Annotated in this window: 48 protein-coding genes and 1 tRNA gene (1 of these 49 cut by a window edge); 22 read left to right on the top strand and 27 right to left on the bottom strand. The window is 65.6% G+C overall.

What is annotated here, in order from left to right:
- The 10 genes from NX773_RS18560 to NX773_RS18515 all read right to left on the bottom strand — a co-directional run.
- Positions 1-929, bottom strand: partial view of a hypothetical protein gene (locus NX773_RS18560; protein WP_258857984.1) — the 5' portion only. The gene continues 1 nt to the left of window position 1, outside the view; 929 of the gene's 930 nt are visible here — the first part of the coding sequence; the start codon lies at positions 927-929; only part of the stop codon is in view: it crosses the left edge, with 2 bases visible at positions 1-2.
- Between the two features lie 211 nt (positions 930-1,140).
- Positions 1,141-1,752 (bottom strand): M15 family metallopeptidase, encoded by a 612-nt coding sequence (locus NX773_RS18555; RefSeq protein ID WP_258857780.1) that lies wholly within the window; start codon positions 1,750-1,752, stop codon positions 1,141-1,143.
- Positions 1,749-2,654, bottom strand: coding sequence for a LysR family transcriptional regulator (locus tag NX773_RS18550; RefSeq protein ID WP_258824129.1), 906 nt, complete (start codon positions 2,652-2,654; stop codon positions 1,749-1,751). Before NX773_RS18550 ends, NX773_RS18555 begins: the two co-directional genes overlap by 4 nt.
- 82 nt (positions 2,655-2,736) lie before the next feature.
- A complete protein-coding gene (locus NX773_RS18545) occupies positions 2,737-3,702 on the bottom strand; it encodes an N-acetylmuramoyl-L-alanine amidase (RefSeq protein ID WP_258857779.1) in 966 nt (321 codons plus the stop codon).
- A gap of 18 nt (positions 3,703-3,720) precedes the next feature.
- Positions 3,721-4,656, bottom strand: a complete 936-nt coding sequence (locus tag NX773_RS18540; RefSeq protein WP_258857778.1) for an N-acetylglucosamine kinase — start codon at positions 4,654-4,656, stop codon at positions 3,721-3,723.
- Positions 4,657-4,856: 200 nt separating this feature from the next.
- Positions 4,857-6,452, bottom strand: coding sequence for a glycoside hydrolase family 10-like protein (locus NX773_RS18535; protein ID WP_258857777.1), 1,596 nt, complete (start codon positions 6,450-6,452; stop codon positions 4,857-4,859).
- 27 nt (positions 6,453-6,479) lie between these two features.
- Positions 6,480-7,601, bottom strand: coding sequence for an acyltransferase family protein (locus tag NX773_RS18530; protein ID WP_258857776.1), 1,122 nt, complete (start codon positions 7,599-7,601; stop codon positions 6,480-6,482).
- 189 nt (positions 7,602-7,790) lie between these two features.
- Positions 7,791-9,053 (bottom strand): MFS transporter, encoded by a 1,263-nt coding sequence (locus tag NX773_RS18525; protein WP_258857775.1) that lies wholly within the window; start codon positions 9,051-9,053, stop codon positions 7,791-7,793.
- Between the two features lie 42 nt (positions 9,054-9,095).
- Complete coding sequence (gene murQ / locus NX773_RS18520) at positions 9,096-9,977, bottom strand: N-acetylmuramic acid 6-phosphate etherase (RefSeq protein ID WP_258857774.1); 882 nt, start codon at positions 9,975-9,977, stop codon at positions 9,096-9,098.
- A gap of 91 nt (positions 9,978-10,068) precedes the next feature.
- Entirely contained in the window at positions 10,069-10,803 is a 735-nt protein-coding gene (locus tag NX773_RS18515; protein WP_258857773.1) for a GntR family transcriptional regulator, read from the bottom strand.
- 239 nt (positions 10,804-11,042) lie between these two features.
- On the opposite strand from NX773_RS18515, the gene NX773_RS18510 reads away from it, so the two are divergent.
- Together NX773_RS18510 and NX773_RS18505 are read left to right on the top strand one after the other, a co-directional pair.
- The gene (locus NX773_RS18510; RefSeq protein ID WP_258857772.1) at positions 11,043-12,401 is read left to right on the top strand and encodes a serine hydrolase domain-containing protein; all 1,359 of its coding nucleotides are present in this window, start codon (positions 11,043-11,045) and stop codon (positions 12,399-12,401) included.
- A gap of 93 nt (positions 12,402-12,494) precedes the next feature.
- Complete coding sequence (locus tag NX773_RS18505) at positions 12,495-13,754, top strand: D-amino acid dehydrogenase (RefSeq protein ID WP_258857771.1); 1,260 nt, start codon at positions 12,495-12,497, stop codon at positions 13,752-13,754.
- 94 nt (positions 13,755-13,848) lie between these two features.
- On the opposite strand, the gene NX773_RS18500 is transcribed toward NX773_RS18505, so the two are convergent.
- A complete protein-coding gene (locus NX773_RS18500; RefSeq protein WP_258857770.1) occupies positions 13,849-14,178 on the bottom strand; it encodes a DUF2442 domain-containing protein in 330 nt (109 codons plus the stop codon).
- Positions 14,165-14,413, bottom strand: coding sequence for a DUF4160 domain-containing protein (locus NX773_RS18495; protein WP_258857769.1), 249 nt, complete (start codon positions 14,411-14,413; stop codon positions 14,165-14,167). Before NX773_RS18495 ends, NX773_RS18500 begins: the two co-directional genes overlap by 14 nt.
- Before the next feature lie 236 nt (positions 14,414-14,649).
- On the opposite strand from NX773_RS18495, the gene NX773_RS18490 reads away from it, so the two are divergent.
- The 11 genes from NX773_RS18490 (at position 14,650) to NX773_RS18440 (ending at position 27,523) form a co-directional block, all read left to right on the top strand.
- Complete coding sequence (locus NX773_RS18490; protein ID WP_258857768.1) at positions 14,650-15,102, top strand: YchJ family protein; 453 nt, start codon at positions 14,650-14,652, stop codon at positions 15,100-15,102.
- 9 nt (positions 15,103-15,111) lie between these two features.
- The gene (locus NX773_RS18485) at positions 15,112-16,719 is read left to right on the top strand and encodes a carboxyl transferase domain-containing protein (protein WP_258857767.1); all 1,608 of its coding nucleotides are present in this window, start codon (positions 15,112-15,114) and stop codon (positions 16,717-16,719) included.
- A 12-nt stretch (positions 16,720-16,731) separates the two neighbouring features.
- Complete coding sequence (locus NX773_RS18480; RefSeq protein WP_258857766.1) at positions 16,732-17,517, top strand: enoyl-CoA hydratase/isomerase family protein; 786 nt, start codon at positions 16,732-16,734, stop codon at positions 17,515-17,517.
- Positions 17,518-17,535: 18 nt separating this feature from the next.
- The gene (gene bioA, locus NX773_RS18475) at positions 17,536-18,873 is read left to right on the top strand and encodes an adenosylmethionine--8-amino-7-oxononanoate transaminase (RefSeq protein ID WP_258857765.1); all 1,338 of its coding nucleotides are present in this window, start codon (positions 17,536-17,538) and stop codon (positions 18,871-18,873) included.
- A 3-nt stretch (positions 18,874-18,876) separates the two neighbouring features.
- Positions 18,877-20,058: an 8-amino-7-oxononanoate synthase gene (bioF, locus tag NX773_RS18470; RefSeq protein WP_258857764.1), complete on the top strand. Its 1,182-nt coding sequence runs from the start codon at positions 18,877-18,879 to the stop codon at positions 20,056-20,058.
- A 1-nt stretch (position 20,059) separates the two neighbouring features.
- The gene (gene bioD, locus NX773_RS18465; RefSeq protein WP_258857763.1) at positions 20,060-20,875 is read left to right on the top strand and encodes a dethiobiotin synthase; all 816 of its coding nucleotides are present in this window, start codon (positions 20,060-20,062) and stop codon (positions 20,873-20,875) included.
- Positions 20,876-20,891: 16 nt separating this feature from the next.
- Positions 20,892-21,923: a biotin synthase BioB gene (gene bioB / locus NX773_RS18460; protein ID WP_258857762.1), complete on the top strand. Its 1,032-nt coding sequence runs from the start codon at positions 20,892-20,894 to the stop codon at positions 21,921-21,923.
- A gap of 63 nt (positions 21,924-21,986) precedes the next feature.
- Entirely contained in the window at positions 21,987-24,029 is a 2,043-nt protein-coding gene (locus NX773_RS18455; RefSeq protein WP_258857761.1) for an acetyl/propionyl/methylcrotonyl-CoA carboxylase subunit alpha, read from the top strand.
- An 11-nt stretch (positions 24,030-24,040) separates the two neighbouring features.
- Positions 24,041-24,970, top strand: a complete 930-nt coding sequence (locus NX773_RS18450) for a 2-hydroxyacid dehydrogenase (RefSeq protein ID WP_258857760.1) — start codon at positions 24,041-24,043, stop codon at positions 24,968-24,970.
- A gap of 1 nt (position 24,971) precedes the next feature.
- The gene (locus NX773_RS18445) at positions 24,972-25,892 is read left to right on the top strand and encodes a hydroxymethylglutaryl-CoA lyase (protein ID WP_258857759.1); all 921 of its coding nucleotides are present in this window, start codon (positions 24,972-24,974) and stop codon (positions 25,890-25,892) included.
- Between the two features lie 158 nt (positions 25,893-26,050).
- Positions 26,051-27,523, top strand: coding sequence for a glycosyltransferase family 39 protein (locus NX773_RS18440; protein ID WP_258857758.1), 1,473 nt, complete (start codon positions 26,051-26,053; stop codon positions 27,521-27,523).
- An 85-nt stretch (positions 27,524-27,608) separates the two neighbouring features.
- Here NX773_RS18440 and NX773_RS18435 read toward each other — a convergent pair.
- Both NX773_RS18435 and rsmI read right to left on the bottom strand, forming a co-directional pair.
- Positions 27,609-27,685: transfer RNA gene (locus NX773_RS18435), tRNA-Pro, on the bottom strand.
- A 90-nt stretch (positions 27,686-27,775) separates the two neighbouring features.
- Positions 27,776-28,681, bottom strand: coding sequence for a 16S rRNA (cytidine(1402)-2'-O)-methyltransferase (gene rsmI / locus NX773_RS18430; protein ID WP_258857757.1), 906 nt, complete (start codon positions 28,679-28,681; stop codon positions 27,776-27,778).
- A 12-nt stretch (positions 28,682-28,693) separates the two neighbouring features.
- Here rsmI and NX773_RS18425 point away from each other — a divergent pair, with 12 nt between their 5' ends.
- The 6 genes from NX773_RS18425 to NX773_RS18400 all read left to right on the top strand — a co-directional run bounded on the left by NX773_RS18425 (position 28,694) and on the right by NX773_RS18400 (position 32,892).
- The gene (locus tag NX773_RS18425) at positions 28,694-29,899 is read left to right on the top strand and encodes a penicillin-binding protein activator (protein WP_258857756.1); all 1,206 of its coding nucleotides are present in this window, start codon (positions 28,694-28,696) and stop codon (positions 29,897-29,899) included.
- A 3-nt stretch (positions 29,900-29,902) separates the two neighbouring features.
- On the top strand, positions 29,903-30,262 hold the full coding sequence (locus tag NX773_RS18420; protein WP_258857755.1) for a YraN family protein: 360 nt from the start codon (positions 29,903-29,905) through the stop codon (positions 30,260-30,262).
- A 57-nt stretch (positions 30,263-30,319) separates the two neighbouring features.
- Positions 30,320-30,913 carry a phosphoheptose isomerase gene (locus NX773_RS18415; protein WP_258857754.1) on the top strand — a complete coding sequence of 198 codons (594 nt, stop codon included), beginning with the start codon at positions 30,320-30,322 and terminating at the stop codon, positions 30,911-30,913.
- A complete protein-coding gene (locus NX773_RS18410; RefSeq protein WP_258857753.1) occupies positions 30,910-31,542 on the top strand; it encodes a BON domain-containing protein in 633 nt (210 codons plus the stop codon). The genes NX773_RS18415 and NX773_RS18410 overlap by 4 nt, the downstream gene beginning before the upstream one ends.
- A 78-nt stretch (positions 31,543-31,620) precedes the next feature.
- The gene (locus NX773_RS18405; protein WP_258857752.1) at positions 31,621-32,142 is read left to right on the top strand and encodes a peroxiredoxin family protein; all 522 of its coding nucleotides are present in this window, start codon (positions 31,621-31,623) and stop codon (positions 32,140-32,142) included.
- A gap of 117 nt (positions 32,143-32,259) precedes the next feature.
- Positions 32,260-32,892 (top strand): hypothetical protein, encoded by a 633-nt coding sequence (locus tag NX773_RS18400; RefSeq protein WP_258857751.1) that lies wholly within the window; start codon positions 32,260-32,262, stop codon positions 32,890-32,892.
- A 1-nt stretch (position 32,893) separates the two neighbouring features.
- On the opposite strand, the gene NX773_RS18395 is transcribed toward NX773_RS18400, so the two are convergent.
- Together NX773_RS18395 and trhP are read right to left on the bottom strand one after the other, a co-directional pair.
- Positions 32,894-34,867: a helicase-related protein gene (locus tag NX773_RS18395; protein WP_258857750.1), complete on the bottom strand. Its 1,974-nt coding sequence runs from the start codon at positions 34,865-34,867 to the stop codon at positions 32,894-32,896.
- Between the two features lie 194 nt (positions 34,868-35,061).
- Positions 35,062-36,429 carry a prephenate-dependent tRNA uridine(34) hydroxylase TrhP gene (gene trhP / locus NX773_RS18390; RefSeq protein WP_258857749.1) on the bottom strand — a complete coding sequence of 456 codons (1,368 nt, stop codon included), beginning with the start codon at positions 36,427-36,429 and terminating at the stop codon, positions 35,062-35,064.
- Positions 36,430-36,629: 200 nt separating this feature from the next.
- On the opposite strand from trhP, the gene NX773_RS18385 reads away from it, so the two are divergent.
- The gene (locus NX773_RS18385; RefSeq protein ID WP_258857748.1) at positions 36,630-36,908 is read left to right on the top strand and encodes a hypothetical protein; all 279 of its coding nucleotides are present in this window, start codon (positions 36,630-36,632) and stop codon (positions 36,906-36,908) included.
- Between the two features lie 44 nt (positions 36,909-36,952).
- Here NX773_RS18385 and NX773_RS18380 read toward each other — a convergent pair whose 3' ends face one another.
- The 11 genes from NX773_RS18380 to NX773_RS18330 all read right to left on the bottom strand — a co-directional run bounded on the left by NX773_RS18380 (position 36,953) and on the right by NX773_RS18330 (position 53,270).
- The gene (locus tag NX773_RS18380; protein WP_258857747.1) at positions 36,953-39,814 is read right to left on the bottom strand and encodes a M16 family metallopeptidase; all 2,862 of its coding nucleotides are present in this window, start codon (positions 39,812-39,814) and stop codon (positions 36,953-36,955) included.
- An 853-nt stretch (positions 39,815-40,667) separates the two neighbouring features.
- Positions 40,668-41,186 carry a hypothetical protein gene (locus NX773_RS18375; protein WP_258857746.1) on the bottom strand — a complete coding sequence of 173 codons (519 nt, stop codon included), beginning with the start codon at positions 41,184-41,186 and terminating at the stop codon, positions 40,668-40,670.
- Between the two features lie 91 nt (positions 41,187-41,277).
- Positions 41,278-41,805 (bottom strand): hypothetical protein, encoded by a 528-nt coding sequence (locus NX773_RS18370; RefSeq protein WP_258857745.1) that lies wholly within the window; start codon positions 41,803-41,805, stop codon positions 41,278-41,280.
- Positions 41,802-46,685, bottom strand: a complete 4,884-nt coding sequence (locus NX773_RS18365; RefSeq protein WP_258857744.1) for an RHS repeat-associated core domain-containing protein — start codon at positions 46,683-46,685, stop codon at positions 41,802-41,804. The genes NX773_RS18370 and NX773_RS18365 overlap by 4 nt, the downstream gene beginning before the upstream one ends.
- 400 nt (positions 46,686-47,085) lie before the next feature.
- Positions 47,086-48,081 carry a lipoyl synthase gene (gene lipA, locus NX773_RS18360; RefSeq protein ID WP_258857743.1) on the bottom strand — a complete coding sequence of 332 codons (996 nt, stop codon included), beginning with the start codon at positions 48,079-48,081 and terminating at the stop codon, positions 47,086-47,088.
- 5 nt (positions 48,082-48,086) lie between these two features.
- Positions 48,087-48,791, bottom strand: coding sequence for a lipoyl(octanoyl) transferase LipB (gene lipB, locus NX773_RS18355; protein ID WP_258857977.1), 705 nt, complete (start codon positions 48,789-48,791; stop codon positions 48,087-48,089).
- Positions 48,792-48,870: 79 nt separating this feature from the next.
- Positions 48,871-49,137 carry a DUF493 family protein gene (locus tag NX773_RS18350; protein ID WP_258824096.1) on the bottom strand — a complete coding sequence of 89 codons (267 nt, stop codon included), beginning with the start codon at positions 49,135-49,137 and terminating at the stop codon, positions 48,871-48,873.
- A 553-nt stretch (positions 49,138-49,690) separates the two neighbouring features.
- Positions 49,691-51,784: a DUF6600 domain-containing protein gene (locus NX773_RS18345; RefSeq protein ID WP_258857742.1), complete on the bottom strand. Its 2,094-nt coding sequence runs from the start codon at positions 51,782-51,784 to the stop codon at positions 49,691-49,693.
- A 124-nt stretch (positions 51,785-51,908) separates the two neighbouring features.
- Entirely contained in the window at positions 51,909-52,547 is a 639-nt protein-coding gene (locus NX773_RS18340) for a LysE family transporter (protein WP_258857741.1), read from the bottom strand.
- 94 nt (positions 52,548-52,641) lie between these two features.
- Positions 52,642-52,926, bottom strand: a complete 285-nt coding sequence (locus NX773_RS18335) for an HU family DNA-binding protein (protein WP_258824093.1) — start codon at positions 52,924-52,926, stop codon at positions 52,642-52,644.
- A gap of 125 nt (positions 52,927-53,051) precedes the next feature.
- On the bottom strand, positions 53,052-53,270 hold the full coding sequence (locus NX773_RS18330) for a BrnA antitoxin family protein (RefSeq protein ID WP_258824092.1): 219 nt from the start codon (positions 53,268-53,270) through the stop codon (positions 53,052-53,054).
- A 194-nt stretch (positions 53,271-53,464) separates the two neighbouring features.
- Between NX773_RS18330 and NX773_RS18325 the strand changes: the two genes are divergently transcribed.
- Both NX773_RS18325 and NX773_RS18320 read left to right on the top strand, forming a co-directional pair.
- Positions 53,465-54,400 (top strand): DUF808 domain-containing protein, encoded by a 936-nt coding sequence (locus NX773_RS18325; RefSeq protein WP_258857740.1) that lies wholly within the window; start codon positions 53,465-53,467, stop codon positions 54,398-54,400.
- A 258-nt stretch (positions 54,401-54,658) separates the two neighbouring features.
- Complete coding sequence (locus tag NX773_RS18320) at positions 54,659-57,148, top strand: TonB-dependent receptor plug domain-containing protein (RefSeq protein ID WP_258857739.1); 2,490 nt, start codon at positions 54,659-54,661, stop codon at positions 57,146-57,148.
- The last annotated feature ends 192 nt before the right edge of the window (positions 57,149-57,340 follow it).

The following is a 57,340-nucleotide window of genomic DNA, read 5'->3' as shown; positions in this document are numbered from 1 at the left end:
TATCTGGCGCCCGGCTTGCCGGTGGCCCCACCACCGCTTCCGGCCGCGCTTGCGCTGCCGCCAGTACCCGCAGGCTGGGCAGCCCCGGCGCTGCTGCTGTCGGCCGCCGTTGCGCTGCCAGGTGCGGCAACGGGAGCGGTGACCGGTGCTGGCGCCGCAGTGGACGTCGTTGCGCTGGCGCCGCTGCTGTCGGACGCGGCGCCACTGCCGCTGGCGCCACCCGTGCCGCTGTTGCCACTGCTACCGCCAGTGCCGCTGCCGGCAGGCGCGCTGGCGCCGCCGCCGGAACCGCCGGCGCTACCCGACGCGCCGCCGTTCGGCCCCATCTCCAGCCACGGCGTGCCTGGCAGCGCCGGCTTGGCCTCCACCAGCGCCACCTGCGCACCGGTCGAATCGCGAATTGTGCGCACCACGTCCACCATGGTCTGGTCGGTCCAGCTCTCTGGCGTGCCCATCAGGCGGCCGGTGAAACGGCGCGGCCATTCGAGCCAGCCGCCTTCCTTTTTGGTGAACACGGCGTACATGTCGAGGTGATAGCCGTTCTTGTACGGGAACAGGCAGGCGACCACGTTCATGTTGTCGCCGCCGTTGACGCGCGGCGCGCCCTTCGCGGTCCAGCTGGCGCCCTCGCAGCTGGGCGCCGCGCCGCTGCCCGGCGCGGCGCCGTCGGGGTTGGCCGGCCTGAACTTGCCGGGCTGCTCCTGCAACTGGCCGGCGATGGCCGGGGTGGCGAGCGTGGCGTCGGAAACGTGGCGGCTGATGCCTTCACTCGCGGCCTTGACCACGCCCGGGTTGCCCGGCGCGGTCTTGATGTCGAATACGCGGTAGTACTCGACCGTCTTGTCCCTGGATGCAAACACGTTGCCGTCGCCAGTGCTGCACCCTGCCAGCGCCACGCCCACGGCGAGCGCCATCAACGAGCTTTTCATTACGCACCTCTCTTGTAGTGGAATGGGGAGACCATCGTTGTTGAGAGAGGAATGACCGCGCGAAATCCGTGCAGCTGTGAGTGCCAACCTCTCTGCAGTACGTGCCGATTGTCGAGGCGCGCAACAGCCCAAAGGCTGACAATGCTCAAGCGTGCGCAGCGTTATGCGCCGCCGCGACAGGGTCGGCGGCAGGCGCTGCGCGCCGCCACTGTCAGAGGACGCGGCGGAAGGTACGGCGCACCAGTTCGCGGTCGCCGCAATCGAAATGCCACCATTCGGTGTTGATGCCGACGAAACCGGCCTGGTTCATCGCCTCGCGCAGCAGGCGCCGGTTGGCCACCTGCTCTTCCGTGAGCTGGCCGGCGACGAGGAAGCCCTCTTCCAGCGCCGGGTGCGACAGCTCGGTCATGTCGTCAAAGCCGGTGCCCATGTCGAGCTCGCGCCCGTGCTCGTCCAGCAGCGTGATGTCCACCGCCATGCCGTACGAGTGGATCGAGCCGCGCAGCGGATTGGCCAGGTACATCTGCAGGCCGGTGCCGGCCAGCGTATCCCACAGCTGCTGCTGCACCCGCTGCGGGCGCAGCGCGTCCAGCACCACGGGCGTCAGGCCAGGCCGGCGCGCGTGCAGCCATGCCACGACCTGTTCCAGCCCCGCCGCTGCCTGTACGTGCAGCCAGGCGCAGTCGAACGGCGAGTACAGGTCGCGGCCGACGAAGTTGTTGGCGGTCGCGTAGCGCAGGTCGATGGCGATGCCCCGGATGCTGGAGAGGTGGCGAAATTCCAGGCTGCGGGCGATCTCCTCGCTGGCGACGGTGAGGTTCATTGACATCCTTTTTCGAGCAGCGCGCGCGCGGTCGCGCCGATACAGTTGGCCAGCTCGCGCGCGCCATGCGAGAGCGGGGCGTGGCTGGCGGTCAGCAGGTAGAGCTGCACAGGGATCGCGGGTTCCCAGGTGCGGCGTTGCACCTTGTCCGGCGTCGCGGTGGCGGCGGTGAAGGGGTCGAGCACCGCGGTGCCGGCGCCGGCCTCGACCAGCGAGCGCGCAATCTGGTAGGTCTGGACCACGGTACGGAACACTGGCTGGGCACCCTGCGCCTCGCACGCGGCAAGCACCATTTCGCCCAGCGGGTCGCGGTCGGCCAGGCCGATCAGCTCGCCGGTCAGCCCTTCGGGACCGATCGGCTGCGCGCATTCGGCCGCGCTCCAGGTGCCGGCCGGCGCCATCACCGTCAGCATGCCCTGCGCGATCGGTTCGGCGACGATGCCGGGGTGGCGCGGGTCCTGCAGCGACAACGCCAGGTCGGCTTCGCCCAGGCGCAGCGTATTGACGATTTCGCTGGTGTGATGGGTCGAGAGCTCGCAGCGGGTTTCCGGGAAGTCGCGCCGCCAGCTCGTCATCGCCTTCGGCAGCACGCTGATGGCCACGGTGGGCGTGGAAACCAGCCGCACCGTCTCCACCGCCCGGCTCTTCAGGCTGGCGGCCAGGCGCCGGATGCCCTGCAGGTCGCGGTTCAGCTTTTCGGTTTCGGCAAACAGGCGGTGCGCCTCGGGCTTGGGATAGAGCTTGCCGCGCACGCGCTCGAACAGCGGCATGCCCAGCTGCAGTTCCGCGTGCTGCAGCACCTTGGTCACTGCCGGCTGCGAGATGTGCAGAACCTGGGCGGCGCCACTGATGGTGCCGACCTGCATGATCGCGTGAAAGACTTCTATGTGGCGCAGGCGCATCGCGTTATCCCTTCAAAGTAAAGAATCCGCGGCGGGCGCGGATGTCCCGAGGATACAGCGAAAATTGCTCAGGAGCGACATATCACTGCTTGTTCAATGGCTGCGGCGCTGCGGGTGTTGCGGGGACCGCAGCAGGAACCGGCACCGCAGGCGGCTGCGGCAGGGCCGGCGCGGCCGGCGTCGCTGCCGGCTGAATCACCGGGCTGGGCGAGCAGGCGCAGACGGCGTTAGGCAGGGGCGCGGACGCCTGCACCACCGGCAGCGGCGCGTTGGCTGGGGTGGTCAGCACTTCGAGCAGGGTCGCGGTCTCGGCGTCCGGGGCGCCATCGATGTTTGCAGGACGGAATTTCGACTGGAAGGCTGACAGCGCGTTGCGGGTCTGCTCATCGTACAGACAGGTCTGGGTCACGCCGTAGCCAAAGGCCGCCAGCTTGCGCTGGAACCAGGTCACGTCCGGCTGCTGGGCGTCGAACACCGGGCGCACGCTGGCCACGCGGGTGGCGTCCGGCCACACCGCCAGGCCCTGGTCGGCGAACTGCTTCCACGGGAACATCGGACCCGGGTCCTGCTTGCGGCCGGGCGCGATGTCGCTGTGGCCAAGCACGTTCTCGGGCGGTACATGGTAGCGCTGCGCAATGTCGCGCACCAGCGCGATCACCGAGTCGATCTGGTATTGCGGGAACGGCGCGTACACGCGGCCGGTTGGCGTGTCCTTCCAGCCCGCGTTCACGATCTCGATGCCCACCGAGCTGGTGTTCAGGTTGGTAAAGCCCTTCCAGCTCGACACGCCGGCGTGCCAGGCCTGCTGGGTTTCCGGCACCAGGTTGTAGATGATGGTCTCGGGATCGTCCGTCACCAGGTAATGGGCGCTCACTTGCTGCTGCGTCAGAATCTTGATGGACGACGGCTTGTCGCTGACCGTGTAGTGCAGCACGATGAACTTGACGCGCGGCGACTGGGCCTTGGCGCTGTAGCTGTGGTCGATGCGCGGACCGGTGGCACAGCCGGCAAGCAGGGCAAGAAGCAGGGCGGAAATCAGGGCTTTCATCGTGAACACTCAGGTTGATTAATGGTTGGGGCTCGGCGCCGGGCTGGCGGCCAGCCGGGCTGCGGCGAAATGGGCCTGGCTGCCGGTATGCACCAGCTTGGTGTCGGGCGGCAGCGCGACGCGCATCGACGCGGCGATCGAAGGATGCAGTTCGGACGCGCGGCCAGCCAGCGCCACCGGGCGCGGGCCGAAACGGTTGGCCAGCGCCAGCGCCAGGCGCGCAAGTTCCTGGCCGGCTTCGCACAGGATACGCTCGGCGGCCGGATCCTGCCCGGCGGACGCGGCAACGGCGAGCGCCAGCTTGCCGACTTCGCCGCGCTCCTGCGCGTAAATGAACTGGCGCGACAGCGACCAGTCGTGGCCGCCGATGTAGTCGAACACGGCCTGCGCCATCGGCGAGTTTTGCCAGCAGCCGGGCTCTTCGTCCTCGTTGCGCCAGATGTGGCGCAGCGCCTCGCGCGCGATCCAGAAGCCGCCGCCGCCATCGTCGAGCATGACGCCGCGCCCGCCCGCGCGGTGGAACTTGCCGTCGCCATCGATGAACGCGCCGATCGAGCCGGTGCCGGCATAGACCAGGTAGCCCTCGCCGGGCGCAAAGCTGGCCAGGTAGGCGATCTCGATGTCGTTACACAGCTTCACGCAGCGCGGCGACACCTGGAACAGCTCGGCCAGCCAGCGCTGCAATTGTTCGCCATCGCCGCCAAAGCCGGTCAGGCCCGCGCGCACGCGGCCGGGGCGAGCGTGGCTGAGCACTTCGCGCGCCAGTTCGGAGAAGGTGGCGTGAACGGCCTGGCGGCCGGCCTCGCTGCTCATCTGCAGCGCGGACAGGCCCGCCACATGGCCGGAAGCGATGATCGTGCCGCCCGGCGCGGCCAAGGCCCAGCGGGTCTGGGTGCCGCCGGCGTCGATGCCCAGGCCAATGCCACTATCCTGTTCGGTTTCCTGGTTCAACATAATCGTGCGAGTGTACTTCCAAGCCGGGGTCGGCACGAATGACGTCTCGCGTTGCGTGCATGAAAAAAGGTTATGGAGACAAAATTGTTCGCTCTAACCCGTCGTTCCCGCGGAGGCGGGAACCCATGCTGAGCGTGCAGTCAAGCTGTCTATGGGTTCCCGCCTGCGCGGGAACGACGTGCTTAAGCTAACAATGCAAATCAACTCTTGCGCCAGACTTGAATGCGCTCGCTCTCGTTGCCAAGGCGATCGACCGCGCTCACGAACACCGCATCGGCCTGCCCCAGCGTTGCATCGTCGGCCACCGTCACCGTTGCCTGCCCGGCCGACGCGACCGCGAAGCGCCACTGGCTGCCATAGCGCGACCACACCGCGTACACGGCATCGGCCTTGCCCGGCACCATCTTCAACTTGACGGCATTGCCGGCGCGCGCCGCGCTTACCTTCGGCAGCGCCGGCGGCGTATTGCCCAGCCACGGCGAGGCCGGCACCAGCGCCGGCTGCGCGTAGTGACCTGCCGTCAACTGGTCGTCGATGCCCTTGCGGTTTTCCATCAGCGTGACCATGCTGAAGTGCACATGCCCACCGGCACCCGGCCGCGAGCGCGCCACGCCGATCTGCTGGATGATCTCCTGCGGCTGGTAATCCTTGCTGGGCGCGCCGATGCGGCTGGTGAACAGGCCCGGCCACACGTGGCGGCCCTGCGTGTTCTGCCCGATCCAGTAGTCCAGCAGCACGTCGTACGCCTGCGCCGTCTGCGACATCGGCCAGTACAGCTGCGGCGACAGGTAGTCCAGCCAGCCATTCTGCAGCCAGGTCTCGGCGTCGGCGTACAGCTTGTCGTATTGGGAAAAGCCGGAGATGCCGGGCGGACGCCGGTCCGGGCGGCCCAGGCCGAACGGGCTGATGCCGAAGCGCACCCAGCGTTTTTCCTCGTGGATCTCCTTGTACATACGCTCGATCAGGTGGTTGACGTTTTCGCGCCGCCACGATGCCTTGTCCAGCTTGCCGCCGCTGGCAACATAGCGCTGCCACGAAGGCTGGTCCGGGAAGTCGAGCTCGGCCTTGCCTGCCTTGCCATCGAGCGCGGCATCGTTGCCGGCCGCGCTGGGCGCCTCGATCGGGTACGGGTAGAAGTAGTCGTCGATGTGCACGCCGTCGATGTCATAGCGCTTGACCACGTCCAGCACCACGTCCAGCGTCTGCTTGGAAGCTGACTCCTCGCCCGGGTCCATCCACAGGAACTTGCCGTAGCTCTTCACGGCCGCCGGATTGGTGCGCGAAATGTGGTTCGGGGCCGCCGGCGACTTGGCATTGTTGTGGCGCGCGCGATACGGATTGAACCAGGCGTGCAGCTCCAGCCCGCGCGCATGCGCCTCGGTGATCCAGAACTTGAGCGGGTCGTACCATGGCTGCGGCGCCTTGCCCTGCGCGCCGGTCAGGTATTCCGACCACGGCTCGAGCTTGGACGGGTAGATCGCATCGGCCGCCGGGCGCACCTGCAGCACGATCGCGTTCAGGTTCAGTGCCTTGGCACGGTCGAGGATGGCGATCGCTTCCTGCTGCTGCTGCTGCGCCGAGAGGTTCTGCTTGCTCGGCCAGTCGATGTTGGCGACGGTCGAGACCCACGCGGCGCGGAACTCGCGCGGCGCCGGCGGCGGCAGTTCGCTACTGGCCACTTGTGCGGGCACCGTGCCCGGCACCGTGGCCTTTGGCGGCGTGGTACATGCGGCCAGCAATCCACCCAACGCCAGCGCACTGGCGACTCCTGCAAACGCGAACGCGCGTCGTTTCAAATCAGGCTGCAACACAGCTCCCTTTTCTCAAACTTTGACGAACCACTTCTTGCGCCACATGAACCATGCCAGGCTGAACATGAACAGGTTGAACAGCAGCGCGTACAACAACGACGTATTGACCGGCCCGATCGGCAACTCGCGGATCGGCGCATACAAGAGCTTGCCGAGCGAGACCTTGCCGCCACCGGGCTGGTCGAATTTGATGAAGCCGAACATCTTGGCCAGGAACCCGGACAGGGCGAACACGAACAGCGCGTTCATGCCATAGATGACGAAGGGCCTGGCCCAGCGGCCGGCGGCCTCGCGCACGGCCGGGTAGGGATTCACGTCCAGCAGCCAATAGAAACTCGCAAACACCACCAGCGCCCAGCCCGTCATCAGCAGGCAGTAGGATGGTGTCCACAGGCTCTTGTTGATCGGCATGAGTATGGTATCGAAAATTGCACCAAGCCACAGGAACAGCAGGCCGGCGAGCAGCATCCAGACGGTCTGCTCGGTGCGCGGCACCTTGGCCAGCAGCCACTGGCCGGCCAGCACGCCGAACAGCTGGCTGCACAGGGCGGGCAAGGTGCTGACCACGCCTTCGGGATCCCAGGTCTTCGACTGCACCCACATGTGATTGCCCAGCAACATGCGGTCGATCCAGGCGCCGAAGTCCTGGCCCGGCTCGAGCACGCCGGCGCCGATGCCGGGGACCGGTACGGCGAGCATCAGCACGCTGTACAGCGCCAGCAGGGCGGTAATGATGAGTAACTGGGCGCGCCAGCGGCAGTACACGACGATCGGTGCGGCCAGCAGCGTGCACAGGGCGATGCGCTGCAGCACGCCAGGGATGCGCACCTTGTCGATGTTGAAGTACGGCAGGAAGTTGAGGATGAAGCCGATCAGGAAGATCAGCATGGCGCGCCGGGCCAGCTTGGCGAGCAGGCGCGGCTTGTCGGCCCCGGCGGCGGCCAGGCGGCCGAGCGACAGCGCCATCGACACGCCGGTGATGAACAGGAAGAACGGGAAGATGCAGTCGGTGAAGGTCCAGCCGTTCCACTTGGCGTGTTCGAGCTGGGAGTACAGGTTACCCCAGTCGCCCGGATTGTTCACCAGCACCATGCCGGCGATGGTGAAGCCCCGAAATGCATCAAGTGAAGTCAAGCGGCCATTGGTGTCGCCCATCCTGCACAGTCCCCGTTGTTCTTATTTAGTTAGCCCCTGCCCGTCGTTCCCGCGGAGGCGGGAACCCATAGACCACTTGCGCTACTGCACGTTTACACGCCGCAGGCGACGCACACTCAGCATGGGTCCCCGCCTTCGCGGGGACGACGGTTCTGCTGTTAGTGGTTGTTATTTCTTGCCAAACTCCGGATCGATCTTCACCAGCGACGCCATGATGAACGCCGGAATCGTGGACAAGCACGCCCAGATGAAGAAATTGCGATACCCGAGGAAAGCCTGGATGTCCCCGCTCACGTAGCCCGGCGCCATCATGCCCAGCGCCATCAGGCCGGTGCACAGCGCGTAGTGCGCGGTCTTGTGCTCGCCTTCGGAGACCATGATCATGTACAGCATCATCGCGGTGAAACCGAACCCGTAGCCAAACTGCTCGACCGCCAGGCACGCCGAGATCAGCGCAAAATTCTGCGGCTGGACGCTCGACAGGAACACGAACACCAGGTCCGGCAGGTGCACGCCGAACACCATCAGCCACAGGCAGCGCTTCAGGCCCCAGCGCGAGATCAGCCAGCCGCCGAACAAGCCGCCGATGGTCAGCGCGACCAGGCCGACGGTGCCGTAGGCGCCGCCAAACTGCTCGTTGGACAGGCCCAGGCCGCCGGCCGACACCGGGTCTTTCAGGAACGGCGCGACCAGCTTGAGGATCTGCGCCTCGCCCAGGCGGAAGGTGAGGATGAAGCCGAGGATCAGCCAGATGTCGCGCTTCTTGAAGAACGAGACAAAGGTGTCGATGAAGCCCTGGATCGGGTTGCCGGACCGGACCGCGTGGTCCTCGGCCGGCCGCGGCAGGATGAACTGGTGCCATGCCACCAGCACGCCGAACAGCACCGCCAGGATCAGGAACGCGGTAGACCACGCCATGCGCACGTCGCCCACCGAACGGGTCAACACGCCCACCAGCACCACCAGCGGCCCCTGCACCACCAGGTTGGCAATGCGATAAAAGGTGCTGCGCACGCCCACGAAGGCGGCCTGATCTTTTTGCCGCAGGCCCAGCATGTAGTAACCGTCCGCCGCGATGTCATGCGTGGCCGAGCTGATCGCCATGACCCACAGCGCGGCCAGCGACAGGATGATGAAGTTGGGCGCGTGCAGGGCGCCGGCCAGCGCGCCCAGCGCCAGCGCCACCACCAGCTGCAGCAGCACCGTCCAGCGGCGCTTGGTGCCGAACATATCGACCACGGGCGACCACAGCGGCTTGATCACCCACGGCAGGTACAGCATGCTGGTGTAGTGCGTGATCTCGGGATTGGACAGGCCCAGGTCCTTGTACATGACGCCCGCGAGGGTCATCACGACGGCGTACGGAACGGCCTGATTGAAATAGACGGAAGGCACCCACAGCCACGGGTTCCGGGCTTGCTTTTCTTGCATAACTCTTTCTTGGCCGGGCAGGACCGGGGCGCCGTTCACGTCTTATGCAGCCAGTGCCTGGCGCACGCTGCCGTGCGCCGCGTCCAGCAAGGCCCGAGCTTGCTCGACGGTGGTGTTCTTGGACAGGGCCACGATCGCGACCTTGACGTGGAAACCGCACTGTTCCAGTACCTCGCGCGCAGCGGCCTCGTCGGCGCCGGTCGCAAAGCAGGTCAGGCGGATCGCGCGGCGCACGAGCTTGGCGTTGGTAGCCTTCAAGTCTACCATCAGGTTGCCATAAACCTTGTTCAGCCGCACCATCAGCGCGCTGGAAAAGGTGTTCAGCGCGATCTTTTGCGAGGTTCCGGCCTTCAGTCGGGTGCTGCCGGAGATCACTTCCGGGCCGGTGTCGAGCGTGACGCCGATCTCGGCCTCGTTCGCCACCGGGGCGTCCGGGTTGTTGGCAAAACCGATCGTCAGCGCGCCGGCTTCGCGCGCGGCGCGCAGCGCGCCCAGCACGTAGGGCGTGCCGCCCGATGCGGCGATCAACAGCACCACGTCGTCCTTGCCAACGTTGACCGATTTCAGGTCGGCCGCGCCCTGCACGATGTCGTCCTCGGCGCCTTCGACCGCGACGAACATCGCGTCGGTGCCGCCGGCCAGCAGCGCCACCGCGCGGCCGTGCGGCCACGAGAAGGTCGGGTACAGTTCCACGCTGTCGAGCACGCCCAGGCGGCCCGAGGTGCCGGCGCCGACATAGATCAGGCGGCCACCGGCTTCCACCCGCGGCAGCGCGGCGGTGACGGCGGCGGCGATGCGCGGCGCGGCCGCGCGTACGGCGTTGACGGCGTTGAGCTGGTCGTCCACCAGCACGTTGACCAGGTCCGCGGTCGGATATTGGTCGAGCAGGGCGTGGTCGTGAGCCGGGGTTTCGGTTTTGAGCATGGTGTTACGAAGGCACGAGGGGATGAAACCAGTGTAATACCAATTGACAACGTGTTCCCATGAAAGGATCGGCCGTCATCATTCCGAAAAGTTATGCTGGCGGACGCCGCATCTCGGCCACGAAGTCGTAGTGGTCGCTGCGGCAGTACGAATGGGTCAGTTCCACCGCCTGCCCCGACTCCAGGTAGCCCACGCGGGTGATGAACAGCACCGCCTGCCCCTCCGGCACTTCCAGCTGGCCGGCCAGCTTGGCCGGCGCGTTGAGCGCGCGGATGTGCTGCAGCGCGCGCACCGGCATGTGGCCGGTTTTGTCCAGGTGTGCATACAGCGAGCCGCTCACGCCCTCGGGACGCGGCAGCACGGTGGCCGGGATCACGCTCACTTCGTAGGCCATCGGCAGCTCATCCGCCAGGCGCAGGCGTTCCAGCCGCGCGACACGGGTGTTGGGCGACAGGCCGAGCGCAAGCTGCTCGTCGGGGTCGGCCAGCACCACCTCGCGCCGCAGCCATTGCGAACTGGGCTGGTAGCCGCGCTGCTGCAGCTGCTCGGAGAAACTGGACAAGTTCGACAGCGGCTGCTCGATGCGCGGCGCGATGTAGTTGCCCGAGCCGCGCCGGCGCACCACCAGGCCCTGCTCGACCAGCTGGTCGATCGCCTTGCGCGCGGTCACGCGCGAGACGTCGAGCTGCTCCGACAAGGTGCGCTCGGAAGGCAGCGCCTGGTCGACCTGGTACAGGCCGTCGCGCACGTCCTTGATCAGCTTGCGCGCGACCTGCATGTACAGCGGTGAATTGTCGTTCAGATCGATCTGGAATCCTGTGCTCATTGCTGCCCCGCGATTGCCCCGCTGCACCAAGTTTACTGTCCCGACAAGCGCGCACTTCACGCAGGCGGCATGAAAAAAACTTGGTCATGCATGAGGCGATGTTATATCAAACCATTCGTTTGCATTCAGAAAGGTTATGCTGCGCGAACGGCTATTCATTGGCAAGCCCGGCAACACCGCCGTATGCTCGGCGCAGCACGAGCCGTTGCGGCCACACAAAAAACTACCGGAGAAGACACATGGACCATCGCAAGCGCACCCTGCTCGGCCTGGCACTGCTGGGCACCATCAGTCCCGTGATGGCATTGGGCAAGGGCGGCAAGGCCGCGCCCGCCAAGCGCGACGACGCGCTCGACGCCGAACTGGCGGCGATCGCTCACGACAGCGCCTGCGAGCTGGCGAGCCTGTCGGTGCTGGCGATCCGCGGCGGCAAGGTAGTGTACGAGCAGCAGTTTGGCCAGCGCTTCTACGGCAACGGCGCGGCGCCGGACAAGCCGGTGCAACGCGACACGCTGTTCCGGATCGCGTCGATCTCCAAGATGATGACCACGCTGGGCCTGATGCGCCTGACGGAGGAAGGCAAGGTCGATCTGGACCGCGACGTGTCCGACTACCTGGGCTTCACACTGCGCAATCCCAACTTCCCGGACCGCCCGATCACGCTGCGCCACCTGCTGTCGCACCGCTCGTCGCTGCGCGACGACGTCGGCTATTCGTGGGGCGCGGACACGGCGCTCAAGGACGTGCTGGTGCCGGGCGCCCGTCTTTACGGCAAGGGCGGCATGTGGGCCAGCAATGCGGGCCCAGGCGACTATTTCACTTACTGCAACCTTGGCTGGGGCATTACCGGCACCATCATGGAACGCGTGACCGGCGAGCGTTTCGACCGGCTGATGCAGCGCCTGCTGATCCAGCCGCTGGGCCTGTCCGCCGGCTACAACCCGGCCGAGCTGCCGAACGGCGCCGTGGCCAGGCTGGCCACCCTGTACCGCAAGCGCGCCACCGACGACAACGCGCAATGGAACCCGGCCGGCCCGTGGGTGCCGCAAGTGGACGACTACTCCACGCGCGCGCCGAGCCAGCCCGCCGGCATCGACAATTACGTGATCGGCGCCAACGCAACGCCATTCAGCCCCACCGGCGGCATGCGCATTTCGGCGCACGACATGGGCACCGTCATGCTGATGCTGATGAATGGCGGCGTGCACAACGGCACACGGATATTGAAACAGTCGAGCCTGGACCAGATGTTCGCGCGCCAGTGGACCTACGACGGCAAGGGCGGCAACGGCGACTCGCTGGACGGCCTGTTCAACGCCTGGGGCCTGGGCAACGAGCAGTTCCCGGACGATCCCGCCACCAACACCCGGCTGGTGGAAGGCGGCGGCTTTGCAGCGGTCGGCCACCTGGGCGACGCCTACGGCCTCATGTCGGTGTTCGTGGCCGACCTGAAGAACAAGAACGGCATGGTCGCGCTGGTCGGCGGCACCTCGACCGATCCGCTGGCGTACAAGGGCAAATACTCGTCGCTGGCGCGTTTCCAGGAACAGATTTTGACCAGCATGTACCGCCGCGCGATCCTCGTGCCGAAGAAATAATGTTGGCTGATTAAGAAGCATGAGGGGCGGTTATGCCCGCCCGCGCTACATTCATTAGCCGGGACGGGTTGGCAGCCCCTAAGCTGTTGAGTTATGACGAAGAATAACAGTGGTCAAGTAATCGTAATTGGCGGTGGTGTTGTCGGCCTGGCCTCGGCCTGGTGGCTGCTGCAAGCCGGCTTTGGAGTCACCTTGCTGGAACGCGCGCCGGACATGGCGACGGGCGCCAGCTACGCCAACGGCGGGCAGCTGAGCTACCGTTATGTCTCGCCGCTGGCCGACGAAGGCGTGCCGCTCAAGGCATTCAAATGGCTGTTCCAGGAAACCGGGCCGCTGCGCTTCAAGCCCGAACTCGACCTGCGTCAGTGGCGCTGGCTGGCGAGCTTCCTCGCCAACTGCCGCGCCGACGTCAACCAGCGCACCACCAACAAACTGCTGCAACTGGGCGAACTGTCCAAGCGCGCGATGGAGCAGCTCGAGCTGACCATCCCGCACGAGGCGTTCCAGTGGCGCGAGTCGGGCAAGCTGGTCGTGTACCGCAGCCAGAAATCGTTCGCGGCGGCCACCGCCAAGCCCGATTCGTCGCCCACCCGCCAGGTATGGAGCGCGGCCGAATGCGCGGCCAACGAGCCCGCCCTTGCGGCCGTGGCCGACAAGCTGGCTGGAGGTATTTACAACAGCGGCGAAGCCGTGGCCGACTGCCACGCGTTCTGCGAGGCGCTGGCGCAGCGCTTGACCGAACATCCGAATTTCCGCGGCTTCGTGCATGGCGAAGCGACCGGCTTCGTCGTCGAAAATGGCAAGGTAAGCTGGCTGGACACGACCGCCGGCAAGCTGTCGGCCGACGCGTTTGTGCTGGCCGCCGGCATCCAGAGCCGCACGCTGGCGGCCACCGCCGGCATTTCGCTGCCGATGTATCCGCTCAAGGGCTACAGCCTGACCGCGCCGATCCGCCAGGACGACGTGGCGCCGGAAATCAGCGTGACCGACTTCGAACGCAAGGTGCTGTACGCGCGCATCGGCGACAAGCTGCGCGTGGCCGCCATGGTGGACATGGTGGGCGAGGATGCCACGCTCAACCCGAAGCGGATCGCCAGCCTGACGCGGCAAGTGAAGGAAACGATGCCGCGCGCGGCGGACTATACGAAGATCGAGGCCTGGGCCGGGCTGCGCCCCGCCACGCCGAACAGCGCGCCGATCCTGGGCCCGACCCGCTACAGCAACCTGTGGCTGAACGTGGGCCACGGCCCGCTGGGCTTCACCTTCGCCTGCGGCAGCGCCGCGCTGCTGGCCGACCTCATGCAGGGCAAGGCGCCGCCGTTCGGGCTGGACGGGCTGACATTGGCCCGCTAAACAACTTCAATCTCTCCGGCACAGGTTCTGGCGAAGAGGCCGGCGAAGCCGTCAAGTCACATGCGAAAGGCCAGCTCTCGTGTGCGATCGCAGCTCAGCGCTGGCCTTTTCTTTCGGCCATCCACAATTCTGTTCCCAAGAATCCCTCGAGTAACCGAGGAAGATAGACGTCGGCATCCAGCTTTGGAAAATAGATACCAAAGCCTGAAGGGCTGATTTCCGCTTCACTCAACTCTTCGAGTGTCGCATCCTGAAATCCCTGCAGGTCTCTTGGCGCGATAATGATCCCTATTCCCGTCGTCAGCTCGATAATTATCCGGCCGAGGTGCTGATCGTATCGGACGGCAATGGCCGCCGGATAGTGGGACTTTTTCCACGCGGCTCGCTTGTTGGCCTGCTCAATCACGTCCTCAGAAATGCGCATGAATTTCCCTCCATTTTTCGCAGAGCACTCCCATGTGCTTTGCCAGTTCCTCGGCAATATCCCCGAGATCCTTCGAGGAAAAACCATAGTTTTCGCGAAGCTCAGGAGGCCCCTCAGGACAATTCAACTTGAAGACAGCTTCGCAGCCATTGCCGATCACATGCACGTGGGTCGGCTTATGGTCGTTGGGATAGATGACGACCCGCAGACCGAAAAAACGAAGAACTGTAGGCATTCTAGCAGTTACCTAAGCAGAAACGACGGAGTTAGTTGTTATAAATCAGAAAGTTAGGCGATGATCACATCGAAAACACCAACGCCCGCTTGGCTGTTTTCAATTATGCAACAGGTTTGTGTAAAGGTCTATTTCTCAGAACGATGATGAACGATTGCCCACGACGCTCGACCTGATCGCAGCGGCTGGGTGTACTGGCCGGACGGGGACAAGGAAAATCGCGGATAATTGCCGCCATGTCCACCAAAGCCAAGCCGGCCGCCCCCTGCCCCTGCGGCGGCCCCGCGCTCGCCGCCTGCTGCGGGCCCTTCCTTGCGGGCGACGCCGTCCCGCCCACCGCCGAAGCCCTGATGCGTTCGCGCTACACGGCCTACGTGCTGAAAAATGAGGCATACCTGCAGGCCACCTGGCACCCCAGCACCCGCCCGCAGGAGCCTGTTCTCGATGAAAACGAAAAAATCCAGTGGCTGGGACTTGAGGTAAAATCTGCTTTACGTTTACGTCAACGTAAAGCAGATTTGCCGGAACAACCAGACAGCGATACCGTCGAATTCGTCGCCCGCTTCAAGATCGGCGGCCGCGCCCATCGTCTGCACGAAGTCAGCCGCTTCGTGCGCGAGAGCGGCGCCGACGGCGTGCCCCGCTGGTTCTATCTGGACGGCAGTTTCCCGAACGAGAACAACAAGTAGAGGACGGCAATGCCCCATATCGAGAGCAAACTCAATCCGCGCAGCGACGACTTCAAGGCCAACGCGGCCGCCATGCAGGCGATCGTGGACGACCTGCGCGCCAAAGTCGCGCAAGTGGCCAAAGGCGGCGGCGAGGCGGCCTGCGCCAAACATGTCGCGCGCGGCAAGCTGTTGCCGCGCGACCGCGTGCAAATGCTGCTCGATCCTGGCACGCCGTTCCTCGAATTCTCGCAACTGGCCGCGTTCGAGATGTACGACAATGCCGCACCCGCCGCCGGCATCATCACCGGCATTGGCCGAGTGGCCGGGCAGGAGTGCGTGATCGTGTGTAACGACGCCACCGTCAAGGGCGGCACCTACTACCCGATGACGGTCAAAAAACACCTGCGCGCGCAGGAGATCGCGGAGCAGAACAACCTGCCCTGCATCTACCTGGTCGATTCGGGTGGCGCCAACCTGCCCAACCAGGACGACGTGTTCCCCGACCGCGACCACTTCGGCCGCATCTTCTACAATCAGGCCAACCTGTCGGCCAGGGGCATCCCGCAGATCGCGGTGGTGATGGGTTCGTGCACTGCCGGCGGCGCCTACGTGCCGGCCATGAGCGACGAGTCGATCATCGTCAAGGAGCAGGGCACGATCTTCCTGGGCGGCCCGCCGCTGGTGAAAGCCGCCACCGGCGAAGTGGTGAGCGCGGAGGACCTGGGCGGCGGCGACGTGCACACGCGCTTGTCGGGCGTGGCCGACCACCTGGCGCAGGACGACCTGCACGCGCTGTCGCTGGCGCGCACCATCGTGTCAAACCTGAACCGCGTGAAGAGCGTGCAGGGCGCGGTGCGCGAGTCGATCGAACCGAAATACGCGCCGCAAGAACTGTACGGCGTCATCCCCGTCGATACCCGCAAGCCCTTCGACGTACGCGAGGTGATCGCGCGCGTGGTGGACGGCAGCGAATTCGACGAGTTCAAGGCGCGCTATGGCACCACGCTGGTGTGCGGCTTTGCCCACATCTTCGGCCACAAGGTCGGCATCATCGCCAACAACGGCATCCTGTTCTCGGAGTCCGCGCTCAAGGGCACCCACTTCATCGAGCTGTGCTGCCAGCGCAAGATCCCTCTGGTCTTCTTGCAGAACATCACCGGCTTCATGGTCGGCCGCAAGTACGAAAACGAGGGCATCGCCCGCAACGGCGCCAAGATGGTGACGGCGGTGGCCACCGCCTCGGTGCCCAAGTTCACGGTCATCATCGGCGGCTCTTTCGGCGCCGGCAACTACGGCATGTGCGGCCGCGCGTTTTCGCCGCGCTTCTTGTGGATGTGGCCGAACGCGCGCATCTCGGTCATGGGCGGCGACCAGGCGGCGTCGGTGCTGGCCACCGTCAAGCGCGACGGTATCGAGGCCAGGGGCGGCAGCTGGACGCAGGAAGAAGAGGCCGCGTTCAAGCAGCCGATCAAGGAGCAGTACGAGCACCAGGGCCACCCGTACTACGCCACCGCGCGGCTGTGGGACGACGGCGTGATCGACCCGGCCGATACGCGCATGGTGCTCGGCCTTGGCATCTCGGCCGCGCTGAACGCGGAAATCGAGGACACCAAATTCGGTGTCTTCCGCATGTAAGGGGACGCTGCCATGGACTACCAGACCCTGCTTGTTTCCGTCACCGACAAGGTGGCCACCGTCACCCTGAACCGCCCGGACGTGCGAAACGCCTTCAACGAGACCTCGATCGCGGAACTGACGCTCGCCTTCGACGAACTGGGCCACGACGATGCCGTGCGCGCGATCGTGCTGGCCGCGAACGGCCCGGCCTTCTGCGCCGGGGCCGACCTGAACTGGATGAAGCAGATGGCCGGCTACTCGGACGCCGAGAACCAGGCCGACGCGATGCGCCTTGCCAGCATGCTGCGCACGATCTACTACTGCCCCAAGCCCGTTGTCGCCCGCGTGCAGGGCGACTGCTACGCAGGCGGCATGGGCCTGGTGGCGGCCTGCGACGTCGTGGTGGCGGCTGAGGGCGTCAACTTCTGCCTGTCCGAAGTGAAGCTCGGCCTGATCCCGGCCACGATCTCGCCCTACGTGATCAAGGCAATGGGCGAGCAGGTCGCACGCCGCTACTTCCTCACCGCCGAGCGCTTTGGCGCGCTCGACGCAAAGCGCATGGGCATGGCGCACGAGGTGGTGGTGCCGGAAGAACTGGACGCCACCATCGCCGCCATCGCCAAGGCGCTCGTCACCAACAGCCCCAACGCCGTGCGCGAAGCCAAGCGGCTCGTGCGCGAAGTGTCCGGCATGCCGATCGACGATGCCATGCTGGCCGACACGGCCGAGCGCATCGCCGCGATCCGTGCCTCTGGCGAGGGACGCGAAGGCGTCGCCTCGTTCCTTGAAAAACGCAAGCCCTCGTGGCTTACATGAAGCGTATTGGATTCGATTTTGAAGCAAGATTCATCAAGCTGGATCGCGCGGAGCCTGGCAAGCGTCTGGCACCCCTGCACCCAGATGCAGCACCACGAAGAGGTGCCGCTGATCGCGGTCAGCCACGGCAAGGGCGCCTGGCTGTACGACCATGAGGGCCGCCGCTACCTCGACGGCATCAGCTCGTGGTGGGTCAACCTGTTCGGCCACGCCAACCCGCGCATCAACGCGGCCCTGAAGGACCAGCTCGACAAGCTGGAGCACGCCATGCTCGCCGGCTTCACGCACGAGCCGGTGGTCGAGCTGTCCGAACAACTGTCGGCACTGACCGGGCACGCGCTCGGCCACGCCTTCTATGCATCCGACGGCGCATCGGCGGTCGAGATCGCGCTCAAGATGAGCTTTCACTACTGGCGCAACGCCGGCTATCCCAACAAGGGCGAGTTCGTGTGCCTGCAGGGCAGCTACCACGGCGAGACCGTGGGCGCGCTTGCGGTGACCGACGTCCCGCTGTTCAAGGAGGCCTACGGCCCCATGGTGCGGGCGGCGCACGTGGTGGCCTCGCCCGACATGCGCAACGCGATGGAGGGCGAATCGTCGCAGGACATCGCGCGCCGCGCCGCCGAGGACGTGGAGCGCCTGTTCGAAGAGCGCGGTGACAAGATCGCCGCGATGATCGTCGAGCCGCTGGTGCAGGGCGCGTCCGGCATGGCGATGTACGACCGCGTGTACCTCGAGATGATCCGCGAGCTGTGCAACCGCCACCACGTGCACCTGATCGCTGACGAGATCGCGGTCGGCTGCGGGCGCACCGGCACCTTCTTCGCCTGCGAGCAGGCCGGCATCTGGCCCGACTTCATGTGCCTGTCCAAGGGCATCAGCGGCGGCTACCTGCCGCTGTCGCTGGTGCTGACCACCGACCGCGTGTACGAAGCCTTCTACAGCGACGACATCCGGCGCGGCTTTCTGCATTCGCATTCGTACACCGGCAACCCGCTGGCCTGCCGCGCGGCGCTGGCCACGCTGCAGATCTTCCGCGAGGACGACGTATTACGGCGCAACCGCGAGCGCGCCACCAAGCTGGTGGCGGCGCTGGCCCCGCTGGCCGAACACGAGCGCACGCGCCACTTCCGCCAGCGCGGCATGATCTTCGCGTTCGACGCCATCGAGCCGGACCCGCAGCGGGCCTCGACCTTTGCGCGCCGCTTCTTCACGGTGGCGGCCGAAAACGAACTGCTGCTGCGCCCGATCGGGCGCACCGTGTACCTGATGCCGCCGTATGTGCTGGACGACGAGGAGATCGCGCTCCTTGGCGAACGCACCGCGCGCGTGTTCGACGCAGTGATCGCAGGCTGACCGATGGACCTGATCGCAAGCGTTGAAGAAAAGCTGGCGCAGCTTTCCGCGCAAAGCCTGACGCGCCGCCGCCGCGTGGCCGACACGCGCTGCGCGCCGCTGCAGGTGGTGGACGGGCGGCCCATGCTGGCATTTTGCAGTAACGACTACCTTGGCCTGGCCGCGCACCCGCGCGTGGTGGAGGCCCTGCGCGAAGGCGCGCAACTGTACGGCGTGGGCAGCGGCGCCTCGCACCTGATCAGCGGCCACAGCCGCGCGCACTGCCTGCTCGAGGAGCGCCTGGCGCACATGCTCTCGCCGTGGCTCAAGTCGCCACAGGCACTGTACTTCTCGACCGGCTACATGGCCAACGTGGCGGTGCTGACCACGCTGGGCATGGACAGCGGCGCGATGATCTTCTCGGAAGAGCTGAACCACGCCTCGCTGATCGACGGCGCGCGGCTGGCCCGGGCCGGCGTGTCGGTGTTCCCGCACGGGGACGTGGCCGCGCTGACCAGCCAGCTCGAGGCCAGCACGGCGGCTACCAAAATCGTCGTCACCGACAGCGTGTTCAGCATGGACGGCGACATGGCGCCGCTGCCGCAACTGCTGGCCGTGTGCGAGCGCCACGGCGCCTGGCTGGTGGTGGACGACGCCCACGGCTTTGGCGTGCTGGGCGAGAACGGCAGCGGGGCGCTCGAGCACTTCGCCCTGTCCTCGCCCAACCTGGTGTATGTGGGCACGCTGAGCAAGGCGGCCGGCGTGTCAGGCGCCTTCGTCGCCGCCCACCACAGCGTGGTCGAGCTGATGGTGCAGCGCGCCCGGCCCTACATCTACAGCACCGCCGCGCCGCCGGCGCTGGCGCACGCGCTGCTGACCAGTCTTGATATCATTGCCGGCGACGAGGGCAAGGCGCTGCGCGCGCACCTGGCCTCGCTGATCGCGCAGCTCGATACCGAACTGCGACTGGCGCGCTGGCGGCGCCCGGTGTCGCACACCGCGATCCAACCGGTCATCATCGGCAGCAATGACGAAGCGCTGCAGGCGGCGAGCGACCTGCATGCCCGCGGCATCTGGGTGCCGGGGATCCGACCGCCGACGGTGGCGCCCGGCACCGCACGCCTGCGCGTAACGCTGTCGGCTGCGCACACGCACGAAGAAGTCGCGCAGCTGACCGCCGCGCTGAACGACCTGGAAAGGACGTGACATGAGCTTCAACGACCCGCAAGAACCCGTCACCGCGCCCGTCACCGTGGTGCCGGCGACCACCGCGCCGCAGCAGGAACCCATTCCCGAGGCGCTGGCCGCCGAGGGCGTTCCCTCGCGCTTTGCCTGCTTTGTCACCGGCACCGATACCGAGATCGGCAAGACGCTGGTTTCAAGCGCCATGTTGCACAAGCTGGTGCAGGCCGGCCAGCGCGCCTGCGGCATGAAGCCGATCGCGGCCGGCGCCGTGATGCGCGAGGGCGTTCTCCACAACGAGGACGCCGACCTGCTCGCGGCCGCCGGCAACGTGCACCTGCCGCAGCACATCACCACGCCGTTCATGCTGCGCGAGCCGGCCGCCCCGCACGTGGCCGCCGCGCTCGAGGGCAAGACGATCGATCCGGTGACGATCCTCACCGCGTACGCCGAGATCCTGGCCGCGTCCGACGCCACCGTGGTCGAGGGCGTGGGCGGCTTTCGCGTGCCGCTCACCGACAGCTTCGACACCGCCGACCTGGCGGTGCAGTTCAACCTGCCGGTGATCCTGGTGGTCGGCCTGCGCCTGGGCTGCATCAGCCATGCGCTGCTCACCGCCGAAGCCATCATCAAGCGCGGCCTGGTGCTGGCCGGCTGGGTTGCCAACGAGGTAGACCCGGCCATGAGCTTCATTGACGAGAATATCGAGGCGATGGCGCAGCGCATCCCGGCCCCGCTGCTGGGCCGCGTGCCGCGCCTGCTTCACCCGTCGGCCGCAGCCGCTGCCGAATTCATCAACCTGTCGGGCGTGCCGGGCTGGCCGCCTGCCGGGTCCAGGTAAGACCAAAGGAATCAAGATGTCCCAAACCCAAGCCGTATCCCTGCACCGCCCGGTCACCATCAAGCAGCCGGAAAACGCGCCCTGGCCAGTGCCCGAGGTGCTCGCGCTGTTCGAGCTGCCGCTGCCTGAACTGATGTACCGCGCGCAGACGGTCCACCGCGCCAACTTCCCCGAGGGCGACGTGGAACTGGCCACGCTCCTGTCGATCAAGACCGGCGGCTGCGAGGAAGACTGCGGCTACTGCCCGCAGGCCGCGCGCTATGACACCGGGGTGGAAGCGAAGAAGATCCTGGAACTGGACACCGTGCTCGACGCGGCGCGCCAGGCCAAGGCCAACGGCGCCACCCGCTTTTGCATGGGCGCCGCGTGGCGCAGCCCGAAAGAGCGCGACATGGAAAAGGTCGAGGCGATGGTGCGCGAAGTGAAGGCGCTGGGCCTGGAAACCTGCGCCACGCTCGGCATGCTGGAAGAGGGCCAGGCCGAACAGCTCAAGAAAGCGGGCCTGGACTATTACAACCACAACATCGACACTTCGCCCGACTTCTACGGCGACATCATCTCGACCCGCCAGTACCAGGACCGTTTGGATACGCTGGGCCGCGTGCGCCAGGCCGGGCTGAAGATCTGCTGCGGCGGCATCGTGGGCATGGGCGAAACGCGCGAGCAGCGCGCCGGCCTGATCTCGCAGCTGGCCAACCTGAACCCGTACCCGGAGTCGGTGCCGATCAACCACCTCGTGCAGGTGGAAGGCACGCCGCTGCACGGCCTGCCGCCGCTGGACCCGCTGGAATTCGTGCGCACCATTGCGGTGGCGCGCATCACCATGCCGCAAGCGCGGGTGCGCCTGTCCGCCGGCCGCCGCGAGCTGGGCGAGGCGGTACAGGCCATGTGCTTCATGGCCGGCGCCAACTCGATCTTCTACGGCGACAAGCTGCTCACCACCGACAACCCGGAAGCGAACGACGACCGCGCGTTGCTGGCCAAGCTGGGCCTGCCCACGCGCGCGGCCACGCTCGACTCGGTGCAGAAGGAGAGCTGCGGCTGCTGATCCCGTTCGGTGGGCGGATTTCCGGCCACCGTACCAAACCTAACAATAAATAACGAGACCACCATGTTCACAAAAATCCTCATCGCCAACCGTGGCGAAATCGCCTGCCGTGTCGCCGCCACCGCGCGCCGCATGGGCATTCGCACCGTCGCCGTCTACTCGGAAGCCGACGCAGGCGCCAAGCACGTTGCTGTTTGCGATGAGGCGGTGTTGATCGGACCGGCCGCGGCCAAGGAAAGCTACCTGTGCGGCGACAAGATCATCGCCGCGGCCAAGACCACCGGTGCGCAGGCGATCCACCCGGGCTACGGCTTCCTTTCCGAGAACGCCGAGTTTGCGGACGCAGTTGCTGCGGCAGGCCTGGCCTTCATCGGCCCGCCGGCCAGGTCGATGCGCGCGATGGGCTCCAAGTCCGCCGCCAAGCAGCTGATGGAAGGCGCCAACGTGCCGCTGGTGCCGGGCTACCACGGCGACGAGCAGGACGCCGCCTTCCTGCAGCGCCAGGCCGACCGCATCGGCTACCCGGTGCTGCTCAAGGCCAGCGCCGGCGGCGGCGGCAAGGGCATGCGCGTGGTCGAGCGTTCCGAGGATTTCGCCGCCGCGCTGGCCTCGTGCAAGCGTGAGGCGATCAGCTCCTTCGGCGACGACAAGGTGCTGGTCGAAAAATACCTGACCCGCCCGCGCCACATCGAAATCCAGGTGTTCGCGGACACGCACGGCAACTGCGTCTACCTGCACGAGCGCGACTGCTCGGTGCAGCGCCGCCACCAGAAGGTGCTGGAGGAAGCGCCGGCCCCGGGCATGACGCTCGAGCGCCGCATGGCGATGGGCGAAGCGGCCGTTGCGGCAGCGCGCGCCGTCGGCTACGTGGGCGCGGGCACGGTGGAGTTCATCGCCAACCAGGACGGCAGCTTCTACTTCATGGAGATGAACACCCGCCTGCAGGTGGAGCATCCGGTGACCGAAATGATCACCGGGACCGACCTGGTGGAATGGCAGATCCGCGTGGCCGCCGGCCAGCCGCTGCCGAAACAACAGGCCGAGCTGGCCATCAACGGCCATGCGATCGAGGCGCGCGTGTATGCCGAGAATCCGGAGAAGGGCTTCCTGCCGTCGATCGGCACGCTGCGCCACATGGGCACCCCGGCCGCCGTCGAGTTCGAGCTGGGCGGCACGCCCGGCCTGCCAGCCGCCGTGCGCATCGACTCGGGCGTGCGCGAAGGCGACGCGATCTCGCCGTTCTACGATCCGATGATCGCCAAGCTGATCGTCTGGGGCGCCGACCGTACGCAGGCACTGGCGCGCATGTCGCAGGCGCTGTCCGAATTCCAGATCGTGGGGCTGGCGACCAACATCGCCTTCCTCAAGCGCCTGATCGAAAGCGACGCGTTCGCGAGCGCGGATCTCGACACCGGCCTGATCGAGCGTAATGGCGAGGCGCTGTTCCCGCAGGCAAAGGCTGCCCCGGCCGCAGCGCTGGCGCTGGCCGCCCTGTCGCTGGTGGAATCGGAAAAGGACAAGTCCGCGAGCGTGGCCGCCAACCCGGCCGACCCGTGGGGCCAGGCGCTGGGCTGGCGCATGAACGGCGCGTACCAGCGCCAGCTCTCGTTCACCGACGATTACGCGGCCGGGACCGAGGCGAAGGCGTACAACGTGAAGCTGACCTACCGCGCGCACGGCTGGGACATCGAGATGGCGGGTGTATCGTCCAGGCTCGAACTGGTGGCGCGCAACGGCGCCGAGCTGTCGATCCGCCTTGGCGACACCGCCTGCCACGGCAGCGTGCGGCGCGACGGCGAAGTGTTCCACGTCTTCACCGGCGGACGCCACTACACGCTGGGCTACAACGACCCGATGGCCCACGCGGGCGAACATGAAACCGGCGGCGGCCGCCTGACCGCGCCGATGCCGGGCAAGGTGGTCGCGGTGATGACCGAGGCCGGCGCCGAAGTGAAGAAAGGCCAGCCGCTCGTGATCATGGAAGCGATGAAAATGGAGCATACGATTTCCGCGCCGTCCGATGGCGTGGTCGAAGAAGTGCTCTACCAGGTCGGCGACCAGGTCGCGGACGGCGCGCCGCTGCTGGCCTTCAAGGCTGCGGCCTGAAGGAACCGGGGATGCGCATCCTGCTGTTCCGCGCCGACGGCGTGATCCAGCCGTGGGTGGACGAGTTCGCGGCCGTCATGCCGCAGGTCGAAACGGTCGTCTGGCGCGAAGGCGAGCCGCATGCGCCCTGCGATTACGCGGTGCTGTGGGCGCCCACGCCTGCGCTGCTGGAACAGCTGGCGCACGTGAAGGCGGTCTTCCTGATGGGCGCCGGGGTGGACGCGCTGCTGCGCTTTGGCGGCGCGCTGCCCGACGTGCCGATCATTCGCCTCGGCGACGCCGGCATGGGCATGCAGATGGCCGAGTACGTGGCGCACGCGGTGCTGCGGTATTTTCGCCGCTTCGACGAATACGAACAGCTCGCACGCCGCAACGAGTGGAAGCCACTGCCGGCCTTCGACAAGCGCGAATTTGCGGTCGGCGTCATGGGCATGGGCAAGCTTGCGCTGCCCGTGATCGACACGCTGCGCCATTTCGGCTTTCCCGTGCGGGCCTGGAGCCGCAGCCACAAGCAGCTGGACGGCGTGGCCTGCTTTGCGGGCGCACAGCAGCTCGACGACTTCCTGCGCGGCGCGCGCGTGCTGGTGTGCATGCTGCCGCTCACGGCCGACACGGCGCGCCTGCTGGACCGGCAGCGGCTGTCGCTGCTGGCGCAAGGGGCCTGTCTCATCAACGTATCGCGCGGCGCCATCGTGGACGAGCACGACCTGCTTGCGCTGGTCCGGTCCGGCCACGTCGCCGGCGCCACGCTCGACGTGTTCGCGGGCGAGCCGCTGCCAGCCGGGCATCCGTTCTGGCAGGAGCCGCGCATCAGCATCACGCCGCACATTTCGGCGCTCACGCTGCGGCCCGAAGCGGTGCGCCAGATCGCAGCAAAAATCGAAGCCCTCGAACAGGGCCAACCTGTCGACGACGTGGTCGACCGCAACCGGGGATATTGAGATGAACAGCCAACCGAACCTGCCGCGCAAGGTCAAGATCGTTGAGGTGGGGCCGCGCGACGGCCTGCAGAACGAGAAGGAAAACGTGCCGGCGCCGGTGAAGATCGAACTGGTGGACCGCCTGTCGCGCGCCGGCTTTGCCAACATCGAGGCGGCGTCCTTCGTTTCGCCCAAGTGGGTGCCGCAGATGGCCACCAGCAGCGAGGTCATGGCCGGCATTGCGCGCCGCCCGGGCACCCTCTACTCGGCGCTCACGCCCAACATGCAGGGATTCGAGGCGGCGCTGGCGGCCGGCGCGGGCGAAGTGGTGATCTTCGGCGCGGCATCGGAAGCGTTCTCGCAGCGGAACATCAACTGCTCGATCGCCGAATCGATCGCGCGCTTCGAGCCGGTGGCCAAGGCCGCCAAGGCCAACGGGCTGCGCCTGCGCGCCAGCATCAGCACCGCGTTCGGCTGCCCATACCAGGGCGAGGTGCCGCTCGACGCGGTGGCCGACGTGGTGGCGCGCATGCGCGATCTGGGTTGCGACGAGATCGACATTGCCGACACGATCGGCGTATCCACCCCGCGCAAGACCCAGGCGGTGATGCTGCGCGCGGCGCAGAAATTCCCGCTGGAGCGCTTGTCGGGCCACTTCCACGATACCTACGGCCAGGCGCTGGCCAACATCTATGCCAGCATGGAAGTGGGTGTGGCGATCTTCCACTCGTCGGTGGCGGGCCTGGGCGGCTGCCCTTACGCCAAGGGCGCCACCGGCAACGTGGCCAGCGAGGACGTGCTGTACATGATGCACGGGCTGGGGATCGAAACCGGCGTGGACCTGGACCAGGTGGTCGATGCCGGGCAGTTCATCTCGCAACACCTGGGGCGCAAGGCGGTGAGCCGGGCGGGCAACGCGATTGCGGCCAAGCGGGCCGGCTAACCCGATCTACCTGAACATCAAACATCGTCGTCCCGGCGAACGCCGGGACGACGGTCTTTAAGCTAACGTGATCCCGCGTGCCGCTCATTTGATCCGCATTCAATAGCCCCACACCTCCCCTCGCTAGGCTAGCGTCTCGGCAGCCTGGTGAGGGAACCATGACCGCGATCGCTGAACGCATTACCGGCAGCAAGGAACAGACCCGGCAGACGTTCGTGGTCGTTCTCGGCGTCTATTTCCTCCTTCAAATCCTGATTCGCCTGCTGCAAGGCGGCGCGGTGGAGATGGACGAGGCCGAGCAGATTTTCTACGCCCAACATTTCCAGCTCGGCTACGAAAACCAGCCGCCGCTCTACACCTGGCTGCAGGCACTGGTGTTCCACGCCGTGGGGGTCAGCCACCTGGGCCTGGCCATTGCCAAGAACATCTTCATGTTCGTGCTGTATTACAGCCTGTACCGCACGGCGCGCATGCTGCTGGGCACGCTCGGCGCGGCGGTGGTGTCCTCGTCGCTGATCATGATCGTCACGCTCGGCTGGGAGGCGCAGATCGACCGCACCCATTCCATCCTCGCCACCGCCGTGGGCGGTGCCTCGCTGTGGACCTACTACACGTTGCTCGAGCACCCGAGCAAGCGGCGGCGCGCCCTGCTGGGCGTGCTGTTCGGGCTCGGGATGCTGTCGAAGTACAACTTCCTGTTGTTCGTGATCGGCCTGGCCGGCGCCAGCCTGCTGGTGCGCGAGCACCGCCGCATCGTGTGGACCCGCGACGTGTGGATCACCCCGGCCGTCGGCCTGCTGCTCGTACTGCCGCACGCGTGGTGGTTTTTCCAGCAAATCCACGTCGCCACCGCCGAAACGCTGCGCAAGATGCACGAGGGCGGGGCGCCCACCACCTACGGCAAGAACGTGTTGCTCGGGCTGCGCCACTTCTTCATGAGCCTGCTGTCGTTCGGCACGCCGCTGTGGGTGCCGCTCGCCTTCGCGTGGCGCGGGCGGCGGCCCGGCACGCCACGCTGGGAAGCGACCGACGTGCGCTTTTTCTTCTGGCTGTATGCGGCCGGCCTTGGCACGGTGGCGGCGCTCGTGCTCACCGGTGAACTGATCCATATACAAAGCCGGTGGCTGCAACCCCTGCTGTTTTCGGTGCCGCTCGGCTTCTTCGTATTCTTCCCTCCGGCGAGCGACCGGGTGTACCGCAGGATGCTCGTGACGCTGGGGCTGTTCGCCGTGGTGCTGGTCAGCGCGCTCGCGTTCCGGCCACAGCTGCAGGCAGGGCTTGGCCGGCACCCGCGCATCCAGCAGCCCTATGACCAGCTGGCGCGCGAGATTGCGCACCGCTTTCCGGACGTGGACGTGTTCGCCGTGCAGGATCGTTTCGTGGGCGGGAATATCCGGTTGCAGTTCCCCGGCAAGCCGGTGGTGCTGCTGGCAGATGCTTGCGCGCAGCAGGGCCGTATCCTGCTGCTGTCCGGAGACGGCTTTGACGACCGGCCCCGTGTGCCGCTGCCGGCCTGCCCAAACTTCACGGTGGCCGGGAGCGGACAGCTCGCCGAACAGTCGGTGTTGCACCCGCGCGAAACAACGGTGTTCGACTACGCCTGGGTGCTGGCTGCGCCGCCATCCCGGTAGGGCCACATTGTGCGCACCCTACCGGACGCGCCCGCATCAGAAAGCAAAAAAGCCGACGCGCAAGACGTCGGCTTTCCTGTAAAACTGGTCGGAGTACAAGGATTCGAACCTTGGACCCTCTGGTCCCAAACCAGATGCGCTACCGGGCTGCGCTACACTCCGAGGAGGGGCATCATAACGGCTGGGGTCCTGCCGGTCAAGGAGCGCGCGCAACCGCGAGTGGTCAAAACACCAACCACAGGCCCGCCGGGCTTACTCGCCCTTCATGCGCAAGGCCCGCTCGTACAGCGCGTTTTTCTTCAGGCCGGTGATTTGCGCCGCCAGGCTGGCCGCCTGCTTGACGCTGCATTCGGACAGCAGGATCTGCAGGATGCGCTCGGCGTCGGCCTCGGCGGCGTCGGACGCTTGCGGCGCGCCTTCGACCAGCACCACGAACTCGCCGCGCTCGCGGTTGGCGTCCGACTTGATCCACGCCATCGCCTCGCCCAGCGGGCAGCGGTGGATTTCCTCGAACAGCTTGGTCAGCTCGCGCGCGAACACCACCTGCCGGCTTGGCTCGAACGCGGCGGCCAGCGCCTGCACGCATTCGTCGATGCGGTGCGGCGCCTCGTAGAACACCAGCGTGGCCGGCACCCGCGCCAGCTCCGCCAGTTCCGCCTCGCGCTGTTTTGCCTTGGCCGGCAAGAAGCCGACGAAGTAGAACCGGTCGTTCACCAGCCCCGCGGCCGACAGCGCCGTCACCGCCGCGGACGGGCCGGGCAGGGGTACGACGCGCAATCCGGCGGTGCGCACCGCGTCCACGATGCGCGCGCCCGGGTCGGACACGGCCGGCGTGCCGGCGTCCGACACCAGCGCCACGCGCTCCCCGGCGACCAGGCGCGCGATGAGTTTTTCGGCCACCTCGCGCTCGTTGTGCTGGTGCGCCGCCAGCATTTGCTTGTTCATGCCGAACCGCGCAAGGAGCGCGCCGGTCTTGCGTGTATCCTCGCACGCGACCACGTCGGCCAGCGCCAGCAGGTGCAGCGCGCGCAGCGTGATGTCGGTCACATTGCCGATCGGTGTGGCCACCACGTACAGCGTCGCAGTAGGATAGGACTGCTGGGCTGCCTCGTGGATCACGGGAAGTTGGGCGATCTGGCTGGGCTGGGATTCACTCATGTCGGGGTTGCGATGCAAATTACTCGTCTCGAAGGCCTGCTGGCCGCGCTCGCGCTGGCGCTGCTGGCCGGCTGCGCGGCGCCATGCGGCGCGCCGGGCCGATTGTGCGCGCCCGCGGAGCCAAACACAAGCATGTTGGCAAAACTGCCAGTCCAGCCGCCGGCGAGCGCGTTCGCGCGCCCCAGCGCCGCCCAGCAAGAAGCGCCCGCACCGCCCGCGCCTGTGGCCGGCCCGCTGCGCATCGCCCTGCTGGTGCCCTTGCAGTCGCAAACCCTGGCGCTGCCGGCCACGGCCGTGCGCGACGGTTTCCTGGCAGCCTGGCAGCACGACCGCGCCGGGGTCGAGGTGGACGTGGTCGGCACCGGCGACGACGTGGCGCAGGTGCTCGACGCCTACCGCCTGGCCGCCGCCAGCCACGACCTCGTGGCCGGTCCGCTGGCGCGACCTGCGGTGAACGCGCTGGCCGCAAGCGGCACGCTCGCGCGCCCCACCATCGCCCTGAACCACCCGGACCCCGGCGTGACGCTGCCGCCCAACATGCTGGTGATCGGCCTGTCGACCGAGGACGAGGCCCGCCAGGTGGCTGACTGGGCCGCGCGCGAGCACCCGGCAGGACGAGCCCTGGTGCTGGCCGGCGACCAGGCCTGGCAGCAGCGCATGGCGCAGGGCTTCGAGCAGCGCTGGAGCGAGCTGGGCAGGAACAGCCACCTGGCTGAACTGCCCGCCACCGACGGCAAGGTGGACCGCGACGCGATCGACCTGGTGCGCACGCAGATGGAAATCGACCCGCCGGAACTGATCTTTGCCGCACTCGACGCCGGCCAGCTGCGCCAGGTGCGCGCCGTGCTCGGCACCGCCGTCGCCTGCTATGCCGCCTCGCCCGCCAACCCGGGGCGCGACACGGGCGAGCCGATGGCCGAGCTGAACGGCGTGCGCCTGCTCGACCTGCCGTGGGAGGTCGAGCCAGCGCACCAGGCGGTGATGGTCTATCCGCGCTGGCTGGAGTCCGGCCACACGCTCGACATGGACCGGCTGTACGCGCTGGGCATCGATGCCTACCGGGTCGCGCTGGCGCTCGCGCGCGCGCCCAACGCGCCGGTCGAGCTCGACGGCGTGACCGGCAAGCTGGCCGCCAGCCTGTCCGGCAACCCGGCGTTCCGGCGCGCTGAAGCGGCCGTGGTGGTCCGCGACGGCAAGTTCGAAGCCGCGGGGCCCTGAAGGATGCGCCTGCCGGGCTTGTCAAAGAAACAGGAGCAGGGCCAGCGCTGGGAACAGGTGGCGCAGGCGCACCTGGAACGCCACGGCCTGCGACTGGTCCAGGCCAACTTCCGCTGCAAGGCCGGCGAGATCGACCTGGTGATGCGCGACGGCGCCACCCTGGTGTTCGTCGAGGTGCGCCAGCGCGCCGCCCGTGCCCACGGCGGCGCCGCGGCCAGCATCACCCCAACCAAAGTGCGCCGCCTGGTGCGCGCCGCCGAGCTCTACCTGTTGCGCTTTCCGCGCACGCCGCCCTGCCGTTTCGACGTGGTCGCGATCGACGCCGGCCAGCTCGACTGGATACGCAATGCCATTGAAGTGTAAGCAATTTTTACCGGCATTGCCTGCCTTCACCTTTCCACTGCACTATAATCTCTGGCCATGAATACCCAACGCATCCTTGCACATTTCCAGGAAAGCGCCGACCTCAAACTGAAGTCGGCCGCAGCCCTGTCACAACCGATTTCGCAGGCGGTCGAACTGATGTTCACGGCCCTGTCCAACGGCAACAAGATCCTCGCTTGCGGCAACGGCGGCTCGGCGGCCGACTGCCAGCACTTTGCGGCCGAGCTGGTCGGCCGTTTCGAGCGCGAGCGCTTCCCGCTGCCGGCACTGGCTTTGACCACCGACACATCGATCCTGACGGCGGTCGGCAATGATTACAGCTACAAGGATGTGTTCGCCAAACAGGTGCAGGCGTTCGGCCAGGCCGGCGATATCCTCTTGGCTATTTCCACTTCGGGCAATTCGGCCAACGTGCTGGCCGCGGTGGAAAGTGCGCTCGAGCGCGAAATGCGCGTCGTCGCGCTGACCGGCAAGGACGGCGGCCAGCTGGCCAAGATGCTGACCGATGCCGACGTGCACATCAACGTGCCGCACAGCCGCACGGCGCGCATCCAGGAAGTCCACCTGGTCACGATCCACTGCATTTGCGACGGCATCGATGTCGCCCTTTTTGGAGGAGATGAGGAATGAATACCCGACTGTCGAACGTGCTCTCGAAAGCCGTGCTGTGCGCCGCGCTGGCGGCCTCGCTGTCCGGCTGCGTCGAAATGATGGTCGGCAGCGCCGTGATGGGCGCGGTGGCCACCGCCGACCGCCGCACGCTGGGCGCGCAAACCGAGGACAAGGCGATTGCCGTCAAGGGCGAAGTGCGCGTGGCCAAGATCGTGGGCGACGCCGGCCATGTCAACGTGACCAGCTACAACCGCAAGGTGCTGCTCACCGGCGAGGTGAAGGACGAGGCGATGAAGGCCGCCGCCGAGCGCGAAGTGCGCGCCATCGACAACGTCGTCTCCGTGACCAACGAACTGGAAGTGGCCGGCGCGTCGAGCTACACCTCGCGCTCCAACGACACGCTGATCACCACCAAGGTCAAGGCCAGCCTGGTCGACAAGAAAACCGTCTCGGCCGTGTCGTTCAAGGTCGTCACCGAACGCGGCAACGTGTACCTGATGGGCATCGTCACCCAGCGCGAAGGCAACATCGCGGCCGAGGTGGCGCAGGGTGTGTCGGGCGTGCAACGCGTGGTCAAGATCTTCGAATACATCAGCGAGGAAGACCTGAAGGCAATGCAGGCGCAGAACGGCCAGGCTGCCTCGTAAATCTGCAACCGCATCAATGCCGCCAACGGGCAACGAGGCTATAATCGGCACGTTGCCCGATTTTTTTGCACCCACATCATGAACGCTCCGGCCACCAAACGCTCCTGGATTCCCTACGCCGCCATCGGCGCGGCCGTGCTCGTCATCGGCGGCATCGGCTACCAGACCCTCACGCGCGAGGTCAAGGCGCCGGACGTCACCTTCATCAGCATCGACGGCCAGAAGATCAGCAGCCAGGATCTGCGCGGCAAGGTGGTCATGGTGAACTTCTGGGCCACCTCGTGCGCCACCTGCATCAAGGAGATGCCGGGCATGATCGACACCTACAACAAGTTCAAGGGCCAGGGCCTGCAATTTGTTGCGGTGGCAATGAGCTACGACCGCCCCGACTACGTGCTCAACTATGCCCAGACGCGCAAGCTGCCGTTCAAGGTCGCGCTCGATTCCGGCGGCGACCTGGCCAAGCAGTTCGGCGACGTGGCCATGACCCCGACCACCTTCGTGATTGGCAAGCACGGCGAAATCCTCAAGCGCTACGTGGGCGAGCCGGAATTCAATGGCCTGCACCAGCTGCTGCAGAAGGCGCTCGCCTCCAGCTGATCTTCGCGTTCACGCCACAGCACGCCTGAGCTAACTCAAACCGGCTCCGGTTCGTTCGTCCAATCTTGACGCATCCCTTGACTGCCCGGGCACGCGCGTGCTCGCGGAGGAGGCGTGATGCGCAAGCTTTCCAGCAGTTTTGTTCCGGCGGCCGTACTCGCAGCCCTGGCCGCCTGTTCCGCCGAGCGCCCGGTGCCGGGCGAGGCGGTCGTCATCCATTACCAGCACGTGGCCAACGCGCACGAGGTACGCTTCCGCGCCCCGCCCGCGCCGCCGGCCCGCGCCGCCGGCTTCGTGGTGCCGCGCTACCGCCAGGGCTTCTGGGCCATTTTTGTGCTGTGCAGCCTGGACGCGCGCGGACGCAGCCTGCCCAGCTTCGTGTATGACGTCAACAATTTCCGCGTCGATTACGGCGGCGACAGCTGGGGACCGCTATTCCCCTACAGCCTGCGCTACGAGGATTCCGCCTGGCTCAACGGCGCCCAGGACACCCCGGTGCTGGCCGGCGCGATCGCCGGCGAACTGCAGCAGGGGCCGAGCCTGCAGGTGTTCCAGCCAGGCTTTTACCCGACACTGAACTACCGCATCGCGCTGTTCGTGCCGCGCGGGCTGGACGACTACGGGGGCGACCAGCTCGGCCTGCGCTACCTCGGGCAACGCACCGTTTTGCTGGGTAACGGCTACCCGCCCTACGACATCCCGGCGGTGGGCGGCAACGCGGCGGGCGTGGCCTCGCGCTGCCTGCCGTGATTCACCAGCGGCGGCGCTTGTCGGGGCGCTTGCGCGCCGCCGCGTTCTGCTGCTGCAGCAACGAATCCACGCGCTCGGACGCCTCGCGCGCCAGCTCCTGCGCCAGCTCGGTGCTGGGAAAGTATTCCGGCACGCGGTAGCCCAGCCAGGCATAGGCCGAATACATGCGGCAGGTGTCCTCCACCTCCTGCAGGTTTTGCCACAGCAGCGAGTCCGGATGCGGCTGCAGCGGGCACACCTTCTTCTTCGCCAGCGACAGCGCCCAGTGCTCCCACGCACTTTGCAGCACCGGCACCTTGGTCGACACCGGCACCAGCGACAGCGTGAACTTCTCCGCCACCGACAGCGGCAGCGTGTCCAGCCACTCGGCGCGCTCGTTCTGCTCCTCGGTGATCTTGGGGAAGAAGAAACCGTCCGGCACGTCGATGTTGTGGACAAAGCGCTTGAGCAGCTTGACCAGCGAGGTTTCGCCGGTCACGGCCGAGATGCGGTGCAGCTGCTCGAGCGAGGGCGCCACCGCAAACCCGCTGGACGGCACCGGCGGCACCTTTTCGCGCAGCAGCGCGCGCATGATCTCGTGCGTGTCGTCGTCATAGCCGGCGACAAAGCCTTCCTCGTGCACGCCAAAGCGCCCGGCGCGGCCGGCGATCTGGCGCGCCAGCGCGGCCGAGATCTCCTCTTCCTCGACACCGTTGTACTTGATCGCGGTGGTCATCACGATGCGCTGGATCGGCAGGTTCAGGCCCATCGCCAGCGCGTCGGTGCCCACCACCACGTCAGCCTGCCCCTCGCGAAAGCGCGCGGCCTGCGCACGCCGCACTTCCGGCGACAGGTTGCCGTACACGGTGGCCACCGACAGGCCCATCTCGGTGATCATGTCACGCCACATCAGCACCTCGCGCCGCGAGAACGCGATCACCGCGTCGCCACGGCGCAGGTTGCGCAGCTTGCGCACCGCGCCCGGCTCCATCGACAGCGGCGCCTTGCGCTTCAGGACGTGCACCTCGAGCTCGCATTCGAGCCGCGCCGCCAGCGCCTCCACCGCGCGCCGCGCCTCAGGGGCCCCGACCAGGTACACCACTTGGGCCGGCGCCCCGCACACGGCGGCGGTCCAGGCCGCGCCGCGATCACGGTCGGACAGCATCTGGATCTCGTCGATCACTGCCACTTCCACCGGGGTTTTGGTGTCGAGCATCTCGACGGTGGACGCCACGTGCGTCGCGCCTTCCGCGAGCCGGCGCTCTTCGCCGGTGATGAGGCTCACCTTCAGGTCCTGGCCGTGCGGCTTTGCTTCCAGCAGGCGTTCGTAGTTCTCCAGTGCCAACAGGCGCAGCGGGGCCAGATAGACGCCGCTCCTGGCGTTGGCCAGCGCTTCCATCGCGCGGTGCGTCTTGCCCGAGTTGGTCGGCCCCAGCAAGGCGATGAAGCGGCGCCGCATCTTGCTCGCCGCTTCGAAGGTCTGCGGGTATTCTGCCAGGTTGATGCTTTCCTTGGTGCGCGCCGCGTGGCGCTCTTCCTCTTCGCGCTCGACAGCGTGGGCCAGGCGTTGCGAGATGCGGTCGAACACGTACTCGGCCGGCTCCGAGGTTTCCAGCTCGTTCAGCACGTGCAGGAACAGCATCGGGTCCCAGCCCACCTCGTCGGCGCGGTCGGCGATGTCGGCGACGAACTCCTCGGCCTGGCGGCGCAGTTCCTCGATGTCACGCTCGCCCGCGCGCTCCTCGATCAGTGCGCGGCGCGCCGACAGGTCGAGCTTGCGCCACTTGCTTGGCTTGGCCAGCACGCCGCGGCTGGGCACCAGCTTGTAGGGCACGCGCAGGCCCTCGTAGCGCGCCTCGCCGCGAAAGCGCAGGAACACGCGGCCTTCCATCTTGACCAGCTCGATGCCGCGCTCGGCCAGCTGGAGGTCGTGCTCGAGCAGGGCGTCGTCGCCGCTGGTGGTATCGGGCTCGTCGTGGGTGCGGGAGTTGTTCATGGGTTCACTATAGCGCGGCGGGAGGGGGTGTTCTGTGCGGGTGTGAACGGTGACCGAAGTCGGTTACTCTCGCACGTCGTCCCCGCGCAGGCGGGGACCCATAGACAGCTTGAGTTGTCGAAACGTGACGCCGCAGGCCTGCTAGCTCAGCATGGGTCCCGGCCTTCGCCGGGACGACGTGCGGGGGCAGCGGATTACAGGAAGCGGGCGAGCAAGGCCTTGTCGAACTTGCCATCCAGCTCAATGCGCACCAGGTGCCCGCTACCCGGCGCCACCTCGATCGGCTTGCCTTCCACGTCCAGCATGCGCTCCAGCTTCACCTCGGCATTGCCGGACGGGTGGATCACCTCGATCCGGTCACCCACCGCGAAGCGGTTCTTCACCTCGACCGTCGCCCAGCCGCCCTCGACCGCCTGCACGTCGCCCACGTACTGGCTGCGGTTCGCCTCCGACGCGCCGCGCATGTAGTTCTGGTGGTCCTGCGTGTGGTGGCGCTGGTAGAACCCGTCCGTGTAGCCGCGGTTCGCCAGCCCCTGCAGCTGCCCCAGCAGGTCGATGTTGAACGGCCGTCCCGCCACCGCGTCGTCGATCGCCTGCCGGTACACCTGCGCGGTGCGCGCCACGTAATACAGCGACTTGGTGCGGCCCTCGACCTTGAGCGAATCGACGCCGATCTTCACCAGCCGCTCCACGTGCTCCACCGCGCGCAGGTCCTTCGAATTCATGATGTAGGTGCCGTGCTCGTCTTCCATCACCGGCATCAGCTCGCCGGGACGCTCGGATTCCTCGATCAGGTACACGCGCTCGGCCAGCGGGTGGCGCGGCATCTCGCCCAGCGACGAGAACGATTGCTGCTCGGCCTGCTCCAGCGCCTGACGGTAGTTGAAGCTGATCGATTCGGGTGCGATGCGGGCGATGTCGCCGGTCGCGTCTTCTTCCGCATTCTGGACCTTGTAGTCCCAGCGGCAGGAGTTGGTGCAGGTGCCCTGGTTGGCGTCGCGGTGGTTGAAATAGCCCGACAGCAGGCAGCGCCCGGAGTAGGCGATGCACAGCGCGCCATGCACGAACACCTCGATCTCCATTTCCGGACAGCGCTGCTTGATCTCCTCGACCTCGTCCAGCGACAGCTCGCGCGACAGGATCACGCGGGTCAGGCCCTGGCGGTGCCAGAACTTCACGTCCGCCCAGTTGACCGCGTTGGCCTGCACCGACAGGTGGATCGGCACCTCCGGCCACTTGTCGCGCACCATCATGATCAGGCCGGGGTCGGCCATGATCAGCGCATCCGGCTTCATCTCGATCACCGGCTCCATGTCCTTCAGGTAGGTCTTCAGCTTGGCGTTGTGCGCGAAGATGTTGCTGGCGACAAAGAACTTCTTGCCGCGCGCGTGGGCCTGGTCGATGCCCTGCTTGAGCGCGGCATGGGTCGAAAAATCGTTGTTGCGCACGCGCAGGCTGTAACGCGGCTGGCCGGCGTACACGGCGTCGGCGCCAAAATCGAAGGCGGCGTGCATCTTCGCCAGCGAGCCGGCGGGCAAAAGGAGTTCGGGAGCGGTCGTCATGACGCGAGGGTGCTTGAGGAAAGAACCCTCGATTATAACCAAGCGTCAAGCGGAACCGAAGAGCAGCAGGCGTGTCTGCAACGCATCTTGCCGTCAGACTGTGGGGTTACTCCTACGGTCATTGGCGAACTCTTCCTATTTCGAGCGCCCGCTTCCGCTCGCAGTATGTGGAATTCCCAAAAACAGAAGGAGGAATACCGATGAAGCCCTATCAAACTTTGCTGCTGGGCAGCCTGATGGCGTTCGCACTCGCAGCGTGCAGCTCGACGGACACCTACAACGGCCGCAGCAGCGGCTCGTCGATGAGCAGCGGAACGAGTTCCGGCTCGTCGATGGACAGCGGCGCATCCTCGACGGCCACCGGCGTAACCACCTCGGGCGGCACCACCGGCAATAGCAATACCAGCTCGGGCACCGGCACCACCGGCACCGGCACGACCACCGGCACCTCGACCAACAATGGTAACGACGGCCGCTAAGCTCCCCCGGGCTGGCCTGTCCAGCCCGGGCGGGCGCGGGTTCGCTAGTTCCCCGCCTGGCTTGCGGCCGCGGCCACGGTGGCAGGCCGCTCGGGGTTGAGCACCACCTGCACGTAGTTGTCCACCTTGAAGTAGCGCTGCGCGGCGGCGCGGATGTCAGCCGCCGTCATCGCATCCACATCGTCCATCACCTTGAGGATCCGGTCGGGATCGGTGCCGTCGAGCACAGACGCCTGCAAGCGCTGCATCCAGTAGACGTTTTCGCGCAGCGAACGCTGGTTGCGCTGGCGCCAGTTGGTCTTCACCTTCGCCAGTTCCGCCTCGTCGGGGCCGGCCGTCTTGAGCCGTTCGATCTGCTCGAACAGCGCAGCGACCACCTTGTCCATTTTCTCGGGGCCGGTCGGGATCAAGCCGCTGATCACATAGTGCTCGTACGGGATCTTGCGCACGGCACCCGATATTTGCGCCCCGTAGATGAGACCGAGGTTGGTGCGCAGTACCTCGTACAGGCGCAGGTTCATCACCTCCATGAGTGCCGCCATGCGCAAGCTTTCCTGCTCGGACCAGGCGGCCGGGCCGGTAAAGGTCACGGACAAGATGCTCTTCTGCTCGACTCCGCCCAGCACTTCCTTCTTGACCACGCCGGTCACGGGGCGCAGGCCGACATCGCGGTAAGCGACCGTCAGCTCAGAGGTCGGCAATGTCGCCAGATAGGTCGCCAGCAGCGGCTTGAGCTTGGCGACATCGAAACTGCCGACAAGGACGAACGTCATGCCCTTGGCGCTGGAAAAGCGCTGCCGGTAGATCTCGATGCTGCGGTCCAGGCTCACCCTGGCCGCATCGTCGAGGGTCAGTTCGCGCGGCTCGTACGGGTTCTTGTTGTACAGTGTATCGACGATCGCGTCGCGGAACCGCGCCTCCGGCTGGGCCTGGCGGTTACGCAGCATTTCCTTTTGCGAATCCATGTAGGCCTTGTACAGCGTCTCGTCACGGCGCACGCCATCGAAGCGCAGCCACAGCACTTGCAGCATGGCCTCGATCTCCTCGATGTCGGCACCCGAGTTGCCACGGACTTCATCGGTATAACCGGCCAGCAACGTACTTGCCGAGGCCGACTTGCCGGCCAAGATCTTGCCCATGTCCGCAGGCGAAAAGTCCTTCAGCCCCATGTTTGCCGCCACTTGGCTGGCGTAACGCGTGTTCGGAATATCCTTTTCGTCGAACAGCATCTGGCCGCCGAAACGGGCGCCGCTCAACATCACCTGGTCGCGGTGGAAGTCGGTCGGCTTGAGGATCACCTTCACACCATTGGACAGCGTCAGGCGCGTCAGCCCCAGCGCCTTGTCTTCCGATTCCTCGACGATGTTGCCAGGCGCGGGCGGGTGCTCCATCAGCCGCGCCGCCAATGCCTTGTCGGTGCGCTGGCCGATGTCCGCCTGCTCGGCCATGCGCGCCGCGGCCAGCAGCGCTTCGTGGGCTGGAGCGGGCGTGTCGGCACGCTCGACGCCCGAGTACACCACCAGCTTGCCCGAGTCTGCGGGAATGGTCTTGCGCGCGAAGGCGTTGACTTCTTCCAGCGTGATGCCCGGCAGGAACTCCTGGACCAGGCGGTATTCAGCCTCGGTCCCCGGCAGCGTCTCGTCTGCCAGGAAATTGCGCAGGTATTCGCCAACGTAGCTGGCTGAGTTGGTGGTGTTGCGCTCGTTGTACCCGCGTTCGTAGGAACGGAGCATGTTCTTGCGTGCACGCTCAAGCTCGGCTTCCGAGAAACCGAACTTACGCGCACGCATGTTTTCCTGCACCAGTGCGGCAATGGCCGGTTCGGCCCCGCGGGGACCGACTGCAGCAATGGCGTAGTAGGCTTGGTATCGCGGAGTAAAGCGAGTGATGCCCGTACTGCCCCCCAGGAATGGGGCATCCGGCTGCGTGATCAGGTCCAGAAGGCGCAGGTTCAGCATCATGCTGAACAGCGATTCGATTTTCTTTTCGCGGTAGCCGCCATAGGTCAGGCGCGCGGGGGCGGGGCTGACCGGATAGCGCAGGAACACGGCATTGCCGCGCGCCTCCTTGTCGGTCACGACCAGCGCCTCGGTATCCAGACGAGAGGAAATGTCCGGATAGTCACGCTTGCGTTCCGGTACCGGGTTGCTGAGCCCGGCAAAGTGCGCGCGAATCTGCTTCTCGGCTTCGGACGGCTCGATGTCGCCGACCACGACCACCGCCATCAGGTCCGGCCGATACCAGTCGCGGTAAAAGCGGCGCAAGGTGTCCGGCTTAAAGTTGCGCAGCACCTCCTCCTTGCCGATCGGCAGGCGCTCGGCGTACTTCGAGCCGTTGAACAGCTTGGGCATGACCACCTTGTTCAGGCGCTCGCCCGCGCCCTTGTGCAGGCGCAGCTCCTCGAGCACGATGTCGCGCTCCTTGTCGATGTCGGCCTCGTTCAGCGTCAGGCCGTGCGCCCAATCCTCGAGCACGGCAAAGCCCTTGTCCACGTTGTCCTTGCGGTCGGTGGGAATGGGCAGGATGTACACGGTCTCGTCGAACGAGGTGTAGGCGTTCAGGTCGGCCCCCATCTTCACGCCGATCGCCTGCATGTAGGTCACCAGTTCCTGCCGCTTGAAATGGGTCGAGCCATTGAACGCCATGTGCTCGACGAAGTGGGCCAGGCCGCGCTGGTCGTCGTCTTCCAGCACCGAACCGGCCTTCACCACCAGGCGCAGCTCGAGCCGCTGCGCCGGCATGTTGTTTTTGTGGATGTAGTAGGTCAGGCCGTTGGGCAGCTTGCCCACCTTGACCTGGGGGCCGACCGGAATCGGCGCCGACAGATCGACCGCCGCGAGCGCGGGCAGCGTGGCGGCAAGCAAGGTAACGGTGAGGGCAAGGCGACGGAGGAAGTGTCGGGGCATCGGCAGGTCCGCGTTCAAGAAGTGAACACGATTCTAGCCCGCCGCATTGTCAGAATTCTCTCGAAAAGTTTCCCCTATGCACTCGGAATGCCGGGCAATAAAAAACCGGGACCTGGGTAGTACCCGGGTCCCGGTTGTTCATGCAAGATCGCCGGCTCAGGCGCCTTCGACTGTGAACGGTCAGAAGATAACGAGACAACCGAACCTCTTTGACGCATATTTGACTAGAATTTAGTGAGACAAAAATGGTTAATTCTTGAGACAAGTTCAAGCCAGTGAAATTATTAACCGCACTGTCACGATCTCATCTGCGATACACAGCGAAACGCGGCCCCCACGTTCTTTCTGCAACCTTATAAATTCGGCGCTCCACCCATTCATTGGCATAATTTAGACCAATCACCACCTGCTGACTTTCATCGACGTACACATCAGACATCCGTTCCACAGGGTAACGCTCGGGCGGGTTCCCACCTCCTGTAAGCTCGACCCATGCTGGCGATTCTATTTGATGGTCCGTTGTCCCGTCCGGATTGAGAACCACTGCATTGTCCGGGCAACTCATGTCCGCAGATCCAACGACAACTACAAGCAGATCGGTCGTCGGATCTAGTGCGGCCCACCCATATTTGGGACGGAACTCGTGGCTGGACCCCGCGTACTCCCACTTTATTGCGCGATCGCGGGCATCACTGACAGCACGAGCTCTAGCAGTCTGGCCAGTTAACGGATTATCGGGGTGCGACACGTCGACAGGCGCTGCCGTCCCGGATACGTTTACGTAGCGAAGATTGGAAAATCTACTCATTACATGTGGGCCGTGACGCCCAGACACTCGGGGTAAATTACCAGCTCAACTTCGCCCGACGCCGATAACCTCTCCCCATTGCCTAGCAAAAGGATCATACAAGCGAGTCTGAACCCATTGAAAACAAAAATACACTCCTAGTGCAATCTTTCCTTTTCTAGATTCCACAAACGCGAAGCCCTCTGCGGGGTACTGCTCTGTCATTTTCCCGTCGAAGCTATGTTCGACATAATTCGGCAGATCGATGACGTGGTCGAGCTTCCCATCTTCCGCGAAGACGGCCGCATTGGTAAGCCAAACTATTAATGGCTCCTGTCGGCCGACCGCAACGACACGGGTCCGTGTAGCGTCATAGATTGCGCGACAGCCTTTGTCGAACGCTATTTTTACTTCGCCCTCATCACCTTGGTGCCTGAAGAAGTACCAACCAACGCCACGGTTAGTATTAAATAACGACAACGCCAGTGCTGACTTGTTCGGGCCGAGGAAATATGGATCGTCTGGTGTATCGAAGTAGCCGACTTCGCCTTTCGCGTTGAAGTAGTAAAGACCGTGAATGTTCATGATATTGTAGTGAGCGCTGCGCTCGAGCGAGTTGCCGATTGGCCCACAGCCGTTTGGGCACGAAGCATCCGGTGTGTCAGTTCATCGGGATCTATCGACGGTAAATTTGATCACGTTCTAGCCATTGTTGCCTAATTGGATCGTAGTATCTGCGCTCAACCCACTCGTATCTGAATTCCAGGCCAATCAATGAACGGCCGTTCTTCAAGAGCACCTCCGCCATTGCTTCAACTGGATAGCGGATCGTCCTCGGTGCTTGTCCTGGGAGTTGCTCGACCACTTGTTCAACGGCCGCAGGCGGAGTAATCACATGATCTAAGTCGCCGTTAGCTCGAAAAGCGGCCGCATTCGCCGGGCGACGAAATTGGGTATCGCCATAAGCAAGGATAACGATGAGCAAATCTGAGGATGGGTCAATCGCCGCAATCACGGGTGACTTGAAATGGAGCTCCTTCGTTCCCTGAGATTTCGTTCGCCACTGAATCGTGCCGAGGTCTCCCATTAGTACAGATTTTGCCAAGTTCGAATGCCCAAAATATGGGTTATCGGTAGCCGATGGGTCCACTGGAGCGGAAAAACCATCGCGGCTGACGTAGACTGCATCGTGAAAATCGCTCATAGTTGGATGGGGTTAGGAGTGGGCTCTAAAAAATCACGCCAATTCAGACCTTTATCTAACAAAAGCTGATACTGTTCAGCACCGCCCGGGTAACTATCATATGGGGGCTTACGGGAAGTGAGCGCCCCGGCGAAACCTTTACGGATCGGTATCGGAGCCTTAACTGTGTATTCTTGAATGACACAACAGTTGCTTCCTGGCTCCTTGAATTCCTCAAGCAAAGCTAGTTTTTTCCTCGCCTCGGCCAAACTCGTAAACCGTTCCGGGGTCGCCCATCCACCCGGCCGAGTAGCGTCTTTTAGATTTATCATGTATATCTTCGTTCCAGGTTCGAGCCACATGTCAATCACCAGCAGTGCCTCTGCCCATGGTGAATAGTCGTCCGGGTGGAGCGCCAACTGTTCTTTGTTTGCTACGCTGCCACTACGCGATCTGCCCGGCTTAAACTTTCCAAACCAAGATTCAGTAATCGCCGCCGCTGTCGCTGCTTTTTGCGCCGCCGCACTGTCCTTGAAGACGCGCCTGATCAGCTTTGCAATCTTCGGAGCGCCACCGGCGGCGGCTCCCGCCCCAGCTGCCACAACCGCCTTGCCGAGATCCTTCGCCAGTATATCCCCCGCCCGTTGTAGATCGCCTTCGCACTTGGCATTGACGATGAGCGATCCCGAATCGTAAAGCCCCGAGATGACATCCCATGCCGCCTTACCCATGAAGCCAACGCCAGTGAAGGCCATGACGATGTCGGCAAGCCATCCGTATGGTGTGAATTGGGCACCGGCCCAAAGTGTGAAGATGCCAGCAGTCGTCGCCAACGCGGCCGGACTGACCATTTCTTTAAGCGCATCACCCAGCTCGCCCGGGTACTTGTCCGCGACGCGCTCGACCACGTACTTGAGCTTGTCCTGGAATACCCAGCTGCTGACCGGGCCGGCCGGTTTCGCCTGCAGGCCCAATGGGTCAATCCGGTCGACCGGATTGTTGTCGCCGAACGCGTACGGATTGGCGCCGCCAAGCAAGCCGAGCGGATCTGCGCTCAGGTAGCGCCCGCTCGCCGCATCGAGGTAGCGCCGCGCGTTATAGTGCAGCCCCGTCTCTTCGTCAAAATACTGGTTCGAGCCGCGTAGGTTCAGTGTCAGCAGATTGCCCGGCGCCGGGCTCGCCTCGCCGTAGCCCAGCACATCCGCGCGCCAGACGATGCGCCGCCCTTCACCCACCACGGCGCGAGGGGCGCCGGTGTGGTCTGCGACGATTACGAAGACGTCGTTGCGGCGCGCCTGGCGGGCCGCCCCGCCCGGAAGCGCCGCGAGCGCCATCACCGGCAGGGACGCGCTGCTTTTTGCCTGCAACATGGCGATCGGCCTCGATCCTGCCAGATCCTCAAGCCAGACATACTGGCGCGTGAGGATCAGGCTGCCCGCGTTCGGCTCGGCCTCCGCCACCAGCTGATTCCCATCGTAGAAAAAGTAGGTGACCGACCACCGGTCGTTGGCGTAGACGACTTTCTTGATTCGTTCGCCAAACGGGTTGTACGCGTATTCTGCGACCGGCTTGCCATCGCGCTCGACCTTGATGAGGCGCTGCTGGCTGTCCCAGCGGTACGACATGGCACCAGCACGTTCCACACTCCCAGCACCGTTGTAGAAGTACGGCACGTTGCGCTCACCCACCTCCGACCGGATGATGTGGTTATTGGTAGGCGCAAACCGGTACCTCGTCAGCATCGTCCCCGCAAGGCGTGCCAGCACGTTGCCGCCCATGTCGTAGGCGTACCCACGCTTGCTGTCAGGAGCTCCGGCGGTCTCGGCGCCCACAAACCGGCCAAATGAATCGTAGGCATATGCGGTCGTCATACCGGACGCGCTGCGCAGCCTTAGCTGACCGAGAGCGTCCCGCCGTTGCTGTTCTTCCCAGACCCCAGGACTGCCAATGCGCGTGATGTCCCCATGCTGGTCCAGCTCACGAATGTAGGAAACGCCGTTGGCGAGCTGGTAGCGCTGCCTGACAAATCCGTCGTCGGCGTCGTTCAATCCATCGAGCAGTACGGTCCTGCCGAAGAGATCCTGGCGCGCGATTCCGGCCAGCAGTCCAGCCTTTGGGTGCATGGTACCGTTATAGCGGTAGAGCAGAACCTGACCATCCGGCAGCATTTTCCTGCTGAGCTGGCCCCGTTCGTCGTATGCGTAACCTGTCGTAAAACTGTGACCGTCGATGATCCGTGTATGGGCGATGAGGCGCGCAGCGTCATCGTATTCATAACGTTCCTCCCCCGCTGGGAATACGATGCGTACAGGACGACCAGACTTGCCGTAGCGGATCATGGTCTTCCCTTCGGGCGCGACCTGTTCGATCACCCGGCCTGCCAGGTCGTACCGGTATTCCACCGTGACCGCGTCCGAGGTGCCGTAGCCGGTCGTCTTGCCGGTCAAATGGTCGGCGGCGTCGTAGCGGAACAGCGTCTCTCCGGCGTCGGCGCTACTGACCCTGACCAGGCGTCTGAAATCGTCGAAGCAGTGTTCGCTCTCGATGCCGCGCGCGTCCGTGAACCGCGCCGGCTGGCGATTTTCTTGATCGGCAAACCTCGTAACGCGGACGGGCATGAGAAACGCTTCGGGCAAGCCAGAGGCAATCTGCATCAGGTCCGGCTCGCTCAGCCCCGCCTTACCTTGCTCGAAATCGGCGTGCGTCTCGGGAGCCGTCAAAAGTCGCGAAAGATCAGACCGCTGCGCGATGCTGCCGTCCGGGTTGAGCAATTCACGCGAGAGCAGCTGGCCCTCGGTATTTCGGTTGATCCGGATCCGGTTGTTCTGCGCGTCGAAAATTTCGCTGACACGGCCATCGCCGTCATAGGCGTAGTACGCAACCTGCCCGGTCGCTTGCCTGACGCTCGCTAGCTGGCCGAGCTCGTTGTACGACAAGTGTTCGCTAACGTTACCGGTCCGCCGCAGCACGAGGTGCCCGAGCCGATCGAAAGCAAATCCAACCTCGACACCGCTTGGCGTGCTGATGCGGCTCGGCCTGCCCGCGTCGTCGTGCTTGAGGATGGCAGTAACGCGCCCGCCGGGCGCGATCATCCGAGTCAGGATGCCATGCCGGTTTTGGCTTTCGTCGTAGATAGACAGCCCGGCCGTGCCGGCGGCACTGTTCGGCATCGCGCTCGCGTTCGCGGCACCGTGATCATATTCGAACACCGTGATGTCCGAATCGCGCGGGCTATTGCTTGGACCGTTTCGAAGCGGGCCGTCGATCCGGGCAAGCAGACTGCGACCGTTGATGTTGGTGTAGCCAAAGCTCGTGGTACGTTCTATCCTCGTTGGCTGCGTGCCGTCGAATCCAGGCACCCAGCCGCTTTCTTCGACACTCAGCGGCTGACCAGCCTCGTTGTAGGTGACCCGAGTTACCGCTTCCTTGCCTTGCACCACGCTGGGACGCGCAATTAGGACCGGCGCAAGCTTGGCGCCGTCGTATCCGAAGCGCACTTGCAGCCTTGGCGTCCCGGCTTTTCCGTTCCAGTACAGGATCTCGCTGATCGCCGCGACGCGACCGAGCGAGTCGCGCTCCACCCGGCGCATCGCCAACGGCGCCCCATCCTCCGACAATTTCGTCGTTTCGATCAGTTGGCCGCGCTGATTGTAGCCATACCGCACGTTGGTCTCGCCGCAGGCGACGCATCCTGCCCCACGCACTTCGAGCAGGCGATGTTCGCCCGCAATCGTCGCGTACAGGTAGGTCGTCTTCTGACCCAGGCTGTTCGTCAGGACCGTCTTGCCGGGTTCGACGGTGCTGAGCTCGACGCGTCCCGCATTGCCGGCGTGGGTGCTGAGGTTCGCTCGGCCGTTGACGTCGTAGCCATAGGTGGCATAGCGTCTTCTCATTGGCCTGCCATCGCTGCCGACCGTTTCGATGCTGATGCCCGTGAGTAGCCACGGGATCGCCGGATTCTCGTGATGGTAGATGCGGGTAATGCTACTGTCTGTCGCTCGCCTGGCACCCGATGTCGGTCCTGTATCCGGCAAGCCACTTGGCAGTCTTACGCGGACAAGGTTTGCCAGCAGGGCGCGCGGGTCCAACTTGCTGCCTTTCGGCAACTCGCTGCCGTATTCATACTCGAACCGGCCAACCGGGCTGTCGATGTACCGGACGCCATGAAAGTGTTCAGCGTCCCTTCGGTTGGAATAAACTAAGCGAAGAGTGCGACCCTGCGGATCGATCACACGTACCAGTAGGTTGGCGCTATCGTAGATGAGTTGGACAACTTCGCCGCTCGGTGCGGAGATCCGTTCAAGCTTGCCTGCATGGTTGAAACGGAACGACCGCCCGTTCGGCCATGTCCATGTGTATGAGAGCTTGCCATTCGCCTGCGTGTTGAGTCGCATGATCCCGTTTGCAGGGTTGGAGCTGCTGCACAAACTGGGATGCTTGGGATCCCTGCCGAAGATCGCGCGGCCTCCATCGGCTTGCAGCACCTGGATCACGCCGTATCTGTCAACAAGCTCCGTCTCATATGATAGGCGCCATCCCCGCCCGATCAACCCATTCCAGTTTGCCGGCGCGCTGTAAGCACTGTTGTAGTGGCGGATGATCTCGAGGCCGAGAATGCCGGGAAGCGCGGGCATATCGTCCTCGCGCTGGTACTTGTTACCGGTGACGACGTTAATGGGATTCCCCGCACCGAGGTTCGTACCGCTGCTTGCGCCCAGGCTCGCCACTGAATTGAGCGAACAGCTATTCGGCTCGCCTCCAGGGGCTGGGCTGCAGCTTTGGGCGCTGGCCGTGCCGATGAGCAGGACCGAGCCGAGTACGACGATGAATGCGAGTGGCCACCGCAACACGGCCGCCGGACGGACTTCAAAAGCCGACACCCGCTCTGCGCCACCGCTCATAGCGTTCCTCCCCGCGACCCGTTACTTCGGTTTCTTGGAAGAATGTTGCTTTTGAGCGGCTCAGGTATTGATCCAGCGCAGATCAAATACGGCCTGAAACGTTCCCGAATCAGGCGGCACGCGGGACTAGACTACGTGGTTGGGCGCTGCGGCCCACTGCTTTACGCGCCCTCGATCCCGACATGGGCATGAGAGTTACGACTGTAGCCAGAAGAGAACGGGACAGCTGCACCGAGGGCTGCACTCATCGAAACGTCGGGTTCGGGAACGCGACATCGCCAAACTAGTCGACTCGCAATTCCCATCCTACGGAAAGGCGATGTTCGACGGTAAGGTATTGTTTCGAAACCAGTTTAGAAAAATCGGCCGCCGTGCCGGACTCCGATTTTCCTGCTGATTTTTAGTCGTTCACGCCTTCGACACCGGCGTTGTGCGCCTGCTGGTCCGCATGGTACGACGAGCGCACCATCGCGCCCACGGCGGCGTGCACGAAGCCCATTTCGTAGGCCTTTTCCTCGAACATCTTGAAGGTGTCCGGGTGCACGTAGCGGCGCACCGGCAGGTGCGAGTTCGACGGCGCCAGGTACTGGCCGATGGTCAGCATGTCGATGTCGTGCGCGCGCATGTCGCGCATCACCTCGAGGATCTCCTCGTCGGTTTCGCCCAGGCCCACCATCAGGCCCGACTTGGTCACGGCCGACGGGTACATCTTCTTGAAGTCGCGCAGCAGCTGCAGCGAGTGGTGGTAGTCGGCGCCCGGGCGCGCTTCCTTGTACAGGCGCGGCACGGTTTCCAGGTTGTGATTCATCACGTCCGGCAAGCCGTCGGCGAAGATGTTCAGCGCTTTTTCCAGGCGGCCGCGGAAGTCCGGCACCAGCACCTCGATTTTGGTGCGCGGCGACAGCTCGCGCGTCTTGGTGATGCAGTTGACGAAGTGGCCGGCGCCGCCGTCACGCAGGTCGTCGCGGTCCACCGAGGTGATCACCACGTACGACAGGCGCAGGTCGGCGATGGTCTTGGCCAGGTTGCCCGGCTCGTTTTCGTCCAGCGGGTCGGGGCGGCCGTGGCCCACGTCGCAGAACGGGCAGCGGCGGGTGCACTTGTCGCCCATGATCATGAAGGTCGCGGTGCCCTTGCCGAAGCACTCGCCGATGTTCGGGCAGCTCGCTTCCTCGCACACCGTCACCAGCTTGTTGGCGCGCAGGATGTCCTTGATCTCGTAGAAGCGCGACGAGTGCGTGGCCGCCTTCACGCGGATCCAGTCCGGCTTCCTCAGGCGCTCGGTATCCTCTACCGGCACGATCTTGATCGGGATGCGCGAGGTCTTGCTGGCGCCCTTCTGCTTTTCGCTCGGGTTGTAGACGGGTGCGGTGCCGGTATCGGTGTCGGAAGTCATGAGGCTCATGCCCTTGTGAGGCTGTCAATCGGGTTGTTGGGTGCTGGCTGGGGTTCCGCAGCCAGGTGGCGCACCAGCGCCTGCGCGAGCGCGTGCTGGACGTCGGCCAGCGGCGCCTCCACGCCCATCGTGCGCATGTCGACCGTGGCCAGGCCCGAGTAACCGCACGGGTTGATCCACGAGAAGGGGGTCAGGTCCATCGCGACATTCAGCGACACGCCGTGGTAGGTGCAGCCGTTGCCACGCACCTTGAGGCCAAGCGCGGCGATCTTGGCGCCCTTGCGGGGCCCTTGCGCGATGTAGATGCCGGGCGCACCGGCGATGCGTTCGCCTTCCAGATTATACGCCGCCAGCACATCGATCACGGCTTGCTCGATGCGATTGACGAACTGGCGCGCGTACAGCTTGCCGGCCGGCTTCTGGCGCCGCAGGTCCATCAGCAGGTAGATCACCACCTGGCCGGGGCCGTGGTAGGTGACTTCGCCGCCGCGGTCGGTCTGCACCACCGGGATCTCGTGCGGGGCCAGGATGTGCGCGCGGTCCGCGCCCAGGCCCAGCGTGTACACCGGCGGGTGCTCGACGATCCACAATTCGTCCGCCGAATCGGGCGTACGCGCGTCGGTGAACGCGCGCATCGCGGCGAAGATCGGCTCGTAATCGGCGCGGCCAAGCTCGCGAATGATCGGCCTGGCGGGGCGGGTCGGGTGCATGGAAAATCGGTCGGGATTGGTGAACAGCCCCGTCATTATAAGCCAGCGCCCACGGCCGCGCCTTGAAGGCAGCCAGTTTTTACAGCACCACCTTGACCATCGGATGGCCGGACAGCGCGCGGTAGATGTCGTCGAGCTGCTCGCGGCTGGTGGCGCGCACGATCACGGTCAGGCCGGTGTAGTTGCCCTTGGCCGAGGGGCGCACCGTCATCTTGCCAGAGTGGAAAGTCGGGTCGAGCTCGACCAGCACGCTGGTGATGGTGGCGGCAAACTCCTCGTGCGTGGCCCCCATCACCTTGATCGGGAAGTCGCTCGGGTATTCGATGAGGGATTCGTTCGGGTCCATGTGTGTTCCAGTTCAAAAGCGCATTGTAGCCAATGTGGGGGCAAACCCCGGTGGCGCAAGATGGGCGCCGTCGTCCCGGCGAAGGCCGGGACCCATGCCAAGCGCGCGCGGCTGAGCGGAAGCTGCGCGGTCGTGCATCCGGGTTATGGGTTCCGGCGTTCGCCGGAACGACGGCCCCAAAAAAATGCTTTGTCCGACGTCGTTCCCGCGCACACGCGGCTCCCGAAAAAGCCGGGTAGATGCGCACTCAGCATGGGTTCCCGCCTCCGCGGGAACGACGGGTTACATTCAACACGTAACGCGGAGGGCGCAAAAAAACGGCCGGCTCAAGGCCGGCCTAAACTATTCCCATCGTAGAGAGAAATAGCGGGACAAAATCGGTACCGGGAATCCCTGCGGCACGGGGCGCCTTGCGCCGCTGGTGCCAAAAAGGCAGCGCCCGCAGGCGCTGACCCGATGCTGGAACTGTACCGGTCGGTCCCGCCGCCAGCCATCGGAATGTGACGGAATGCATTTTCCGGTGGCTGGATTGCGGATAGGCGGGATAGCCGCGTCAACGCTCCTGCTGCCGGGCGTTGTCTTCGCGCGCGCGCTGGGGCACGGGGGCGGCAGCGGGTGCCGGACGCGGTGCGGGCGGCGCCTGCATTGCCGGCGACGGCGGCGGCGGCATCTGGCGCATCACCGGCGGCGGCGAAGGCGGCGGCTGGAACTGGTGCGCCACCGGCGGCGGGGCGGCCTGCGCGGGTGCCGCTGGCGGTGCCTGGTGCACGGGCGGCGGCATCTCGCGCCGCTCGAACTGGCCGCGGTGCGGCCGCTCCGGCGGCGCCGGCATGGCTGCCTGCGGCGGCGCAACGCCGGCGGGAACCGGGCCGGGGGAAAGCGGCAGAGCCCGCTCGCGGCGCGGCTCGTCGCCTGTGTCCATCTTCTCGTGGCGCCACTGCAGGCGCGACGGCGGCAGCGGCTGCGCCTGTTGCTGGCCCGGCAGCACCGGCGGCGCCGACAACACGGTCACCGGCTGCGGCGGCGGGCGATGTTCGGGAATCACCGGCTGCTGCGTCTGGATCGGCTGGCCCGGCTGGATCACCGGCGGCGCCGACATCGCGGCCACCGGCTGCGGCGGCTGGCGGTGTTCCGGAATCACCGGCCGCTGCGGCTGCGGCCCATTCAGCACGGGCGGGGCCGACAGCACCGTCACCGGCTGCGGCGGCTGGCGATGCTCGGGGATGACCGGGTTGGGCTGGGTCGAGAGCACCGGCGGTGGCGCCTCGCGGCGAGCGCGTTCGTCGCCGCGGCGCTCGAAGCGGTCGCGCTCGAACCGGTCGCGGTCGAAGCGGCCGCCCGGGCCACGCTCGCCGGGTCGTTCGTCGGCGCGGCGTTCCTCGCCACGCGCGTCGCGCTCGCGCCGGCCCTGGGGCGGCGGCGGCGGTGCGGCGCCCGGCACAGCCTGCAGCGCCTGGCGCGGCACGGCCGCATGCGGCGCCTGCGTCACCGGCACGCGGCCACGGTGCGCAAACTGGTCCTGCGGCACCACGGTGATGCCGCGCGGCTCGGGCGCGCGATGGCGAAAATCGGGGCGCACATCGCTGTTCCAGCGGCGCAGGTGCTCTTGCGGCGCACGGAAGCCCGGCACGAAGCGCTCGTGCGGCGACAGCGGGTACCAGCCGCGCGCAGGCAGCGCCTGGTGGCGGTCGGTGAAGCGCAGGTTCCAGTTCGAGCCGCCGACCCAGCCGACCAGCGCCGGCGCCCACACCGGCCGGTGTTCGCGGTGTCCCGGCGCCCAGCACCAGCGGTTGTTCACCACCACCCAGCGCCCGTAGTGGAAGGGCGCGTAGCCCCACGGTGCGTTGTCCACCCAGGTCCAGCCCCACTGGTCCATCCAGACCCAGCTGCCGTCGCTGTACGGCGCCCAGCCCGGCGCCACCACGGTCGGGATCCACAGCGGGCCGTATTCGGTGCTCATCTGCCAGCGGCCGTAGCGGTCCAGGTCGGAGTAGCCGGTCATCTCGGTGGTCACGTAGCGCGTGGCGGCCGGTGCCTGGGCGTAGCGGTCGCGGTCCTGCGCCCAGTCGTCAAATGCGTCGCGGGTGGCGACGAACGTGCGCACGTCGTCGTCCTGCAGCTCGGCGCGCTTGCCGGCGCGCAGGGTCAGGCTGGCGCCGCCGCCTTCCACCCGCGCGGCGCCCTCGAACACGGTCACGCTGCTGGTGTCGGCCACGCGCTCGGCGTCCACCCGCAGCCGGCCCGGTTCCTGCATGCGCACCCGGCCTTCGGGCGTGGTCAGCTCGAAGCCGCCCAGCACGTCGGGGTTGACGATGCGGATGCTGGCGCTGCCGTAGTGCAGGCGCAGGCGCAGGTTGTCGTCGTCCAGCGCGATCACCTCGAGCGACGAGTCGCCGTCCAGCCGGATGAAGGTCGAGCCCACCTGCAGTTCGGTGCGCGCGCCGCGCGCCGTGGTGATCATCTCGTTGGAGGTGACCGGCCAGTTGACCTGGGCGGTGGTGGTCTCGATGCCGTCGCCGCCGACAGTGACCTGGCCCTGCGCGAGCGCGACACGGCCGACGACCGCCGGCGGGTCATCCGCCAGCGCCTGGGTGGACGCGGCGGCAAAGGCCAGCAGCATCATGGTGTTCAGTAATCGGTTACGCATCACATCAGCTCCGCAAGGAAAGGACGAACGACTGCACACTGATTACAACGCACGCTCCGCGCGGCGGACAACGTGGGTTACAGAAAGTTGCATCTGACCTGTTACCACAACAGGCCGGCAAGACTCACGCGGCGTGCCCGCGCTTGACGAAGAACAGCAGGGCGCCCACCACCATCAGCACGCCGCCGAAGAAGCGGTTCTGCATCTTGACCATGCGCGGATCGCGGAAGTAGCGCTGCATCGACGAAGCCAGGAAGGCATAGCCATGCATCACGATGGTATCGATCGTCACCATGGTCAAGCCCAGGATCACGAGCTGCAGCAGCAGCGGCGCATCCTTTTCGATAAAGCCCGGCAGCACGGCCACCATGAAGATGATGCCCTTGGGATTGGTGGCGTTTGTCAAAAAGCCGGCCAGCACCCGCTTGCCGAACGATGGATGGGCCGACAGGCCCTCTGTGGACACGGCGCTGGCCTCGGCTTTGGAACGCCACTGCGACAGCCCCAGGTAGATCAGGTACAGCGCGCCGACGGTCTTAACCACCGCAAACGCCAGGCTCGACGCCAGCAGCAGCGAGCCGACGCCGGCCCCGGCGATCGCGAACACCAGGAGCAGCCCGAGCTGCAGGCCGAGCACGGTGCCGCTGGCTTTCTTCACGCCGTAGGCAAGACCATGCGACATCGACAGCACTGCGCCCGAACCAGGGGAAATGGCAATCAGGGTGCCGGCGATGACAAACGCAATCCAGGTGGTGAAACTCATTGCTAAGGCGGGGAAAAGCGAGGGGGGAACAGCAGGACAGCCGGCCCGCAGCAACCGGCGGTGCCGGGCTGCGTGCCATGCCGCGAAGGAGAGATTACTTCTTCTTCGGATTGACGGCGGCCTTCAGGGTCGCGCCGGCAGCGAATTTCGGGGTCTTCGATGCAGCGATCTTGATCACTTCGCCGGTCGACGGGTTGCGGCCTTTGCGGGCAGCGCGCTTGCTGACCGAGAAAGTGCCGAAGCCGGTGATGCCGACGGTCTCGCCCTTTTTCAGGCGCTCGGTGATGATCTCGATGACGGTGTTGACCGCGCTGTTGGCAGCGGCGCCGGACATCTCAGTACGTTTCGCAAATTCTGCGATCAGTTCGCCTTTTTTCATAAGTCCCTCCGGGGTTAAAAGAGCCCGCAGATTAGCACAAATATTTCTTAATGTAATCTTTTCTACGGAGCCCTTGCACCGAAGGAACCCTTGCTGTGACGGGATCGCGACGTTTCAGCCGTGCTTTACGCGCGGCACGCCAGCGCCAGCGGCGCGGCCGGGGCGGCCAGGCCACTGCGCAAGGCGGCATTGATCAGGGTCTGGTAGCCGGTGCCGCAGCGTTCGGACAGCTCGCGAAATTCCTTGAGCACTTCGTCGTCCAGGTAGATCGTGATGCGCGTCTTGCGCTTGGGCGGGCGCGAACGGCGGGTCGGGACGGCGGCGATTGGCTGGTCTGCGTTCATGACATCTCCTTCGATTCATTCAATGCTGCTCCACGGCAGCGCTGGAGATTGCACTGTACATATCCACCCCGCCAAAAGGCAGCGGCACGCGACGAGTTGCAAAAATCGCGGCCTGAAATGCAAAAAAACGGGCCCAAGCGTGCATACCGGCGCCGTCAGTTAAGATGACGCAATTGCCACAATAGGAGTAGGGAATGGCTGCAGGCAGTTTGCTGGCCCTGATCGACGATATCGCGAGCGTGCTGGACGACGTGGCGCTGATGAGCAAGGTCGCTGCCAAGAAAACCGCGGGCGTGCTGGGCGACGATCTGGCGCTCAACGCGCAGCAGGTGTCGGGGGTGAACGCCGACCGCGAGCTGCCGGTGGTGTGGGCGGTGGGCGTGGGGTCGCTGCGCAACAAGGCGATCCTGGTGCCGGCTGCCCTGGCGATCTCGGCCTTTGTGCCGGCGGCGATCACCCCGCTGCTGATGGTGGGCGGCGCCTACCTGTGCTTCGAAGGCTTCGAGAAGCTGGCCCACAAGTATTTGCACAGCGCGGACGAGGATCGCGCCCACGAAGCGGAACTGGCCGCTGCGGTGGTCAGCGACACCGACCTGGTAGCGCTGGAAAAGGACAAGATCCGCGGCGCGATCCGCACCGACTTCATCCTGTCGGCCGAGATCATCGTCATTGCGTTAGGCACCGTCTCGGGCGCGCCGTTCGCGCAGCAGGTGGCGGTGCTGGCCGGCGTGGCGGTGCTCATGACGGTGGGCGTGTACGGCCTGGTGGCCGGCATCGTCAAGCTCGATGACGCCGGCCTGTACCTGAGCCGGCGTGCCGGCGCGCTCGCGCAAGGCGCCGGGCGCATGCTGCTGGCGGCCGCGCCACGGCTGATGAAGGCGCTGTCGGTGATCGGCACGGTCGCCATGTTCATGGTCGGCGGCGGCATTCTCGGCCATTCCATCCCGCCGCTGCACCACCTGGCCGAGGGCGCGGGCGCCGCGGTGCGCACCGTACCCGGCGCCGGCCCGGTGCTGGCCGCGGTCACGCCCAGCCTGGTCGATGCGGTGGCTGGCGTCGTCACCGGGGCGGTGGTGCTCGTTGTGGTACGTCTGATCGCAAGGCTGCGCGGCAAGGCTGATGTCGCTTGAACGCGTGGGCAGGAAACCTGCCCACCCTACGGCGACGGTGGTAGGGTGGGCAGATTCTGCCCACGCGTTCAGCCTGCACCTGAGCAGCCCAAAAACCGCACTAAAACGGTGCATTTGCGCACCATCGCGGCACCATCTGTTGTTAATACCCACTCAGCATTTAGTTTCAGATTGACATCTTCTGCAGTGCACCCGAGTATCAATGTTGCGCATTTGAAAAGCCAAACGCGCGAGACAGATAACAATGGGGAAAAAAGCATGCAGAAGAGAAGACTCGCAACGGAAAAACAAGTACTCGCCCTGGCCATCGCCGCGCTGTTCGCCGGTGACGCCGCCTGGGCACAGGAAGCGGCCGCCACCGACTCGAACAATGTCGTGGTCGTGACCGGCACCCGCGTCGCCAACCGTACCGCCCTCGATACCGCCGCGCCGGTGGATATCATCGGCGCCGACAGCCTGAAGAACGCCGGCTCGACCGAGCTGAACCAGGCGCTGTCGGTGGCCCTGCCGTCGCTGAACTTCCCGCGCCCGGCGCTGACCGATGGCACCGACACCATCCGCCCGGCCACCCTGCGCGGCATGGCCCCGGACCAGTCGCTGGTGCTGGTCAACTCCAAGCGCCGCCACGCCTCGTCGCTGGTGAACCTGAACGGCTCGATCGGCCGCGGTTCGGCGGCGGTGGACCTGAACACGATCCCGACCGCGATCGTCAAGAACATCGAAGTCCTGCGCGACGGCGCGGCCGCCCAATACGGTTCGGACGCGATCGCCGGCGTGGTCAACATCCGCCTGCGCACCGACCGCACCGGCGGCGAAGGCACCATCACCTATGGCGCCCGCATCACCGAATACGACCTGAAGAACGACAACCCGCCGGCCGGCGGCACCTGGGCCGGCCCGTCCTCGCGCAAGCGCACCGACGGCCAGACCGGCACCGTCAGCGCCTGGAAAGGCCTGGCATGGGGCGACACCGGCTACGTGGTGCTGGCCGCCGAGTACAAGGACCAGGCCCACACCGAGCGCAGCGGCTACGACATGCGCCAGCAGTACGCCAAGGTCAACGGCGCGTATGACCCGCGCGAGCTGACCATCAACCGCTTCAACGCCTGGTACGGCGACCCCGAGATGAAGCAGTCCACCCTGTTCGTCAACGCCGGCAATACCTACGGCGACGTCAAGGTGTACGGCTGGGCCAGCTACCAGAACCGCGACGCCCGTTCGGCCGGCTACTTCCGCCCGCCGCAGGACAGCCGCAACATCCAGTCGATCTACCCGAACGGCTTCCTGCCGATCATCGCCCCGCAAGTGGTGGACTACAGCGCCCTGGCCGGCGCCACCTGGACCTCGGGCGCGTGGGACATCGACGCCTCGCTCGGCTACGGCCGCAACGAGATGACGTTCGACATCCAGAACACCCTGAACGCCTCGATCGGCCCGTCCAGCAAGACCGACTTCGACGCCGGCGGCTTTGCCTATGACCAGACCGTGTTCAACCTGACCGGCGTGCGCACCGCCGACGTGGCGGGCCTGGCTTCGCCGCTGAACATCGCGATCGGCACCGAGGCGCGCCGCGAAGGCTACCAGCTGCACGCCGGCGAGCCGGACTCGTACCGCTACGGCGGCGTGGTGCTGCCCAACGGCACCCCGGCCGCACCGGGCTCGCAGGTGTTCCCGGGCTTCCGTCCGGCCAACGCCACCAACGCCCACCGCAGCGCGCTCGGCGCCTTCGTGGACCTGGAAGCGAACCTGACCAAGGAATTGCTGGCATCGGTCGCCGTACGCGGCGAGCACTACACCGACTTCGGCAACAACCTGTCGGGCAAGCTGTCGGCGCGCTATGACTTCTCGAAAGCGTTCGCGCTGCGCGGGTCGGTCCAGAACGGCTTCCGCGCACCGTCGCCGCAGCAGCAGAATTTCACCTCGACCTCGACCAACTTCATCAACGGCGTGCCGTTCGAGATCACCACCTTCAAGCCGACCGACCCGGTCGCGGTGGCGCTCGGCGCCAAGCCGCTCAAGGCCGAGAAATCGGTGAACGGCTCGATCGGTGCGGTGCTGCGCTTCGACCCGGTCTCGATCACCATCGACGCCTACCGGATCACGGTCAAGGACCGCATCATCCTGTCCGAGAACCTGACCCAGGCCAACGTGCGCAACTACATCACCTCGCAAGGCTTCATCGGCGTGGGCGGCGGCCGCTTCTTCATCAACGGCGCCGATACCCGCAACCAGGGCCTGGACGTGGTGCTGAACGCGCCGTACAACGGCGGCACCGCCGGCCACTTCGACTTCACCCTGGCCGGCAACGTGAACAACACCAAGGTCACCCGCGTGATGACCACGGCCCAGCTGGCTGCGCTGAACCCGGCGCCGTCGCTGTTTGACCGTGTGAACGTGCTGACGCTGGAACGCGGCCAGCCGAAGAACAAGATCACGGCCAGCATGAACTGGAAGCTCGGTGCGTGGGCTTCGACGGTGCGCGCGACCCGCTACGGCGAAGTGCTGTCGCCGGGCACCACGCCGGCCTTCGACATCCTGCTCTCGCCCAAGACCGTGGTGGATGCGGAAGTGCGCTACACGGCATCGAAGCAGCTGACCTTCGCGCTGGGTGCGGACAACCTGTTCGACACCTATCCTGAGACGCTGCCGCCGTCGCTGAACACGACCGGCAACACGCCGTTCGCGAACTTCGGCCCGTTCGGCCACTCGGGGCGCTTCGTGTACGCCCGCGCGAACTACGCGTTCTGAGTTAGCGCATAAACCGTCGCCCCGGCGCAAGCCGGGGCCCATGCCGAGCCTCGGAACTCGCACCAGCAGCGTTTTCGCACACTCAGCATGGGTCCCGGCTTTGAACCGCCACAAAGAAGTTGGACAGCCGTGTTACTAAGCCCCGATGTGCTTGAGCCTGTATTGAACTGGACTCAGGCCATCGAGGGCTGC

The organism is Massilia solisilvae (assembly GCF_024753215.1).
In the GTDB taxonomy this organism is placed as follows: Bacteria; Pseudomonadota; Gammaproteobacteria; order Burkholderiales; family Burkholderiaceae_D; genus Telluria; species Telluria solisilvae.
The sequence above is the reverse complement of the archived record's forward strand: the minus strand, read 5'-3'. Positions and strand labels throughout refer to the sequence as shown.

What these genes read in the sequence shown, in the direction of transcription:
- NX773_RS18555 (WP_258857780.1), bottom strand. Translation starts at nt 1,752, where the DNA reads ATGAACCTCACCGTCGCCAGCGAGGAGATCGCCCGCAGCCTGGAATTT.
- NX773_RS18550 (WP_258824129.1), bottom strand. Translation starts at nt 2,654, where the DNA reads ATGCGCCTGCGCCACATAGAAGTCTTTCACGCGATCATGCAGGTCGGC.
- NX773_RS18545 (WP_258857779.1), bottom strand. Translation starts at nt 3,702, where the DNA reads ATGAAAGCCCTGATTTCCGCCCTGCTTCTTGCCCTGCTTGCCGGCTGT.
- NX773_RS18540 (WP_258857778.1), bottom strand. Translation starts at nt 4,656, where the DNA reads ATGTTGAACCAGGAAACCGAACAGGATAGTGGCATTGGCCTGGGCATC.
- NX773_RS18525 (WP_258857775.1), bottom strand. Translation starts at nt 9,053, where the DNA reads ATGCAAGAAAAGCAAGCCCGGAACCCGTGGCTGTGGGTGCCTTCCGTC.
- murQ (WP_258857774.1), bottom strand. Translation starts at nt 9,977, where the DNA reads ATGCTCAAAACCGAAACCCCGGCTCACGACCACGCCCTGCTCGACCAA.
- NX773_RS18515 (WP_258857773.1), bottom strand. Translation starts at nt 10,803, where the DNA reads ATGAGCACAGGATTCCAGATCGATCTGAACGACAATTCACCGCTGTAC.
- NX773_RS18510 (WP_258857772.1), top strand. Translation starts at nt 11,043, where the DNA reads ATGGACCATCGCAAGCGCACCCTGCTCGGCCTGGCACTGCTGGGCACC.
- NX773_RS18505 (WP_258857771.1), top strand. Translation starts at nt 12,495, where the DNA reads ATGACGAAGAATAACAGTGGTCAAGTAATCGTAATTGGCGGTGGTGTT.
- NX773_RS18500 (WP_258857770.1), bottom strand. Translation starts at nt 14,178, where the DNA reads ATGCGCATTTCTGAGGACGTGATTGAGCAGGCCAACAAGCGAGCCGCG.
- NX773_RS18495 (WP_258857769.1), bottom strand. Translation starts at nt 14,413, where the DNA reads ATGCCTACAGTTCTTCGTTTTTTCGGTCTGCGGGTCGTCATCTATCCC.
- NX773_RS18490 (WP_258857768.1), top strand. Translation starts at nt 14,650, where the DNA reads ATGTCCACCAAAGCCAAGCCGGCCGCCCCCTGCCCCTGCGGCGGCCCC.
- NX773_RS18485 (WP_258857767.1), top strand. Translation starts at nt 15,112, where the DNA reads ATGCCCCATATCGAGAGCAAACTCAATCCGCGCAGCGACGACTTCAAG.
- NX773_RS18480 (WP_258857766.1), top strand. Translation starts at nt 16,732, where the DNA reads ATGGACTACCAGACCCTGCTTGTTTCCGTCACCGACAAGGTGGCCACC.
- bioF (WP_258857764.1), top strand. Translation starts at nt 18,877, where the DNA reads ATGGACCTGATCGCAAGCGTTGAAGAAAAGCTGGCGCAGCTTTCCGCG.
- bioD (WP_258857763.1), top strand. Translation starts at nt 20,060, where the DNA reads ATGAGCTTCAACGACCCGCAAGAACCCGTCACCGCGCCCGTCACCGTG.
- bioB (WP_258857762.1), top strand. Translation starts at nt 20,892, where the DNA reads ATGTCCCAAACCCAAGCCGTATCCCTGCACCGCCCGGTCACCATCAAG.
- NX773_RS18455 (WP_258857761.1), top strand. Translation starts at nt 21,987, where the DNA reads ATGTTCACAAAAATCCTCATCGCCAACCGTGGCGAAATCGCCTGCCGT.
- NX773_RS18450 (WP_258857760.1), top strand. Translation starts at nt 24,041, where the DNA reads ATGCGCATCCTGCTGTTCCGCGCCGACGGCGTGATCCAGCCGTGGGTG.
- NX773_RS18445 (WP_258857759.1), top strand. Translation starts at nt 24,972, where the DNA reads ATGAACAGCCAACCGAACCTGCCGCGCAAGGTCAAGATCGTTGAGGTG.
- NX773_RS18440 (WP_258857758.1), top strand. Translation starts at nt 26,051, where the DNA reads ATGACCGCGATCGCTGAACGCATTACCGGCAGCAAGGAACAGACCCGG.
- rsmI (WP_258857757.1), bottom strand. Translation starts at nt 28,681, where the DNA reads ATGAGTGAATCCCAGCCCAGCCAGATCGCCCAACTTCCCGTGATCCAC.
- NX773_RS18425 (WP_258857756.1), top strand. Translation starts at nt 28,694, where the DNA reads ATGCAAATTACTCGTCTCGAAGGCCTGCTGGCCGCGCTCGCGCTGGCG.
- NX773_RS18420 (WP_258857755.1), top strand. Translation starts at nt 29,903, where the DNA reads ATGCGCCTGCCGGGCTTGTCAAAGAAACAGGAGCAGGGCCAGCGCTGG.
- NX773_RS18415 (WP_258857754.1), top strand. Translation starts at nt 30,320, where the DNA reads ATGAATACCCAACGCATCCTTGCACATTTCCAGGAAAGCGCCGACCTC.
- NX773_RS18410 (WP_258857753.1), top strand. Translation starts at nt 30,910, where the DNA reads ATGAATACCCGACTGTCGAACGTGCTCTCGAAAGCCGTGCTGTGCGCC.
- NX773_RS18405 (WP_258857752.1), top strand. Translation starts at nt 31,621, where the DNA reads ATGAACGCTCCGGCCACCAAACGCTCCTGGATTCCCTACGCCGCCATC.
- NX773_RS18400 (WP_258857751.1), top strand. Translation starts at nt 32,260, where the DNA reads ATGCGCAAGCTTTCCAGCAGTTTTGTTCCGGCGGCCGTACTCGCAGCC.
- NX773_RS18395 (WP_258857750.1), bottom strand. Translation starts at nt 34,867, where the DNA reads ATGAACAACTCCCGCACCCACGACGAGCCCGATACCACCAGCGGCGAC.
- trhP (WP_258857749.1), bottom strand. Translation starts at nt 36,429, where the DNA reads ATGACGACCGCTCCCGAACTCCTTTTGCCCGCCGGCTCGCTGGCGAAG.
- NX773_RS18385 (WP_258857748.1), top strand. Translation starts at nt 36,630, where the DNA reads ATGAAGCCCTATCAAACTTTGCTGCTGGGCAGCCTGATGGCGTTCGCA.
- NX773_RS18380 (WP_258857747.1), bottom strand. Translation starts at nt 39,814, where the DNA reads ATGCCCCGACACTTCCTCCGTCGCCTTGCCCTCACCGTTACCTTGCTT.
- NX773_RS18375 (WP_258857746.1), bottom strand. Translation starts at nt 41,186, where the DNA reads ATGAACATTCACGGTCTTTACTACTTCAACGCGAAAGGCGAAGTCGGC.
- NX773_RS18370 (WP_258857745.1), bottom strand. Translation starts at nt 41,805, where the DNA reads ATGAGCGATTTTCACGATGCAGTCTACGTCAGCCGCGATGGTTTTTCC.
- NX773_RS18365 (WP_258857744.1), bottom strand. Translation starts at nt 46,685, where the DNA reads ATGAGCGGTGGCGCAGAGCGGGTGTCGGCTTTTGAAGTCCGTCCGGCG.
- lipA (WP_258857743.1), bottom strand. Translation starts at nt 48,081, where the DNA reads ATGACTTCCGACACCGATACCGGCACCGCACCCGTCTACAACCCGAGC.
- lipB (WP_258857977.1), bottom strand. Translation starts at nt 48,791, where the DNA reads ATGCACCCGACCCGCCCCGCCAGGCCGATCATTCGCGAGCTTGGCCGC.
- NX773_RS18350 (WP_258824096.1), bottom strand. Translation starts at nt 49,137, where the DNA reads ATGGACCCGAACGAATCCCTCATCGAATACCCGAGCGACTTCCCGATC.
- NX773_RS18345 (WP_258857742.1), bottom strand. Translation starts at nt 51,784, where the DNA reads ATGCGTAACCGATTACTGAACACCATGATGCTGCTGGCCTTTGCCGCC.
- NX773_RS18340 (WP_258857741.1), bottom strand. Translation starts at nt 52,547, where the DNA reads ATGAGTTTCACCACCTGGATTGCGTTTGTCATCGCCGGCACCCTGATT.
- NX773_RS18335 (WP_258824093.1), bottom strand. Translation starts at nt 52,926, where the DNA reads ATGAAAAAAGGCGAACTGATCGCAGAATTTGCGAAACGTACTGAGATG.
- NX773_RS18330 (WP_258824092.1), bottom strand. Translation starts at nt 53,270, where the DNA reads ATGAACGCAGACCAGCCAATCGCCGCCGTCCCGACCCGCCGTTCGCGC.
- NX773_RS18325 (WP_258857740.1), top strand. Translation starts at nt 53,465, where the DNA reads ATGGCTGCAGGCAGTTTGCTGGCCCTGATCGACGATATCGCGAGCGTG.
- NX773_RS18320 (WP_258857739.1), top strand. Translation starts at nt 54,659, where the DNA reads ATGCAGAAGAGAAGACTCGCAACGGAAAAACAAGTACTCGCCCTGGCC.